The following is a 53,699-nucleotide window of genomic DNA, read 5'->3' as shown; positions in this document are numbered from 1 at the left end:
GCGGGCCGCGGTGCTCGTAGCGGCGGCAGCCGTCGTGGTGGCGGAGGTCGTGGTGGCGGAGGTCGTGGTGGCGGCGGAGGCCGCCGCGGTCACGGGCCGGGCCGCGCGGCGTTCGGCCTCACGGGCTTCGCGACGGGTGAGGTAGACGGGGGCGTCGGCCACGACGGGGACGGTCGGAGCGACACTCGGCGAACCGGTGCCCGTGAGGTCGTCGGTGGCGCGACGCGACGGGGTTCCGTCGCCGTCGGGCTCGGCGATCTGCTGGTACTTCGTCACGTGTGATGGGTCCTCGGGGTGATCGGGATCGGACGGTGGGTGCACCGTCGTCTTCACGGCCGTCACTGGTGATCGTGGCGCGAGCTGCCCAGGACCTTCGGAAGGAGCCCTGGCGGAGTGCGTCACGCGATGATCACGGATCAATAACGACCTCACCAGGGTAGCCGGTCGATGAACGAATGGCTACCCGCATTCGGGTGTCGTCGCCGATATTCACCGTTGATCTACGATATGACAACGCACAACGACTCATGTTGACATCTTGCGCTGGGTGCTCCGGTCAGATCCCTGCCTCGACGACCAGGGCGGCGAGGTCCTGGGCGATGGCAGGGGCCGCGACGAAGGTCAGCGACTCGCTGGGGGCCTGACCGAGCTCCCCGCGGACGACGGCGCCTGCTTCGGCGGCCACGAGTGCGCCCGCCGCGTGGTCCCACGGCTTGAGTCCTCGCTCGACGTAGGCGTCGACCCGTCCCGCGGCGACGGCGCAGAGGTCGAGCGAGGCCGCCCCCAGGCGCCTCAGGTCGCGAACGCGCCCCACCACCCGGACCAGCGCCTCCGCGTGCTCGACCCGACGTGCGGCGTCGTACGAGAACCCGGTGGCCAGCAGGGACGTCTCGAGGGAGGCCGGAGCGTTCACCTGGAGGCGACGCCCGTCCAGCCACGCGCCACCGCCGACCGACGCGGTGAAGGTCTCGCCCGACGTCGGGTTGACGACCGCTGCGGCGAGGGTGCGCCAGGTGAGCGGGTCGGGACCGCCCTCGACGACGGCGATGCTCACGGCCCACTGCGGGATGCCGTAGAGGAAGTTGACGGTCCCGTCGATGGGGTCCACGACCCAGGTGAGTCCCGTGGTCGAGTCGTCGGGTTCGCCCTCTTCTCCGAAGAAGCCGTCCCCAGGACGCAGCTCGGCCAGACGGCCTCGGACGTACGTCTCGACCTCTCGGTCGGTGTGCGTCACGACGTCGACGGCGCTGCTCTTGGTGTCGGCGACGACGACCCCCTCGGAGCGGCGGAGGGCCGCGAGCTCGGCGGCCTCACCCGCGACGGCGACGGCGATCTCGAGCAGCTCGGCGGGGGTCGGGGTGACGGACACGGGTCCTCCTGTGGGGTGGGTGGCCCGGTAACGCAAGAACGGACTCGACGAGCGAGTCCGTTCTTGAGGGACAACCGTGGCAAGTGAGGGATTCGAACCCCCGAAGGCTACGCCGGCTGATTTACAGTCAGATCCCTTTGGCCGCTTGGGTAACTTGCCATGCACGCCCAGCCCGTGTGATCACCGACCGGAGGCGCCAGACAAATATACAGCCTCGGGAGCCCCCTCACGACCACTCGCCCTCAGGGCCGCGCCGCGCGGGCCGCCGGCCCACGATGGACCGCTCGGACAGGTGGACTACTGGACGGCGGAGGTGAGGCGGGCGACGTTGTCGAGGACCTTCGAGCGGAAGGGCCGCGCGAGCCAGTCGTCGAGGAACAGTTCGCGGCTCGAGGCGCGGTAGGTCTGCTCGACCTCGCGCAGCCGTTCGACGAACTCGCGTCCACGCACCATGACCGAGATCTCGAGGTTGAGGCTGAACGACCGCATGTCCATGTTGCTGGAGCCGATGACCGCGACCTCGTCGTCGATCGAGAAGTGCTTGGCGTGCAGGACGGTCGGCGAGCGGTACAGGAAGATGCGGACCCCCGACCGCAGCAGTGCCTCGTAGTAGGAACGCTGCGCGTGGTAGACCACCGGCTGGTCGCCGATCTCGCTGACGAAGAGCTGCACCTCGAGCCCGCGCTGGGCCGCGGTCGTCACGGCGTAGAGCATCGACTCGTCGGGCACGAAGTAGGGGCTGGTGATGATGATGCGCTCCTGCGCGCTGTAGAGCAGCGAGTTGAACAACCGCAGGTTGTTCTCGCCGTCGAAGCCCGGCCCGCTCGGCACCACCTGACAGTCGATCGTCTCGAGCCGGTCGGCCGTGTGCACGGGGTCGGTCTCGCGGAGCAGCAACTCGTCGGTCTCGCTGTACCAGTCGGTGACGAACAGCGCGTTGATGCCGGCGACGATGGGGCCCTCGAAGCGGACCATGAAGTCCTTCCACTCGAGGCCGCGGCGCTTGTTCTTGCGTTTCTGGTAGCTCTTGTCGACCATGTTCTGCGAGCCCGTGAAGGCCACCCGGCCGTCGATGACGAGGAGCTTGCGGTGGTTGCGCAGATCGGGCCGCTGGTACTTGCCCCGCAGCGGCAGCACGGGCAGCATGAGCTGCCACTCCACGCCCATCGCGTCCAACCGGCGTCGGGCCTTGCGGTACCCCGGGTACCCGCGGCTGGCGATGTGGTCCATGAGCAGACGGACCGTGACGCCCCGTCGACGGGCGTTCTCGAGCGCCAGGAAGAACGGCTCGGTCGTGCGGTCGAGGCTCGTGATGTAGAACTCGGCGTGGACGTAGCGGTGGGCCCCGTCGACGGCCTCGACCATCGCGGCCATGGATTCGTCGTAGTCGGTGTGCATCTCACCGGTGTTGCCGCCGACGAGCGGCATCGCACCGAGCGTGCGGTTGAGTTCGACCACCGAGTCGAGCCAGGCCGGCCACGGGTGGTCGCGCTTGACGCGCTCCATGCCCTCGGTCGTCTCGATGATGTACTTGTTGATCTCGGTCTGCTTCTCACGACGACGCGCGGGCAGCTTGGTGCTGCCGATCAACAAGAAGAGGACGAACCCGACGTACGGGATCAGGAAGATCGCGAGCAACCACGCGGTGGCCGTCTGGGGCCGCCTGTTGATCGGGACGTAGACGATCGCGAACACCCGGATGGCGATGTCGAGCACGATGCCGAGAACGGCGATCGTCGGCGCCACCCAGGCGGGTTCGACCATGGACGGGACCTCGGAGTCGTGAGCCGCGGGTGACTAGCGGAAGTTGACGAACTGCAGGTCGACGTCGAGGTCGGCCTTCTTCAACAGCGCCATGGTCGCCTGCAGATCGTCACGGCTCTTGGACTGCACGCGCAGTTCGTCGCCCTGGATCTGGCTCTTCACGCTCTTCGGGCCCTCGTCGCGGATGATCTTGCCGATCTTCTTCGCTGCGTCCTGCTCGATGCCCTGCTTGAGGGACGCCTCGATGCGGTACTCCTTGCCGCTGGCGAAGGGCTCGCCGACGTCGAGGTGCTTGAGGCTGATGCTGCGCTTGATGAACTTCGACTCGAGCACGTCGAGCACGGCCTTGACGCGTTCTTCGGTGGCGGCCTTGAGCAGCAGCTTCTCGCCGCTCCAGTCGACCGAGGCACCGACACCCTTGAAGTCGTAGCGCTGCTCGATCTCTTTCTGCGCCTGGTGGAGGGCGTTGTCGGCCTCCATCTTGTCGACCTTGCTGACCACGTCGAAGGAACTGTCTGCCATGGGGACCACCATACCGACGACCGACGAGGTCGGTGACGACCGCGCGCCTCCTCGGTTCCGCCGTCGAGGGGAGCCGAGGAGGCGCGCTACGGGCGACCGAGGACGTCAGGCGGGCGTCGACTCCGTCTCGACGGCGCGCGAGACGCGCACCATCTCGTCACGCTCCACGACCTTGACCCGGGCACGCTCGTGCTCGTGGGCCCCGCCGAGGGCGATCTCGTGCCCGTCGAGACGATGCCAGCCCTCGAGGTCGGTGTACTCGACGCCGCGCTGCTCGAGCAGGGCCGGGATGGCCTCGTCGGACGGGTCGACCGGCTGCCACCAGCTGGCCTGGTCGTTGATGAGGTGCTTGACGGTCTCCATCGCGTCGCTCTTGGTGTGCCCGATGAGGCCGACGGGGCCGCGCTTGATCCAGCCGGTGGCGTAGACGCCGGGGACGATCTGGTTGTCGTCGTCCATCACCTGGCCCTCGTGGTTCGGGATCACGCCACGACGCTCGTCGAACGGGATGCCGTCGAGCGGGGAGCCGAAGTAGCCGACCGCGCGGTAGATGGCCTGGATCGGCACGTCGCGGAGCTCGCCCGTGCCCTCGACGCCGCCCTGCCCGTCGGGCCGGGTGCGCTCGTACCGGAAGGCCGCGACTCGACCGTCGGCGTCGCCGACGACCTCGACGGGCTTGGCGTAGAAGTGCAGGTGCAGGCGACGCGACGCCGTCCCGACCTCGCGCTGGCGCCACTGGTTCAGCACCTTGTCGATGACGAACACCTGCTTGTTGGTGGCGATGGCCGTCTTGGACGCCTCGTCGTGGTCGAAGTCCTCGTCGTAGACGATCATGTCGACGTCACGCACCTCGCCCAGCTCGCGCAGCTCGAGCGGCGTGAACTTGACCTGCGCCGGGCCCCGGCGTCCGAAGACGTGCACGTCGGTGATCGAGGACTGCTTGAGGCCCGCGTAGACGTTGTCGGGGATCTCGGTGGGCAGCAGGTCGTCGGCGTGCTTGGCCAGGATGCGGGACACGTCGAGGGCGACGTTGCCGACGCCGACGACGGCGACCGACGTCGCGTCGAGCGGCCAGGTGCGGGGGAAGTCGGGGTGACCGTCGAACCAGCTGACGAAGTCGGCCGCGCCGTAGCTGCCCTCGAGGTCGATGCCGGGGATGTCGAGGTCGGCGTCCTTGATGGCACCGGTCGAGAAAATGACGGCGTTGTAGTGCTTGCGCAGGTCGTCGAGCCCGATGTCGACGCCGTAGCGGACGTTGCCGAAGACCCTGATGTCGCCGCTGTCGAGCACGTCGCGCAGCGCGTTGACGATGCCCTTGATGCGGGGGTGGTCGGGGGCGACGCCGTAGCGCACGAGACCGTAGGGGGCCGGCAGCTGCTCGAAGAGGTCGATCGAGACGTCGAAGGCCTTCTCGGCCTTCGCGAGGATGTCGGCGGCGTAGATGCCGGCCGGTCCGGCGCCGACGATGGCCAGTCGCAAGGTGGTCACGGGTTCTCCCTAGATCTGGGGTGGCTCGGCGGGGCCGGCCGGTTGGACGATGGTGCTCGAGGACGAGACGGACGAGGAGGCGCGGCGCCGGTCAGGCGGACCGCTCGACCACGCGGTCGGCGAAGCGGGTGAGCGCCTTCTTCACGGGCCCGTCGGGCAGCGGGGACAGGGCGTCGAGGGCCTCGCGGGCCCACCGGTGAGCCTCGACCCGGGTGCGTTCGGTGACCTCGTGCTGACGGACGCGTCGGACCAGGTCGGCGAACTCGTCGTCGAGGTGGGCCGTCGCGTCGGCGAGCGACGCCGACGTGCCGCCCTCGAGGTTCGGTTCACCGCTCGACCCGTGGGCCGCGGCACGCGTGGCGTCGACGATGCGGTCGATCTCGGACAACAGCGACGACGCCTCGAGGTCGGCCTGCGCCAGCTGCCGCAGGTACAGCACCGGGAGCGTGACGACGCCGGCCCGCAGGTCGGTGCCGGCCTTCTTGCCGGTCTCGGCGGGCTGGTCGGACAGGTCGATGACGTCGTCGATCAGCTGGAAGGCGATGCCGATCTTCTCACCGAACTCGGCGACGGGGGCGAGGTACTCACGCGGTGCCCCGCTGAACATGACGCCGGCGCGGGCGGCGGTCGAGATGAGCGACCCCGTCTTGTCGGCGAGCACGTCGATGTAGTGGGCGATCGGGTCGTCGCCTTCTCGTGGGCCGACCGTCTCGTGGAGCTGACCGAGGCAGAGCCGTTCGAAGGTCTCGGCCTGGAGCAGGATGGCCTCTTGGCCGAGCCCCGACACGATGGTGCTGGCCCGGGCGAACAGCAGGTCGCCGGCGAGGATCGCGACGTTGTTGCCCCACACCGTCTGGGCACTGGGGACGCCGCGACGCATCTGCGCCTCGTCCATGACGTCGTCGTGGTAGAGCGAGGCGAGGTGGGTGATCTCGGTGGCCTGCGCCGAGGCGACGATCCCGGGGGTCGCGCCGTCGCCCAGCTGGGCGATGAGCAGCGTCAGCGTCGGCCGGACGCGCTTGCCGCCGGCCGCGAGGAGGTAGCGCGTCGTGGCGTCGGCGATGTCGTCGGCGAAGGCGATCTCGCGCAGCAACCCCTCTTCGACGAGCTCGAGCCCGTCGTCGACCGCGGCCACGAAACGACGCTCGGTCGGCGTGGCGAACAGCTTCTCGCCGAGGCCGAGCGAACGACCCAGCGAGTTGCGCTGCGCAGGAGGGGCGCCGGCGTTCACGACGTGGCCCGCTTCGACCGCGAGGAGGAGCGCGCGGCGCCCGACGCCGGCTTGCGACCCCGGTGCAGGGCGACGATGCCGAAGCTGAGGTCGCGGTGGGCGACGCGGGTGAACCCGGCGCCGCGGATCCACTGGCTGAGGACCTGCTGCTCCGGCCACTGCTCGATGGACTCGGCCAGGTACGAGTAGGCCGGGCCGTTGCTGCTGGTGACCTTGGCGACGAGGGGCATGCCGTACTTGAGGTAGGCCCGGTAGGCGGCGCGCAGGAGACCGAACGGCGGAGTGGAGAACTCGCAGACGACGAGGCGGCCACCGGGCTTGAGCACGCGGTTCATCTCGGCCAGCGCGACCTTGGGCCGGTTCACGTTGCGCAGCCCGAACGAGATGGTGACGGCGTCGAACGTGTCGTCGTCGAAGGGCAGCGACTCGGCGTTGCCCTCGACGAACTCGAGCTCGGGGTGGCGTTCGCGGCCGACCTCGACCATGCCCTTCGAGAAGTCGAGGGCGACGACCTCGGCACCCCGCTGCGCGATGGCCGCCGAGCTGGTGCCCGTGCCGGCTGCGATGTCGAGGACCTTGTCGGCCGGACCGGCACCGATCGCCTTCACGGTGGCGATGCGCCACAGGACGGCGTTGCCCGCCGAGAGCACGTCGTTCGTGCGGTCGTAATGGCGCGCGACGCCGTCGAACATCGAGGCGACCTCGTCGGGTTGCTTGTTCATGTCGGCCTTGGTCACGATGGTGGATCCTACCGTCAAGCACTGGGGGTGTCCCGAGTAGGGTCGACGAGTGAAGTCCCCCGCGTCCCGCGCTCCGTCACTCGCCGTCCGCACCACGCGAATCGACCACGTCAGCCCGTTGCTCGACGTCGTCGACCGGGCGCGTCCGCTGGTCTTCGTCCGCGGCGGGGCGGGCATGGCGGGCGTCGGCGAGGCCCTCCGTCTCGAGTTCTCCGGGCCCGACCGCATGACCGAGGCCGCCGACGCCTGGCGTGCCGTGGCGGCCGCCGCCACGGTGCACGACGAGGTCGGCGTGCCCGGTACCGGGTTGGTCGCGTTCGGCTCGTTCGCGTTCGACGACGAGTCCGCCGAGACGAGCGTGCTGATCGTCCCGAGCATCGTCATCGGACGGCGCGACGGGGTCGCCTGGATCACGAGGGTGGACGACGCCGAGCTGCCCGCGGGGAAGCCGGTCGGCGCCTCCGTCCGCCTCTCGCTGGCCGACGGCGCCCTCGACGCCGGCGGCTACGCGACGGCCGTGGCCCGGGCCGTCGACGCCATCGGCGCCGGTCGGGTCAGCAAGGTCGTGCTCGCACGCGACCTCGTGGGCACGTTGCCCCCCGAGGCCGACCTGCGCCTCGTCGCCGCCACCCTGCTCACCGCGTACCCCGACTGCTACGCCTTCGCCGTCGACGGACTGATCGGGGCCAGCCCCGAGACGCTCGTCAAGTCCGAACGGGGCGAGGTGTCAGCCCGGGTCCTCGCCGGAAGCGCGGCCCGTGGCGTCGACGCGGCCACCGACGAGCAGGCCGCCCTCGCCCTGGCGACGTCTCCGAAGGACCTCGACGAACACGCCTTCGCCCTGCGCAGCCTGTTGCTGTCGCTCGGACCGCACGCCCGGGACGTCGTGACGGGCGAGCAGCCCTTCACCCTGCGCCTCCCCAACCTCTGGCACCTGGCCAGCGACGTGCGGGGCCGCCTGACCGACGGGTCGAGCTCGCTCGACCTCATCGCCTCGCTGCACCCGACGGCGGCCGTCGCCGGCACCCCGACGCAGGAGGCGCTGGCCCTGATCCGAGAACTCGAACCGTTCGACCGTGGTCGCTACGCGGGGCCCGTCGGCTGGGTCGGTGCCGACGGCGACGGCGAGTGGGCCATCGCCCTCCGGTGTGCCCAGGTCGACCGGGACGGCTCGGTGCGGGCGTTCGCGGGGGCCGGCGTCGTCGCCGAGTCCGTGCCCGAGAGGGAGGTGGCCGAGACGGCCATGAAGTTCCGCCCCGTGGTCGACGCCTTCAGCCGATGACCGCGCCCGCCCCCGCGACGACGTGGTCGCGTCCGGTCGCCCTCGTCGTGGCGGCCGCGTTCTTCATGGAGAACCTCGACGCCACCATCCTGTCGACGGCGACCGCCACGATCGCGACCGACTTCGGCGTCCAGCCCGCGCAGCTCGGACTCGCCGTGACCGGCTACCTCGTCGCCGTGGCGGCGTTCATCCCGCTGGGCGCCTGGCTCGCCGAACGCTGGGGCGCCCGCCGCGTGTTCCTCGCGGCCGTCGTGCTCTTCGTCCTCGCCTCGGTCGCCTGTGCCGCGAGCACCGACCTGGTCGCCCTCACGACCTCCCGGGTCGTGCAGGGCTTCGCGGGCAGCATGATGGTGCCGATCGGCCGACTGATCGTCCTCCGCAGCACCGAGAAGTCCGAGCTGATCCGGGCGATCGCCTACCTCACCTGGCCCGCGCTCGTGGCTCCGGTCGTCGCGCCGCTGCTCGGAGGACTGCTCACCGAGCACCTCGGCTGGCAGTGGGTGTTCCTGGTCAACGTCCCGGTCGGCCTCGCGCTGCTCGCGGTCGCCTGGAGGGTCGTCCCCTCCCCCGAGGTCGGTGACCGCCAGCCTCTCGACCTGGTCGGTCTGGTGCTCGTGGCGGGATCGATCGTGGCACTGGTGCTGGCGTTCGAGCTGCTCGGCGAGCCCACGACGCTCGTGCCGGGCGTGCTGCTGGCCGTCCTGGCGGTGGTGCTCGGCCTCGTGGCCGTGCGGTGGTTCCGTCGGGCGGCGCACCCGTTGCTCGACCTCACGGCCTTCCGCATCGGGTCGTTCCGCGTGACGAACCTCAGCGGATCGCTCTACCGGGCCGTCGTGAACGGCATCCCCTTCGTCGTCCCGCTGCTGCTGCAGGACGGTTTCGGCTGGTCGCCGGTCGAGGCGGGACTCATGCTCATGTGGGTGTTCGTCGGCAACCTGGCCGTCAAACCGTTCACGACGCCGCTGCTGAAGCGCTTCCGCGTGGTGCCGATCATCGTCGTCGCGACGGTGGCCCTCGCGGCGACCTTCGTCGCGGCCGCGCTGGTCGGCCCCGACACCTCGCCGGTCGTCGTTGCGGGGGTGCTGCTGCTCAGCGGCGTCTTCCGGTCCGTCGGCTTCACGGCCTACAACACGCTGCAGTTCGCCGACGTCCCGGCCGAGATGATCGGACCCGCCAACGCCATCGCGTCCATCACGAGCCAACTCGCCGTGGGGCTCGGCGTCGCCGCGACGGCACTGGCCGTCCGCGTGGCCGACCTCGCGATCTCCACCGACGGCCCGGCACCCGCGGCGTCCGGGTACCAGGCCGCGTTGATCGTGCTGGCCGTGCTGGCCCTGCTCAGCCTGATCGAGGGGCTGCGGCTGCCCAAGGGGACCGGCGACGCGTTGCGGAGCCGCGCCTCCTGACGTCCGGTCAGCGACCGCAGACGGCCAGCGGGACCTCGTTGGCGGCCCCCAGCACCGCCGGTCCCCCGACGAGGACGACCTCGAAGACGCGGGCGTCGAGCACGGCTCGCTCCGTCGCCGGCGGGACACAGTCTCGCTCGCTCAGGACGAGCGAGGCACCTTCGCGGGCGGCGACCGCACCCGCGACCAGCGCATCGGCGAATCCCCGTCCGCTCGCCACGAAGATCGTCTCGGAGTCACCACCGACGAGTGCGGCGGCCGTCTCGTAGCGATCGACTCCGGCGCGACGCTCGGTGACGAGAAAGGGCTCCTGCTCGACGAGACTGGCTTCGTACGCCCGGGAGATGCTCGCCGTCCCGCCGACGAGGATGGCCCGGGCCTTGCCCAGCTCGACCATCAGGGCCCTCGTCGGAGCGTCGGCGGCCGACTGAGCACCTCGGACGAGGACGACCGGGGCGTCGTCCCGATGAGCGGCAGGACCTGCGGCCAGGGCATCCGGGAACGCCTCACCCGTGGCGAGGTAGATCCTCTCGCCGGTCGACGAGCCGAGGAACGAGTGACGCGCCACCAGGCGCGAGGTCTCGTAGCGGTCCGCTCCACCGAGCCTCGTGATCGCCGGTTGCCACGAGGCCAGCTGCTCGTAGACCTGGGCGGAGACCGCGGCCGGCCCACCCACGACCACGATGCGCTCGGGGGCGAGGCGCTCGATGACCGCCACGGTGGCTGCGGGGAGGGCATCCCGGTCGGTCATCGCGAGGGCCCCGCCCTCGTGGGCTGCCGCAGGGCCCGCGCTGAGCGCGTCCGGGAAGTTCAGCCCGTTCGCGACGTAGAGGACGGGGACCCGAGGCGTGGCACCGTTCGTGGAAGGAAAGCCCCAGGGCGACGACAGGACCGCTGCTCCGGTGCCGAACCGGTCGTCCTCGGCCACTCGTGTCGTCGTGAAGGTCCGTTCGGTGAGGACGACGTCGAGACCGGTGATCTTTTGTCCGGGACCGATGACGATGTCCTCGGCATCGGCGAACCGCCGACCCGCCGGCCAGTACAGGTCGTCGTGGACCCTCGATGACTGCGAGGACCCGTCTCCGAAGCTCAGGCGATAGGTGCCCGGGCGCAGGAGGGGGAACTCCCAGCGACCGTCCTCGCTCGCCGTGGACTCGGAGCCCTCGTCCTTGTAACCACCGGTGGTGGGGTTCTTCCACCAGATCGTCACGCGGGCGTACGGCAGCGGCACCGTCCTCCCGTCGACGACCGCCGACACCTGGCCCGACAGGAGCTGGGACAGGATGAGCGGGAGATCGCCGACCGAGGCCGCCGACCCGTCGGCGGGAACGTCCACCCAGAATCGAGGGGACCCATAACGGTACGGACCGGGATACGGCGCTTCGAGCGTGACGTACCACCGGCCCGGCGTGACTCCGGTGAACGTGAAGGTCCCGTCGGGCCGACGCTCGAGCGAGGGGACCGGGACCTCGTCCGGGGTGGTCCCGGGTGAGACGGCCGTCAACCGACCGGCGGACGACGGCACCATCGAACCATCGGCCGTCTGGGCCGTGACCCGACCGGTGATGCTCCCGATCGGCGTCGTGCCGAGCGGGGCGGCGCCGGCCGGGGCGACGACGAGCCAGGACGCGACGACGGCGACGACGAGAGCGAGGGAGAAGACCACCGCGGTAGGACCGCCACGGAGGGGCGAGATGACGAGCATGAGGCATTGTCAGGGACCGGGGGACCCGTGAGCAACACGCGTACCCCGAACCGTACCGTTCGACGACCGGCGATCGCCGGAGGCACCTGAACGGACGCGTCCGACCCGAGCGGACTGTCCCCCGCTACGACGTCGCGAGCTTCGTCTTCTCGAGCTCGACGTCGAACTGCGCGACGGGCCAGTCGAGCCCGCGCGACGCGAGGGCGTCGATCAGCAGCTTCTGGACGGCGACCCGGGCGTACCACTTGCGATCGGCCGGCACGACGAACCACGGGGCGGTCCCGGTCGACGTGCGACGGATCGCCGTCTCGTAGGCGTCTTGGTAGTCGTTCCAGACGAGACGCTCCTCGAGGTCGCCGGGGTTGTACTTCCAGTGCTTGTCGGGGCGGTCGAGTCGGTCCGCGAGGCGTTCCTTCTGCTCGTCGGACGAGATGTGCAGCATCACCTTGACCAGCGTGGTGCCGTTCGCGACGAGCTCGTCCTCGAACTCGACGATGTCGGCGTACCGCTGTTCGATGTCCTCGGGCGGCGCGAGGCGGCGCACCTTGCCGATCAGCACGTCCTCGTAGTGCGAGCGGTCGAAGACCCCGATCATGCCGGGGCCGGGCAGCTCGCGCCGCACCCGCCACAGGAAGTCGTGCGCGAGCTCGTCGGGCGTCGGCGACTTGAAGGCATGGTGCGCGACGCCCTGGGGGTCGACGGCGCCCACGACGTGCCGGACGATGCCGCCCTTGCCGGCGGTGTCCATCGCCTGCAGGACCAACAGCACGTTGCCGGTGCTGCCCCCGCTCCGGCTCTGCGCGAACATCTTCTCCTGGAGCTCGCTCAGGGTCTCGCGACCCGACTCGAGCGCCTGCTGTGCGTACGCCTTGTCACCCGCGAAGCCCGGGGTGGACGAGGTGTCGACGTCGGCGAGCACGAAGCCCTCACCGGCTCGGAGGGACTGGGAGGGCGGGGTCGTCCACGTCTTGGCCATGCCCTCGACCCTACGACCGAGCGACCCGATCCGCCCTGGCGTGGCGCGGACGCTCAGCGGGAGAGGGGCACCTCGATCAGAACCGGCCCGTCGTACCGGGCGACGAGGGCCTGGTCGAGCTCCGCCCGCGTGGCCGCCTCGACGTACTGCCAGCCGTAGGCCACGGCGAGTGCCGAGAGGTCGACCTCGTGAGGGGTGAACTGCACACGGGTCATCGCCTCGGGCGACGCGGTGGCCGCGACCTCGAGCCCGTCGAAGATGGTGCCGCCGCCGTCGTTGCCGACGACCACCTGCAACCGGGGCCTGGTCTCGCCGAGGCCGAGGAGCATCGAACCGACGTCGTGCAACAAGGTCAGGTCGCCGACGAGCACGCGGGTGGTGCCGGCTGCGGGGTCGTCACGCTGGCTGGCGAGGGCGATGCCGGTGGCCGTGGCGATCGTGCCGTCGATGCCGGCCAGCCCACGGTTGGCGTGCACGGGGATCTTCTTGCCCGGCACGATCTGGTCGAGTTCGCGGATGAGCCTCGACGCACCCAACACGAGGCGGTCGTGTGGCCAGCTGACGCGCCACAGAGCCTCGGCGAGGGCGCGGCGCGTCACCGGCCGCCGCAGCAGCTGCACCTCGCGACGCAGGAACTCGGCCTGTTCGGCCGCCTCGGTGCGACCGGCCGAGCCCTCGGCCGTCCCGTCGGCCCCGGGACCGTCGGCCGCGTCCTCGGACTCGGCCTCGGCCTCGAGCAGGCGACGACCCGTGTGGACCCAGCGCCCGACCCACGTGCGATGAGCGGCGTCGTCGGTCGAACCGACCCCCGAGGAGGCGCGGTCCACCTCGACGGCCTCGACCACGCGCGCGGAGCGACCCGGGTCGTAGGCTTCGGCCCCCGCCGCACGGACGACCACGACCTCGACCCCGCCACGGGTGAGCAGCGAGGGGATCTGACGGCTGAGGGTCGGGTGCCCGAAGACCACCACCCGACGGACGCGGCCGCCGAAGTCGGCGTCGTCGAGCAGGGCACGGTACGACGAGACGAGGTGCGGCCCGAAACGGGCCCCGCTCGAGACCTCGGCCACGAGCGGGGCACCCAGTGCCCGGGCAGCGGCCTCGGCCTCGGGGCCGGCGGCGTGCCCGGCGACGACGAGGGTCGCGGGGTCGACGTCGACCTCGAGCGCGGATGGTGCCACGAGCGGCGCGACCTCGACCGGCGCGGGGTGGGCGGCGGGCAGCGACTGCTCGCCCGACGACAGGGGCTCGCGGAACGCGACGTTGAGCTGGACCGGGCCGCGCGAACGCCCGAGGGCACCGTGGGAGTCGCCGCCGAGGGCCTCGGCGACGGCCTCGCGCGCGAGCGTGCGGACGGCCTCGTGGTCGACCGGACCGGAGCGGGGAGCCTCGACGTCGCGCACCCACCCGACGGCGCTCGCGAAGAGACCCGGTTGCACCGTCGTCTGGTTCGAGCCGATCCCGCGCATCTCGGAGGGACGGTCGGCGCTCACGACGATCATGGGCACACCCGAGTGGTGCGCCTCGAGCACGGCGGGGTGGAGGTTCGCCACGGCGGTGCCCGACGTGGTGATCACGACGCTCGGGACGCCCGTCTCGGCGGCGAGACCCAACGCCAGGAATCCGCCCGAACGCTCGTCGATGCGCACGTGGACCGACAACCGACCGGCGATCTCGAACTCGGCGGCCGCGAGGGCCAGGGCCTGGCTTCGGGACCCAGGGCTGAGCACCACGTCGCGGACACCCGCGTCGGCGAGGGACGCGAGCAGCGACAGGGCGTACTCGGTCGACGGACTGGTCACTTACTGCTTGCCGGTCTTGTCGTCGTTGTCGAGGTCGAGCAGCTCTTGCTCGAGGCGACGGATGCGCTCGTCGGTCGTCTCGCGGTCGAGGTCGCTCGTCGTGCGCCAGGACGTCCCCGAGAACTCGGGGTCGTCGTCGGGTGCGATGGTGCGCGTCGCGGCGGGGCGGCCGCTCTTGCGCGCCCGCCCGAGCACGAACCACAGCACCGCGCCGATGACGGGGAGGAGGACGATGATGACGGCCCAGAGGGGCTTGTTGAGGGCCCGGAACCGTGAGGCGTCGGCGAACAGGCAGTCGATGAGCGCGAAGATGACGAATGCCGCCGCGGCGACGATGCCCACGATGAAGAGCCTGACCATGGACCGAGCCTAGTTCTCGATCCGGTGCAACGCCTGATGGTCGGTCGGCCGTTGCGGAGCTGTGACGTACGGCGCGAGGCGGTGCCGCACCGCGCCTCCTCGGCCCGTCGGATCGCGGCCGCACGGCCCGTCCGCCGCGGGGCGGGCGCACACCTCACGGACCGTAGACTCCTCGTCGTGAAACCCTGGCTCAAGTACTCGATCGTCCGCCTCGGCCTGTTCGCGGTCGTGCTGGGCCTGCTGCTGGTGCTGAGGTTCGACCCCTTCTGGGCCACGCTGATCGCGGCGGTCGTCGGCTTCTGCGTCTCGTACCTGTTCTTCGCGCCGCTGCGCCGGAAGGTCGCGCTCGACCTCGCCGACCGCCGGTCGCGCCCGGCCAAGCTCGACGACGACTCCGTCGCCGAGGACGAGGCCATCGCCGAGGACGACGGCGAGCGCGCACGCCGCATCGACGGCCAGGCCTGACCGCCCCCGGGCCGCGAGCCCGGGCCGCGAGCCCGGGCCGGACCCTAGAAGAAGAGCGCGGCCGACAAGGCGAGAGCCCAGACCAGGGCCGTCAACGACGACAGCTGCAGGGCGAGGATCAGCTCACGGGGCGTCTTGCCCGTGACGCCGATCACCGCGGCGGGCACCGCGACGATGAGCGTGAAGTAGACGTAGGGCGCGTGCAGGTACAGGAACGCGAAGTACACGAGGATGAAGAACGGCAGCAGCAGGAACAGCGCGTAAAGGGCGCGCGCCACCGGGTCGCCGACGACGACCGCGAGGGTGCGCTTGCCGGCGGCGGTGTCTTGCGGGATGTCGCGCACGTTGTTGATCATCAGGACCGCGCAGGCGAACAGCCCGGCGGCGACCCCCGCCACCCAGGCGTCGAACGGGAACTCGCGCAGCTGTACGAAGGTCGTGCCCACGGTCGCGACGAGCCCGAAGAACACGAAGACGAAGAGCTCGCCCAGGGCGTTGTAGCCGTAGGGCCGTTTGCCGCCGGTGTAGAACCAGGCGGCCACGACCGCGGCGGCGCCGACCGCGAGCAGCCACCAGATCTGGGTGATGACGACGACGACGACACCGGCGACGGCCGCGAGGGCGAAGAACGCCAGCGCCACCTTCAGCACGGTCTTCGGACGGACGCTGCCCGAGCCGGTCAGTCGCGAGGGCCCGACCCGGAAGTCGTCGGTGCCGCGGATGCCGTCCGAGTAGTCGTTCGAGTAGTTGACGCCGATCTGCAGGAACACCGCGACGGCGAGGCAGAGAAGCGCCAGGGTGAGGTCCCAGCCACCGTTCGCCCGGGCGACACCGGTGCCGAGGGCGACCGGGGCGATGCCCAGCGGCAGGGTGCGCAGGCGGGCACCGCCGATCCAGTCGCCGGCCGTCACGCGACGGACCGGCTGCTTGCCGGGCCGCCCGCCCGGTCGGCCACCGGGGCGGCCGTTGCGCTTGGGGGTCGAGGTCTTCGTCTTCGCCACGTGGTCGAGTCTAGTTCGCAGCCGGCTATCAGCTTGCCGCGAGGCCGGCGACCAGGCGGGTCAGCGCCACCCGGTCCGGCTTGCCGCTCGCGAGCACGGGCACCGCGTCGACCCTGACGATGCGATCGGGTGCCGCGGCTCGACCGGCGGCGGCGACCACCGCGGATCGCAGTGCCGCCAGGTCGTCGGCGGCCGACGGCGCAGGAGGCGCGGTGTCGGTGACCACGACGGGCACCTCGCCCCACCGGGCGTGCGCCGCGCGGACGACCACGGCGTCGGCGAGCCCCGGCTGCTCGCGCACGACCCGCTCGACGACGCCGAGCGACACCTTCTCGCCACCCGAGACGATCACGTCGTCGAGCCGGCCGCTCACGGTCAGCACCCCGCCGGGCGACACCGTTCCGGCGTCGCCCGTGCGGTACCAGCGCAGGCCGTCGCGCGTGACGAAGGCCGCAGCCGTGCGCTCGGGGTCGTCGAGGTACCCCTCGGCCAGCGACGGCCCGCTCAGCTCGACCTGGCCGTCGACGACCTCGACGCGGGTGCGGCCCACGGGCACGCCGTCGTACACGCACCCGCCACTGGTCTCGCTCGACCCGTAGGTGCGCACGACGGTCACCCCGAGCCGACGGGCCCGTTCGACGAGGGGGCCGGGAGTCGCCTGCCCGCCCACCAGGAGGGCGTCGAAGCGGCGCAGCACGTCGGCCACGCCGGCGTCCTCGTCGGCGGCGTCGAGCGCCGTCGAGAGCTGCGCGGGGACGAGCGACGAGTACCGCACGGGGTGCTCGAGCCGACCGGCGGCGGCGACGAAGTCGGCGACGTCGAAGTGGCCGGGCGTCAGCAGGGCCGGCTCGGTGCCCGAGGCGATCGAGCGGACGAGCACGTTCAGCCCCGCGACGTAGTGCGCCGGCAGGGCGAGCACCCACTGCCCGGGCCCGGCCAGGGCACCGTCGGCCGCGGCGGCACCGGCGAGCACCGCGTCGGAGGACAGGGCCACGCGCTTCGGGCGTCCGCTCGAGCCGCTGGTCTCGACGACCAGCGACACCGCCTGCGGCACGAGTCCCGGGAGGTCGGCGGGCACACGGTCGTCCGTCCGGGGCGCCACCGCGGGACCCCCCTCGAGCGCGACCCGGAGGGCGTCGAGCACCGCACCGGGCTCACGTGCGTCGACCGCCCGCAGGGTGCGCGTCATCAGTACTGCCAGGGGAAGGGCGACCAGTCGGGAGCACGCTTCTCGAGGAACGAGTCGCGTCCTTCGACGGCCTCGTCGGTGCCGTAGGCGAGGCGGGTCGCCTCGCCCGCGAAGACCTGCTGACCGACGATGCCGTCGTCGGTCGCGTTGAAGGCGAACTTGAGCATGCGGATGGCGGTCGGCGACTTCGTCAGGATGGTGCGCGCCATGGCGAGCGCCTCGCGTTCGAGGTCGACGTGTGGCACGACCCGGTTGACGGCACCCATCTCGTGGGCACGGTCGGCGCTGTACTCCTCTGCCAGGAAGAACACCTCGCGAGCGAACTTCTGACCGATCTGCTTGGCGAAGTAGGCGCTGCCGTAGCCCGCGTCGAACGACCCCACGTCGGCGTCCGTCTGCTTGAACCGACCGTGTTCGCGACTGGCGATCGTCAGGTCGCAGACGACGTGCAACGAGTGGCCGCCACCGGCCGCCCAACCGGGCACCACGGCGATGACGACCTTGGGCATGAACCGGATGAGCCGCTGCACCTCGAGGATGTGCAGCCGCCCCGCCGACGCCGGGTCGGGCACGTTCGCCTGGTCGCCCTCTGCTTTGTAGCCGTCACGACCGCGGATGCGCTGGTCGCCACCGCTGCAGAACGCCCAGCCCCCGTCCTTCGCGCTGGGACCGTTGCCGGTCAGCAGGACGACCCCGATGCGGCTGTTCATGCGGGCGTCGTCGAGCACCCGGTAGAGCTCGTCGACCGTGTGCGGCCGGAACGCGTTGCGCACCTCGGGGCGGTCGAAGGCCACGCGGGCCACCCGCCCGTCGAGGCTGTGGTGGTAGGTGACGTCGGTCAGGGCGTCGAACCCCTCGACCCCCCGCCACTCGGTCGGATCGAACAGGTCGGACACCTCGGAAGCCATGTCGCCAGCCTAGCGACGGGGTCCGACCTCGCCGCCTGGCGGGGTCAGACCGTCGAGACGAACCGCCCGATCAGCCAGACGAGCACGAACGGGTTCGACAGCGAGCTGAGGACCACCGCGGCCACCCCCCACCACCGGCCGCGGCGCAGGACGGCGGCCATCAGACCGATCACCCCGACGACGACGGAGGCCAACAGGGTGACCAACGCGAGGACGGCGGCCGGGCTCACGGCGTCCGCGGCCAGGAGTCCCAGGGCCACACCGTCGAGTGCGAGCAGCACGACGGCCAGGACGAACGTGACGACGCCGAGGCGTCGGCTGCGCGGAGGGTCGAGCACGTCGTGACCGGGACCGTCGAAGACCCGGAGGCCGTCGGCCTCGGACGAGGCGCGGCCGAGGCCGTCGCGCCCCGGGTCGGAGGGATCGTCGGGTGAGGGCTCCGGTCGTCGGACGGGCTCGGGTTCGCGGTCGACCATGACGCACGACCTTACCGGGGTCCCCGGTGCGACACTGGGCGGATGCCGACCGTCGACCGCGCACCGTCCACGACTCCCCCGCTGCCTCCCCTGGCCGACCTGGTCGAGGGTGCCCACGTCGTCCGTCTCCCCCTCCGCACCCGGTTCCGGGGACTCGACGCACGCGAGGCCCTGGTGGTCGAAGGCCCGTCGGGCTGGACCGAGTTCAGCCCCTTCGTCGAGTACGGACCGGCCGAGGCGGCCGCCTGGCTCGCGGCCACGATCGACTTCGGCTGGGGTCGGCTCCCCGAGGGGGGCGCCCGCCGGGTGGCGGTCAACGCGACCCTGCCGGCCGTCGCCGCCGACCGGGTGCCCGACGTGCTCGCCCGCTACCGCGGCTGCCGGACGGTCAAGGTCAAGGTCGCCGAGCGCGGTCAGACCCTCGCGGACGACATCGCCCGCGTCGCCGCAGCCCGCGACTGGGTCGGCCCCGAGGGGCGCGTCCGCGTCGACGCCAACGGAGGATGGTCCGTCGAGTCGGCCGAGGAGGCGCTGGTCGGGATGGCACCGTACGCCCTGGAGTACGCCGAACAGCCCTGCGCCACGGTGCCCGAGCTCGCCGAGCTGCGACGCCGCGTCTCGGGGACGGGCGTGCTCGTCGCCGCCGACGAGAGCGTCCGCAAGGCCGACGACCCGCTGGCCGTGGCCCGGGCCGGGGCCGCGGACCTCCTCGTGGTCAAGGCCCAACCGCTCGGCGGCGTCACCGCCGCACTGCGCATCGTCGCGGCGGCCGGGCTGCCCGTCGTCGTGTCGAGCGCCCTCGACACGTCGGTCGGACTCAGCATGGGGGCGCACCTCGCCGCCGCCGTGCCCGGGCTCCGCCACGACTGCGGGCTCGGCACGGCCGCCCTGCTCGGGGCCGACGTCACGCGTGATCCCCTGCTGCCCGTCGACGGGGAGATCGACGTGCGACGGGTCGAGGTCGACGTCGACCTGCTCCGCCGCCACGCGGTGGACGACGACCGACGCGAGGTGTGGCTGGAGCGGCTGCGCGCCTCCTACGCCGTGCTCGCGGGCTGACGCCCCGTCGCACGCGGCGGCGGGCGACGCCACGGCGTCGGTGCGTCAGAGACCCGAGTACGCGTGCAGGCCCTTGAAGAAGACGTTGACGACCGAGAAGTTGAACATGACCGCGGCGAAGCCGATGATCGACAGCCACGACGACCGGGCCCCGCGCCACCCGCGGGTCGCCCGCGCGTGGATGTACCCGGCGTAGAGCACCCAGATGATGAAGGTCCAGACCTCTTTGGTGTCCCAGCCCCAGTAGCGGCCCCACGCCCGCTCGGCCCAGATGGCGCCGGCGATGAGGGTGAAGGTCCAGAGGACGAAGCCGACGAGGGCGATGCGGTAGGCCAGGTCTTCGAGGCGCTCGGCGCCCGGGAGGGTGTCGAGGAAGCGCAGGCCGGCGAGCTTGGACTGCTCACGCTTCGTCTGCACGAGCTGGGCGGCCGAGAGCCCGGCGGCGATGGCGAAGAACGCCGTGCCGAGGATGGCCACGAAGACGTGGATCACCAGCCAGGCGGACTGGAGCGCCGGCGGCAGCGGCGAGACCGCCACGTAGTAGTTGACGGTGCCGATCGCGAGCAGCACCAGGTTGAGGCCCATGACGTACGCGCCGAGGAACCGCAGGTTGACCACCAGCTGGACGGCCAGGTAGACCCCGACGATGATCGCGGTGCCGGTCAGCGAGAACTCGAACATGTTCGCCCACGGCACGCGACCGGCGGCCAGTCCACGCAGGACGACCGAGGAGACGTGGACGACGAAGCCCAGGAGCATCATGGCGATGGCGACGCGCTCGAAGCTCGAGGCCTTGGCGGACCCACCGGCGGCGGGGACCGCCCCGCCCGCTCCGCCCGACGGCCGGTCGAGGACGACGGTGCTGCCGCCCGACGACGAGCGCGAGACGGTGGTGGTCGCGAGGGCCTCGGCCTTGGCCGCACGGGCCGCCGCCTGCTGGGCGTCACCGGACCGCTTCGCCAGGTCGAGGGCGAAGGCCACGAACGAGATCGTGTAGATGGCCATCGCCGAGTACACGGCGACGAGCGAGTAGTAGGCGAGGTCGGCGGTCACCATCAGATCTTACGTCCGCGTCCCCCGGCGGCGGGGCCGGGTTTCTCGACGTCGTGACGGGCCGGGTCGTCGGCGACCTCGCGCGCGACGTCGGCCGGGACGCCCAGGCCGCCCAGGTGCGCCTTGGCGATGTCGCCGACGGCGCGTCCGAGCGTGGGGTCCTCGCCGCGGGCGAGCCCGGCGTACTCGAGCCGGACGCCGTCGCCGGTCTCGGTGGCCTTGACCCAGACCCGGCGGCGCGGCACGAACAACGCGGTCAGCAGACCGGCGAACGAGAGCCCCGCGAACAACAGCACCCAGACCTGCGAGGGGTCGTGGTGGATGTCGAACGAGGCGAACCGCTTCACCCCGTCGAAGGTGATCGTGCCGAGACCGTCGGGGATCGTCGCCGTCTCGCCCGGGGTCAGCTGGACCGCTTTCTCCTGCGCGTCGTCGTCGGTGCCGGCCAGCGGGGTCAGACCGTCGGTGTCGAGCGTGTAGACGGACGTCGGCACCCCGGCGTCCAGCCCGAGGTCGCCCGAGTAGACGTTCAGGCTGAGCACGGGGTTCGTGGTGTCCGGGTCGGTGGACGTCAGGGCCCCCGTGCCGTTGTCCGCCGCCGTGGGGTAGAAGAACCCGATCATGCCGAGCTGCCGGGGCAGGGCGTCGGGCACCTTGATGACGCCGAGCGAGGTGAGGTTGGTGTCCTGCGGCAGGAACGGGACCGTGTCCCGGAACGCGACGTTGCCCTCGCCGTCGCGCACCGTCACGTCGACCGCGTAGCCGTTGCCCAGCAGGTAGACGTTCGAACCGCCGATCGACAGGGGCGAGTTGACCTTGATCTGCGTCTTCTCGGCGTCGCCACCCCGCGCCTGCGCGGTGACGTCGGCGGTGAAGTCGGTGGCCATGCCGGCCGCGCCCGCGGTGTCGGGCGCGTACTCGGTCGAGAACCGGTCGAGCGCGATCGAGAAGGGCGACAGCTGCGCCTCGTCGAACCAGCGGCCCGGGTTGAACGAGTCGTACGAGCCGAGCACGTTCGAGAAGGTCTGACCCTCGACGACCACGCGCTGGCCCGAGTAACCGAAGCCGCCGCCGACGCCGACGGTCAGGAGCACGCCGACGAGCGCCGAGTGGAACACCAGGTTGCCGGTCTCGCGCAGGTAGCCGCGTTCGGCGCTGACCGAGTCGCCGAAGACCTGCGTGCGGTAGCCGGAGCGCTTCAGCTGGGCCCGGGCCGCGTCGACGGCACGGGCGGCCGTGATCGAGGCCTCACCCGCGCCTCCTGCGGTCTCGAGCGTGATCGACCGGTACCCGGCCAGGCGCGACAACCGCGCGGGGGTCTTCGGGGGTCGAGCTCGCAACGCCTCGAAGTGGTGCCGGGTGCGCGGGATGATGCAGCCGATCAGCGAGATGAAGAGCAGCAGGTAGACGGCCGAGAACCAGGGCGACGAGTAGGTGTCGAAGACGCCGAGCTTGTCGAGCACCGGGAACAGGTCGGGATGGTCGGTGCGGTACTGGACCACGCCGTTGGGGTCGGAGGTGCGCTGCGGCACGAGCGAACCGGGGATCGCCGCGACGGCGAGCAGCATGAGCAGGAAGAGCGCGGTCTTCATGCTGGTCAGCTGTCGCCAGAAGAAGCGCAGGTAGCCGACGGGGCCGAGCTTCGGCTGCGTGATGCCCGCACCGTCGGAGGCCGCCGGTCGGACCGAGTCGATGTGGTCGCTCGGGCGCAACGGGTCGCCGCCGACGTCGGTGGCGTCCGCGTCGGTCAACCCGGTGTCGCTCCGCCCGGTGTCGGTCCCGGCGGCCACCGAGGAGGCGCGGGTCGCGTCGCCCCCGTCGCGGTCAGACGATCGTGCCATAGGTCGCGATCACCGCCCCGACGTGTGACATGAGGCTGGACCAGAGGCCCGTGACCATGAGCAGACCGATGAGCACGAGCAGTGACCCTCCGACGATGTTGACGACGCGGATGTGCCGCTTGACGAACGAGATGGATCGTGACGCCCACCCGAAGCCGAGCGCGACAAGCAGGAACGGGACCCCGAGGCCGATGCAGTAGAAGGCCCCGAGCAGGACGCCCTGCCAGGCCGAGCCCGAGCCCAGGGCGAGCACCTGCACGGCGGCCAGGGTGGGTCCGATGCAGGGGGTCCACCCGATGCCGAAGACGATGCCGAGCAGGGGCGCCCCGGCGAGACCCGTCTTCGGGAGGAACCCGGGCTTGAGGGTGCGTTGCAAGAACGTGAACTGCCCGATGAAGACGAGACCGAGCAGGATCACCACGACGCCCATGACCCGGGTGACGACGTCGCGCCACTGGATCAACCAGAACCCCGCCGAGGCGAAGGCGAGCGAGGTGCCGACGAAGACGACCGAGAAGCCGAGGATGAACAGGACGACGCCGAGGACGAGCCGGCGGCGGTCGCGGCGCCGGGCCCTCGCCTCGGTCGCCCCCGTCGTCAGACCGCCGACGTAACCGAGGTACCCCGGCACGAGCGGCAGCACGCACGGCGACAGGAACGAGATGAGCCCCGCCAGCAGGGCCACCGGCAGGCCGACCGCGAGCTGACCGCCCACGACCGCGTCGAAGAAGGGATTGCCCTGGTACACCTAGGACGTCTCGGCGAGGGTGTCGGAGATCAGGGTGTCGAGGATGCCGGGCCCGTCGAGACCGCCCAGGATGCGCGCCGCGATGCGGCCCTGCTTGTCGAGGACGATCGTGGTCGGCACGGCGTTGGGCGCGATCGTGCCGGCGAGGGCGAGCTGGACCGCCCCGTCGTTGGCGTCGACGACCGACGGGTAGGTGACGTCGAAGGTGCGGGCGAAGGCCAGGGAGGTGTCGGCCTGGTCGCGCACGTTGACGCCGAGGAACTCGACGCCCTTGTCGGCGTAGGACTGGTTGAGCTTCTCCAGCTCCGGTGCTTCGAGACGGCAGGGCGGGCACGCCGCGTACCAGAAGTTGAGGACGACGACCTCGCCCTCGTGGTCGCTCCTCGAGACGGTCTCGCCCGCGTCCGTCTCGGCCGTGAACGCGACCGGGTCGGTGCGGTCCTCGGGCGCGATCTCGGTCACGGTGCCGTTGCCCGAGATGTAGTTCTCGGTCGTGCCGTTGCCGTACTGCTTCGCGAGGTCGTCGGCGGTGGACGAGCACCCCGTGGCGACGACGCCCAGGACTGCAGCGAGCGCGAGGCCCCGGACCACGAGTCGGGCTCGGGTCGGACGGATGGTCTTCTGGCTCACACTGCTCCCAGGTCGACGGCGGATTGGTTCAAGTGTGCAGCGGGTTCCTGGTAGCCGACCTCGACGAAGCCCCCCTCGCGGCGTTCGAGCGTCGTGATGCTCGAGAGGGTGCAGCGGCGGCGGCGCGGGTCGTGGAACAGGCGGGCGCCCGTCACGCTCCGGTGGACCATCCAGATGGGCAGCTGGTGGCTGACGAGCACGACGTCGCCCTCGTCGACGCTCGACCAGGCCTCGTCGACCGCCGAGAGCATGCGGGCGGCGATGCTCACGTAGGCCTCGCCCCAGCTCGGCTTCAGGGGGTTGACGATCCAGGGCCACTCGGCCGGCACCTTGAGCTGTTTCGCGATGGTGAAGTCGCTGCGTCGACCCTCGTACTTGTTGCTCGGCTCGATCAGCCGCTCGTCGACCTGCGTCTCGAGCCCGAAGGCCGACGACCACGGCGCCGCGCTCTCGCGGGTGCGCTGGAGCGGTGAGGCCACGACGGCACGGACCGGGACGCCCTGCTCGTGGAAGGCGTCGGCCGAGGCGGCCGCCATCCGGTGGCCGAGGTCGCTCAGGCCGAACCCGTCGAGGCGGCCGTAGAGCACGTGCTCGGGGTTGTGCACCTCACCGTGCCGGACGAGGTGGATCTGCTGCGCGGGCATGCGGACGAGTCTAGGTCGGGACCGCCTGCACACCTCCCACACGGGAAGCCCCAAGCTCGCCGTGGTCCGGCGGGGCCGTCCGGCGGGTCGCGCGAGGCGGTGACTGTAAACTCGGGCCTCGTGATCGAACGCACCCTCATCAAAGACCTGTCCGCGCTGCCCGACGGACCCGTGACCGTGACCGGCTGGGTCGAGACGGTGCGCGACCAGAAGAAGGTGCAGTTCGTCGTCCTCCGCGACGAGACGGGCGCCCTTCAACTGGTCCGCCCCCGTACCGCGGCCGACGTGCTCGAGGCCGCGGGCGAGACCGACGACGTCGCCGACGCGATCTCGTCGCTGTCGCAGGGCAGCTTCGTCACCGTCACGGGCGAGCTCAAGCACGACGAGCGCGTCAAGCTCGGCGGCATCGAGGTCAAGGTCGAGACGCTCGTCATCGACTCGCTGGCCGACCCCGAGACCCCCATCGCCGCCGACAGCGGCATCGACAAGCGCCTCGACTGGCGCTTCCTCGACCTGCGCGTCCCCCGCAACGCCCTGATCTTCCGCGTGCAGACGACCTTCGAGCACGCTCTGCGCACCTGGTGGATCGAGCGTGACTACGTCGAGATCCACACCCCGAAGCTCATGGCGACCCCGAGCGAGTCGAACGCCGAGCTGTTCAAGGTCGACTACTTCGACGGTGTCGCCTACCTGGCGCAGAGCCCCCAGTTCTTCAAGCAGATGGCCCAGTCGGCCGGCTTCGGCAAGATCTTCGAGATCGCTCCGGTGTTCCGGGCCGACCCGTCGTTCACGTCGCGTCACGCGACCGAGTTCACGGGGGTCGACGCCGAGATCAGCTACGTCGAGAGCCACGAGGACGTCATGCAGATGCAGGAGCAGCTGCTGGCCTTCGCGTTCCAGGCCGTGGCCGACAAGCACGGCGCCGAGATCAAGGAGCTCTTCGACGTCGACGTCGTGGTGCCGACCGTGCCGTTCCCCCGCATCCCCTTGGCCGAGGCCAAGCGCATCGTGGCCGAGCGCGGCTACGAGGTGCCCCGAGCGGACGCCGACATGGACCCCGAGGGCGAGCGCCGCATCGCCGAGTACGTCGCGGAGGAGTTCGGACACGACTTCGTGTACCTGACGGACTACGACGCCTCGATCCGCCCGTTCTATCACATGCGTCATGACGACGACCCGCAGCTCACCAAGAGCTACGACCTCATCTACCGCGGCACCGAGATCACCACGGGTGCGCAGCGCGAGCACCGCATCGAGGTGCTCGAGCAGCAGATCCGCGAGAAGGGCATGAAGCCCGAAGAGCTCTCGAGCTACCTCGACTTCTTCCGCTACGGCGCCCCGTCGCACGGCGGCTTCGGCATGGGCCTCGCCCGGGTGCTGATGCTCATGCTGAACCAGGCCAACCTGCGTGAGGTGACCTTCCTCTTCCGCGGCCCCACGCGCCTCCAGCCGTAGCTCCTCACCACGGATCACAGAAGCCCCGACGAGAGCGTCTCGTCGGGGCTTCTCGTCGTCGTGCGCCGTCGGCCGTCCTCAGCGGACGGCCGCGCGGAGCGCCGTCCGCAGGCGCTCGGGCTCGACCCGCCAGATGGTGTGCACGCGACCGTCGATCAGGACGACCGGGATCTCTTCCGCGTACTCGGCGGTGAGCTCGGCGTCGTCGAGGATGTTCTTCTCGTCGACGACCATGCCGGCATCGACGAACTCGGCTTCGGCCAGCACGCCGTGCACCGCGGAACGGGCGTCGTCGCACAGGTGGCAGCCCGGCTTGGTCAGGAGGGTGATTCGCGGTTCGGCCATGCCCTCAAGGGTAGCGAGGGCCGGCTGGCGCCCGGGCACGACGAAGGCCCCCGGCGACCGGTGGTCGGCGGGGGCCTTCGCGTCGAGCGACTACTTCTTGTTGCGACGCTGGTGACGAGTCTTGCGAAGCAGCTTGCGGTGCTTCTTCTTCGCCATGCGCTTGCGACGCTTCTTGATGACAGAACCCATAGAGGACCTCACTGATTTCTGGATTGGACCGACCGGGTCCGAAACAGAACCGCGGAAAAATGCCTCGGGTCAGTCTACTAGGACGGCCCGAGAAAGTCGAAGTGGGCCTACCCGACGTCGGCGATGCCGATTCGCAGCACGGCCGCGACGGCCGATTCCGGCACGCGGAAGGACCGCCCGAAGCGGATCGCCGGCAGCTCGCCCGAGTGGACCATGCGGTAGACCGTCATCTTCGACACGCGCATCATGTCGGCCACCTCGGCGACCGTGAGGAACCGCACATCCGACAGATCCTGCGACATGACCCTGCCTCGTCTCGGGCCCCGGGCGGGGCTGTGGAGCAGACGGGTGTTCCCCATGTGCCTGGGGGCAACTCTAGGGGCGCGTGTGACTCGGTGTAAAGGCGCCCGGGCCGCTACTGGCCGGTGCGTCCCCACCGCTTGCGGACGGGGTCGATGACGCGCTCGTCCAGGGCCCCGAGCGCGCTCTGGGCGTCGTGCAGGGCCGAGGAGGCGCGGTGCTGGGCCCCGGCCGCGTAGCGACCCAGCGTGCTCCCGACGTCCTCGGCGTCGGGCAGGTTCTCGGCCGCCCGCCGGAGCGGGGCGGGGACCGAGGCCCCGGCCCAGGCGGCGAAGGGCGTGCTGGCCAACGCCTCGGAGGTCAGCGAGTCGGCACTGACGAACGGGATCAACCAGTCCTCGACGACCTCGAGCGGCCCCGACTCGAGCGAGTAGTACCGGTGCTGCCCTTCTTCGCGGACGCGCACCAGACCGGCCTCGCGCAGCACCCGGAGGTGCTTCGAGACGGTCGGCTGGCTGACGCCGAGGGACGTGACCATCTCACCCACGCTGATGTCGGCATTGGCGGAGTCGGTCGACAGCGAGGCGTCGAGCAGCACCTTCAAGAGGTCTCGGCGGGTGGCGTCGGCGATCACGGCGAAGATGTCCGGCATGCGACCAGCGTAGTGACCCGGGATAGCATGACCGTCGTGACTCGCGCCCCCGTCGCCGGTCGACGCCGCCCCTCGGACCCCGGCCGCTCGCCCTGGCGCAGACTCAGCGACGCGATCGACGACATCGGTCGCAAGTCGCCCGCGCGCTTCGCCATCCTGATCTTCACCGGCCTCATCGTCGTCTTCACCCTGCTGTTCTCGCTGCCGATCGCCTCGGCCGACCGGACGATCACCCCGCTGGCCGACTCCGTGTTCACGGCCGTCTCGGTCATCTGCGTGACCGGCCTCGCGACGGTCGACATGGCCACCCACTGGTCCCTGTTCGGCCACGTCGTCATCTTCGTCGGCGTGCAGATCGGGGCGATCGGCGTGCTCACGCTCGCGTCGATCATGGGCCTCGTCGTCTCGCGCAAGCTCGGCCTCCGCGCCCGGCTCATGGCCGCCGGCGACCAGAACCCGCTGCGGGTGCACGCCGGCCCGGTGCCCGAGGGTCAGGCCGTGCGGCTCGGCGAGATCGGTGGCCTGCTGACGACGGTGGCCCTCAGCTCGTTCGTGATCCAGCTCGTCATCGCGGTGCTGATGATCCCCCGCATGCTGATCGACGGCATCCCCGTCGGCGACGCGGTGCTCGACAGCTTCTACTACTCGGCGATGGCCTTCACGAACACCGGGTTCACGCCCAATGCCGAGGGTCTGGCCGCCTTCGAGAACGACTACTGGTTCCTCAGCCTGATCATGGTCGGGGTCTTCCTCGGCAGCATCGGGTTCCCGGTGATCTACGCCCTGGCCCGGAACCCCCGCAACCCCCGGCGCTGGTCCGTCCACGTCAAGCTGACCCTGCTGACGACGGCGATCCTCATCGTGTTCGGCATGGTGCTCTACATCGTCCTCGAGTTCGACAACCCGAAGACGTTCGGCGGCATCGAGGCCGGCCCGACGGTGTTCCAGTCCCTGTTCCTCAGCATGATGACGAGGTCGGGCGGTTTCTCGACCATCCAGATCTCCGACCTGAACGGTTCGTCGCTCCTCGTCACCGACATGCTGATGTTCATCGGCGGCGGCTCGGCGTCGACCGCCGGAGGCATCAAGGTCACGACGCTCGCGGTGCTGTTCCTGGCGGCCTTCGCGGAGGCGCGCGGCCAGCGGTCGATGGAGGCGTTCGGCCGCCGCATCCCCAGCGACGTCCTGCGCCTGGCCGTCAGCGTCGTCCTCTGGGGCGCCACGATCGTCGCCGTGTCGAGCATCCTGATCATGCACATCACGAAGGAGCCCCTCGACCACGTGCTGTTCGAGTCCATCTCGGCGTTCGCCACCTCGGGGCTCAGCACCGGCCTGACCGACCGCCTGCCGGACTCGGCGAAGTACATCCTGGCGGTCACGATGTGGATGGGCCGCGTTGGTACAGTGACACTCTCCGTCGCCCTGGCCGCCAGCCAACGACGCCAGCTGTTCACCCGAGCCGAGGAGCGACCGATCGTTGGTTGACAAGATCAAGCACGACGCCCCGGTGCTCGTCATCGGCCTCGGACGCTTCGGCGCCGCGACCGCCGGACAGCTCGAACGGCAGGACCGTGACGTGCTCGCCGTCGACACCGACGCCGGGCTCGTGCAGAAATGGGCCGACCGCGTGACGCACGCGGTGCAGGCCGACGCCCGGAGCATCGACGCCCTCAAGCAGATCGGCGCGCAGGACTTCTCGATCGCGGTCGTCGCCGTCGGCTCGTCCATCGAGGCCAGCGTGCTCATCACGGCCAACCTGGTCGACCTGAAGGTGCCGCAGATCTGGGCGAAGGCGATCAGCCAGTCGCACGGCAAGATCCTCGCCCGCATCGGCGCAAACCACGTCATCTACCCCGAGCGCGAGGCCGGCGAGCGCGTCGCGCACCTCGTCTCCGGCCGGATGCTCGACTACATCGAGTTCGACGACGCCTTCGCCATCGTCAAGATGTATCCGCCGAAGCCCGTCCGCGGTGCCTCGTTGGCCGCGTCGAACATCCGCAAGAAGTACGGCATCACGATCGTCGGCGTCAAGAGCCCCGGTGGCGCGTTCGTCGAGGCGACCCCCGAGACGGTCATCAGCAACCACGACCTGATCATCGTGTCGGGCGACAGCCGCGCCATCGAGCGCTTCGCCGCCCTCGAGGGCTGATCGCCCTCAGCGCCCTTCGGCGATCTCGCGGTTGCGGGCCAGGGCGGCCTGGGTCGCCCGCTCGAACAGCTCGAGCAGACCACCGTCGGCGAGTTCGGCCACGGCGCGCTCGGTCGTTCCGCCAGGGCTCGTGACACGGCGACGGAGTTCGGCCGGTGCGGCGTCGGCCGGCAGGACGTCGCTCGTCGCGAGCAGCTCGCTCGCGCCACGGAACGTGCCCTGCACCAGGGTGGCGGCCTGCGCGCGGGTGAAGCCCAACGCGACCGCCGCCTCCTGCAGTTGCTCGACGAGGTAGAAGACGTACGCGGGGCCCGAACCCGAGATCGTGCTGAGCGCGTCGATCTGCGCCTCGGGGACGACCACGACGTCGCCGACGACGGCGAAGAGCGACCGGGCCAGGGCCAGGTCGGCGTCGGTCGAGCGCGACCCGGCGCTCAGGCCGGTCACCCCGAGACCGACGTGCGACGGCGTGTTCGGCATGGAGCGCAGCACCGACACGGACTCGGGCAGCGCCGCCTCCATCGTGGCCGTCGTCACGCCGGCGGCCAGGCTCACGACGACGGCGCCCGCGTCGAGCACGGGACCGATCTCGTGCAGCAGGTCGACCACCATGTGCGGCTTCACGCCGATCAGCACCAGCCGCGCACCGACGACCGCGGAGGAGTTGGCGCTCGGGTCGGTCTCGGTGGCGAGGGAGGTGACCCCGCCGTGCCGCAGCGCGCGGGCCTTGACCTCGGTGCGGTTCGTCACCCGCACGCCCCCGTCGACGGACACCTCGGGGCGCAGCAGGCCCTGCAGGATCGCGCCGCCCATCGAGCCGGCTCCGAGAATCGCTGTGGTGGGGAGGGTGGTGACCATCCGGCCATCCTAGGATCGACCAGGACCACACGAGGGGATCTAACCGATGAGCAGTCACGGCGGCAACAAGGCGATCATCGCCGCACTCAGCGCGAACCTGGGCATCGCGGTGACGAAGTTCATCGCCTGGGCGTTCTCGGGGTCGTCGTCCATGCTCGCCGAGGGCGTCCACTCCCTGGCGGACTCGGGCAACCAGCTCCTGCTGCTGCTCGGTGGCCGCAAGGCGAAGAAGGCCGCCGACGCCGACCACCCCTTCGGCCACGGGCGCGAACGCTACGTCTACGCGTTCGTCGTCTCGATCATCCTGTTCAGCGTCGGTGGCGTGTTCTCGCTCTACGAGGGCGTCGAGAAGCTGCGCGAGCCGCACCCCCTCGAGGTGCCCTGGCTGCCCGTCCTCGTGCTCGCCATCTCGCTCGCCCTCGAGGGGTTCTCGCTGCGCACCGCGATCCGCGAGTCCCGCCCGAGCAAGGGTCAGCAGAGCTGGGTCGCGTTCGTGCGCCGGGCCAAGGCCCCCGAGCTGCCGGTCGTGCTGCTCGAGGACGCCGCCGCGCTGCTCGGCCTGTCGTTCGCCATGATCGGCGTCGTGCTCACCTGGATCACCGGTGACGGCGTCTTCGACGCGATCGGCACCCTGGCGATCGGCGTGCTGCTCGTCGCGGTGGCCGTGATCCTCGGCATCGAGACGAAGAGCCTGCTCGTCGGCGAGGGCGCCTCGGCCGAGGACGTCCAGAAGATCCGCGCCGCGATCACGGGCGGGCCCGAGGTCGAGTCGATCATCCACATGAAGACCCTCTACCTCGGTCCCGACGAGCTGCTCGTCGGCGTCAAGGTCGCGATGCCCGGCCGCACGGTGCTGGCCGACGTCGCGAGCGCCATCAACGCCGTCGAGTCGCGCATCCGCGAGGCCGTGCCGATCGCCCGCGTCATCTACGTCGAACCCGACGTCTGGGTCAAGCCGGGCCAGGTCGACCCGCCGACCGACGCGATCGTCATCCGCGCGGCCGACTGACCCGAGGAGGCGCGGGTCGGCCCTCGGGGTCGGCCCGCCTCAGTGCCCCTCGACGACGCGCCGCTCGGCGAAGAAGGCGTCGAGTCGAGCCCGGCACTCGGCCTCGCGCACGCCGGCGTACACCTCGGCGCGGTGCGGGAGCCTGCGGTCGCGGACGATGTCGTAGACGCTGCCCGCGCCTCCTGCCTTGTCGTCCCAGGCCCCGTAGACGAGCCGCGGGACCCGGGCGGCGAGCAGGGCTCCGGCGCACATGGGGCACGGTTCGAGGGTGACCACGAGCGTCGTGCCGGTGAGGTGCCAGTCGCCGGTGTGCGCCGCGGCGGCCCGCAGCGCGATCACCTCGGCGTGGGCGGTCGGGTCCTGCCGCAACTCGCGTTCGTTGCGGCCGGTCGCGATGACCAGGCCGTCGGCGTCGACCACCACGGCACCGACCGGCACGTCGGCCGAGACGTGGCACGCGTCGGCCTCGGCGAGGGCGAGCGACATCCAGTCGTCGAACTCGGGCGGGACGGCGATCACGGGGCCTCTGCGGGGTCGGGACGGCTCACGGAACCGGTCGACTCCGCTACCGTTGAGCCTATGCGAGTGCACGTAGCGGACCACCCCCTGATCACCCACAAGCTGACCGTGCTCCGCGACAAGAGCACACCCTCCCCCACCTTCCGGGCGCTGACCGAAGAACTCGTCACGCTGCTGGCCTACGAGGCCACGCGCGACGTCCGCACCAGCCCCGTCGACATCGAGACCCCGGTCGGTCCGACCACGGGTCTCGAGATCAGCCAGCCGCGTCCGCTCGTCGTGCCGATCCTGCGCGCCGGCCTCGGCATGCTCGAGGGCATGACCAAGCTCGTCCCCACGGCCGAGGTCGGATTCCTCGGCATGGTGCGCGACGAAGAGACCCTCCAGCCCACGACCTACGCCGAGCGTCTGCCCGACGACCTCTCGAACCGTCAGTGCTTCGTGCTCGACCCGATGCTCGCCACCGGCGGTTCGCTCATCGCGGCGATCGACTACCTGCTCGACCGCGGCGCCGTCGACGTCACGGCGGTCTGCATCCTGGCCGCGCCCGAGGGCCTCGCCGCCGTCGAGAAGGCGATGGAGGGCCGCGACGTCCACGTCGTGCTGGGCGCCGTCGACGAGAAGCTCAACGAGCAGGGTTACATCGTCCCGGGCCTCGGGGACGCGGGCGACCGCCTCTACGGGCTCGCCTGAGCCCCGTCGCCCCGACGCCGGACCGCGCCTCCTCGACCGCAGGAGGCGCGGTCCGGCGTTTCCGGGCCGCTCACGGTGCCGGAACGCGAACGTCGCTTGACATCGCGACGCGGGGTGTAACAAGATCGACCCCATGACTAACAGTGTGCTCACCCCGACCTCTCGTGAGGCCCTCGGGAGCACCGGCATGATGATGCCGATGCACGCTGTCATGTGTCGAATGTGTGCCTGATCCGGTCACACACCTCGCCGAGTCGAAGCTGCTGACACCGCCAGCTGAGCTCGTGACCCCACCCGGTCACTGAGCCACCGACTCCAGGATGCCCCGCGTCGCCACCCTCGACGCGCATCCCGAACGGTGCATCGCACCGACTGCTCGTGACGTACGGCACCATCGCCGGCGGGATCGAGCACCGACACACATCGAGCAGCCCCTCCGCACCCGACGACCCGTCGGCCCGAGGGACCGCCGCCGTCACGCAAGGACCCCGCCTGTCATGTCCCTCATCCTCGACCGCCCCGTCACCGCCACTCGCACCGTCTCGCCCGCCCGTTCCGCCGCCCCGACGCCCCTCCGCGAGGTCGCGCCCGCCCTCTCGGCCGCCCCCAGCGACGCGTCCGTCATCGCGAGCCCGCCTGCTCCCGCGGCCCCCCGACCCCGCGCCGTGCCCGAGGGCACCGAGGCCCGCGGCTTCGTCCTCTACGTCGGGCTCGACGAGCTCAAGGCCGCCGCCGACGGCACCTCGCTCGGCGACGTCGTCTCGCAGATCAAGGAGCTCGTCGGACGGATCGCCCCGTCGGCCGAGACGCACGCCGCCGTGGCCCTCGCCCCCGAGGGGGCCGGTGGCCGTGACGTCGAGGTCGTCCGCCTGGCCCTGCAGGACCCGGCCGCCCTGGCGAAGCGCCGGCAGGTCACCGAGGACGACGAGCCCGGTGCCCGAGGCGGCGTCGTCGTCGACATCTCGCGCAAGCGCCTGCTGCTGGACGGCGACGTGGCTCCCCTGACGTACAAGGAGTTCGAGCTGCTGCAGTACCTCGTCCTGCGCGAGGGCCGCACCATCGAACGAGCAGAGCTGATCTCGAGCCTCTGGGCCGACGGCGACGACGAGGTGCCGAACGAACGCACCATCGACGTGCACGTCCGTCGACTGCGGTCGAAACTCGGCGCCTTCGAGGACATCGTCCGCACCGTCCGCGGGGTCGGCTACCGCTTCGACCGACACGCGGACGTCTCGATCCGTCACGCGTCGACCCCGTCGCCCGACGTGTTCTGAGCCCGGGTTCGACAGCCGCGTCAGCCCAGGGGGACTCCATTGGCTTCGAGCAACGGGATGACGTAATCGCTCCGGATCTTCGACGGGAACCTCTTGATGTCGGCAGCGATGGACTCGAGGACGTCACGCCAACGTTGGTCGACCATCAGGTCTGATCTGCCCGCGGTGGGTACCGAGTGACGCACGATGAAGAAGGCGGACATGAGGTCGGAGACCGGGGCGTCTGACGTCAGGAGGCGCGCAACATAGTCGTGCACGACCTCCCTGTTCCTCTTGTGGTGGTGTCCAATCGACGTGCGCGACTGCGCGACGATCGCGTAAGCGATGTGGGCGCTCTTGTCGGAAGGACGCGCATGGGGTCGACCCCTGGCGCGCTTTTCGTTCCAGTCGCGCGTGAGCAAGAAGTCCGCCGCCTTGGCGAACTCGTCGGCATCCCCGACGGGTACCTCGTCTAGGACGGCGCCGATGCAGGCGTAAACCAGCCCCAGGGCGAACCCGGCGTCTTCGCTGCGTCGGAGTTCGGCGAGCACCCCTGAGTCCCGAGTGTGCAGATGGGCGACGACCGAGGTCATGACGGCTGACGGGGACGCGTGGGCCACGGCGCATTCGACGAACAGCTGCGCCGCGGGCCCCCCGATCTTGGCCTGGTCGGTGCCCACCAGCCGGGTGAGCACGTCTAACCGATCGGCACGGGCCTGGAGAGGAGAAGCGGACAACGCCGACGCGAGGACCTGTAGGGCGTACACGCCGGTTGCCGACGCTTCGACGTCGTCGTACCGTCGTTCGAGCACTCGAAGGGTGTCGTCGCGGGTCCAGACGTCGGGGCGAGCATGCAGCATCCAGAAGAAAAGGGCATAGACGTCGCCCGGGGCTGACGTGGCCGCATCGAGGAATCTCGTCGCCTGCCCGGCGAGACGGTGCTGCAACCCGGCATCGAGCACCGGCGCCGACAGCCAGAGCGCTCCGTTGTCGGCGTCGGGTACGAGCAATCGCCTCCAGACCCTCGAGAGGAGGGCAGGATCGACCGCCAGGCGTTCAGCATCGCGGAACAGCGACCGACTGACGTATCTGCCCAGGGCGCGCTGCGTCGACGTCTCGGGATGCACCCAGGGTCGGAGGACCTCGACCAAGCCATCGGGGTCCATGGCAGAGAGTCCGACCACGGTGCCGGCGATGCGCCTGCCCCAGGCAATCTCGGCGCGGGACTCGACGGCGCCATCGACCCGGGCCACGACGCCCGAACTGCTCAGGGCCCGGATCGATCGCTCGGCGACGTTGAGTTCGGTCGTCGAGGCAGCCCTGCCGAAGACGTCTCGTCGCACTTTCTCCCAAGCTACGGACTCGCCCCCCCGCTTCGAGAGACGGGCAGCGAGTCGGTCGATCAATTCTGCCAGTCGATCACGCTCGCCAGCGGACTCACCACCAGTCAGGACGACGAGCCGCCAGAACTCGTCAAGGAATCCGTCCTCGGTGAGCCCGCCTGCCGTCGACTCGACCTGGGCGTCGGCGTCGGCGTCGGCGTCGGCGTCGGCAAGCATCGTCAGGATCGATGCAACCACCGGACGGCAGAGCAGCGCGTACGTGCCCGGACTCCCCGGCACGTCGGCGGCGTGGGCGATGGCATCGATGCCCACGACCCGGGTGGATTCGAGCATTCGGAAACCGACACGCTTCTCGACCACTAGCGGGTCAAGTTCGAACCACCCCGATGCCGCATGGCGAGAGGACCCTCTGAGCGCGTCGTCCACGACACCGTGTCGCTGCCAGAAGTTCCGGTCGCGGGCGTCTAGCAGCAAGTCGAGTGAGAGGCTGTCGGCGGTGAGGGTCCATCGCAGACGGCGACGCCCGCTCGCCGCCTCGATGCTGTCGCGCAGCTCTTGGGCGAATGTCGGATCGACCGCTGCCCATTCGTCCGAGTCCTCGACGATGACGAGCAAGGCCGCGCCGAACGCGTCCAGGCTGCTCTCGAGACCGTCGACGGTGGCAAAGTCGAATCCGAAGACGTCCGACGCCTGCGCGAGCAGCGTCTCGCGGAGACCGCCACGACCTCGATGAAGGACCACCGACGGCGTCCCTCGGCCTAGGGCCCCGAGGGCGATCGACGCCACGAAGTCCGACTTGCCCGTGCCCCAGGCTCCGGCGATCGGCAGGCAGTCCTGGTAGCGAGGCGTCGCGGCCTGGGCCCGCAACCACCCGGCCGCCCCGCGCACATCTGACGGTCCGGTCCCCGACGCAGGCCCGGCCACGGCTCGCACGAGGGAGTCGAGGGCGTCACGGAAACGGCGATCGTTGATCGACATCAGGGTCGATGCGTGACGCGCGCCGGCCTGTGGCCTCGGGAGGCGGCGCTGGACGAGGTGTCGGCCTGCGGCCTCCTCGAGCTTCTCGATCTTGGCCAGCACCTCCGCCCCCCAGCCGAAGTCGAAGTCGAAGTCGTCGTCGTCGAATTCCCAGGGCACCTCGCCGGCCCCGGGAGGGCGCCGTGATCGGATCAGATCAAGCGCGTGCCGGGACCGGACCCGTGCGAGGGCGACGTGCGTGGCCGTGAATCCCGCCACCTGCATGCGCGAGACACGACGGGCGACGTCGGTGACGATGTCGAGGATCAAGGCCTGGCTGTACTCGGGATCGAGGAGTGCTGCGTCGAGGGACTCAACGAGGAACCGCTTTGAGACCGCGGCCTGCGCAGTCGTCGCCCCGTCGAGCGGATGACGTTCGAGCCACCCTTCGACGATCACGTCGGTAGATCCTGAGGCGTCCACCAGTTGTCGAGCAGTCGGCACGGATAGCCTCGCGAGCAGGTCGACGGCCAGTTGGACCCCGGCGACGAGGTCGTCTGCGCCGGTGCGCTCACTTCTGCACCAGGCTGCCAACTGCGTGGCCACGTCTTTCTGAAAACGCGTCGGAACGGGGCGCCCCCTTCGGACCGCTTCGGGCGCGGTCAGGCGGTGCCACAGCGCCCCTCCTGCCTCGGACAACACCCCTTCGGCGATGGCCATCCCGATTGCAGCAAGCATGTGCCCTCTCCCTGACGGCGTCGCCTCTCTGCCGCGGCCGCCCCACGCGATGCCCTGATGCTAGACGACCTCTAGCAGATGGGACGAGTCATGGTCCACGGCGCCGAACGGACCCGAGTTCCCAGGAATTCCTCGGGTCCACCCCTGGACCACCGTTACCGATCCGTTATAGATTGTGTCTCGCCGACGTCGTTTGCTGTGGCGGCCGAGGCGGAATGTGATTGCAGGACACTCCTGGTGCAAGGGAAGAGGGCCGGTCGCCATCGGGCGACCGGCCCTCTGTCGTGTACCCCCGGGTACACGCTCGCTCGTCGCCGCCCCCGCGCGTCGGCCCGAGGTCGGTGGCCTTTCGTAGACTCGACCCCGACGAACGTGAGGGACGACATGAGCGAGACATCGATGGCCGTGGGGGCCTGGGAAGCCCTGTTCCGGGCCCAGGTCAGCGTCATGCGTGAACTGACCGAGTGCTTCCCGACCCACGAGATCTCGTTCAACGAGTACGACGTGTTGTTCAACCTGTCCAACCAGCCCGATCGGCGGGCCCGCATCCGCGACCTGACCCGCCACCTGTTGCTGACGCAGCCGAGCATCAGCCGTCTCGTCGACCGACTGGCGTCGAAGGGCATCGTCGAGAAGGCCTCCGACCCCGGCGACGGCCGGGGCATCATCGTGACCATGACGGACGAGGGCTACGACCTCTACCGGCGCACGGCGGTCAGCCACGCCGAGGCCATCCGACGTCGCGTGGGCGGAGCACTCGACGACGACGAACTGGCCTCGCTCGCCGATCTGTGCACCAAGCTGCGGCTCGGCACGCCGGTCGGGACGGACGCATGACCTCCCCTTCCATCGTCTGGTTGCGCGACGACCTGCGCCTCGCCGACAACCCCGCCCTCGTGGCCGCCGTCGAGCGCGGCGAGCCGGTCGTCGTCCTCTTCCTGCTCGACGACGAGACCGACGGCCTCCGCCCCCTCGGCGGGGCCTCACGCTGGTGGCTGCACCACAGCCTCGCCGCCCTCGCCGAGTCGCTGGAGGCCGTCGGTGGGCGACTCACGCTGCGTCGGGGTCCCCAAGCACGCGAACTCCCCCGTCTCGTCGACGAGGTGGGCGCGGGCGCCGTCTTCTGGAACCGCCGGTACGGCCTGGCCGCCCGCGACGCCGACGCCGGGCTCAAATCGTCGCTGCGCGAGCGTGGGCTCGACGTGCGCAGCTTCCAGGCGAACCTCATGTTCGAACCGTGGACCATCCAGACCGGGCAGGGCCAGCCGTTCAAGGTCTTCACGCCGTTCTGGCGCGCCTGCCTCGACCGGCCCGAACCCCGCCACCCCGAGGCGGCACCCGACGAGCTGCACGTCCCCCACGCGACGCCCGACAGCGACGACCTCGACTCGTGGGCGCTGCTGCCCACGACCCCCGACTGGTCGGCCGGCCTGCGCGACGCCTGGACCCCGGGCGAGGCGTCGGCCCTCGACACCCTCGAACGTTTCGCCACCGGCCACCTGGCCGACTACGGCCTGCGCGACGAGCCGGCCCAAGAGGCGACGAGCCACCTCTCGCCGCACCTCCGCTTCGGCGAGGTCAGCCCGTTCCAGGTCTGGCACCGCATGCGCGGCGACCTGGCACCCGACGCCCGAGAACAGGCCTCGGGCTTCCTGCGCGAACTCGTGTGGCGCGAGTTCAACCACACCGTCCTCTTCGCGAACCCGCACCTCGCCACGAAGAACTACCGGCCGGAGTTCGACGAGTTCCCGTGGCACGAACTCGAACCCGGCGAACTCGAGGCGTGGCAGCAGGGCACGACCGGCATCCCGCTGGTCGACGCGGGCATGCGAGAGCTGTGGACGACCGGGTACATGCACAACCGGGTTCGCATGGTCACGGCGAGCTTCCTGGTCAAGAACCTGTTGGCCGACTGGCGGGTGGGCGAGCAGTGGTTCTGGGACACCCTGGTCGACGCGGACGAGGCGAACAACCCCGCGAACTGGCAGTGGACGGCCGGCTCGGGCGCGGACGCGGCCCCGTACTTCCGCGTGTTCAACCCCGTCCTGCAGGCCGACAAGTTCGACAAGCACCGCGACTACGTGCGGCGCTGGGTCCCCGAGGTCGACACCGACTCGTACCCCGAGCCCATGGTCGACCTCAAGGCCTCCCGCCGGGCCGCGCTCGACGCCTACGAAGCCATGCGCCGCACCACGCGCACCGAATGACCCCGCCCCTCGAGAGGACCGCCTCCGTGACGACGTCATCACGACCCGACCGCACCGAACCACCCACGGGGATCGACGCCGTGTTCGCCGCACGCGCTCCCGAGCGGCGCGGCCCGAGCGCCGCGTGGGCGACCTTCGACCGTTCGGGCGTCACGCACGACGGCTCCTACGGCCAGGTCGCCCCCGGCACCGCGCCCGGCGTCGACACGGCGTACCGCATCGCCTCGTGCACGAAGAGCTTCACCGCCACCGCCCTGCTCGCCCAGCGCGACGCCGGGCTCGTGTCCCTCGACGCACCGATCACCGACTTCGTGCCCGCCTTCGCCGACGTGGCCCTGCCCACCGCCGACTCCCCCGTGCCGACCCTGCGCATGCTCCTGACCATGTCGGCCGGCTTCCCCACTGACGATCCGTGGGGCGACCGGCAAGAATCCCTCACCGACGACGGACTCGACGCCCTGCTGCGGGCCGGGCTCAGCTTCGACAGCGTGCCGGGCACCACCTTCGCCTACTCCAACCTCGGCTTCGCCCTCGTGGGCCGGGCGATCGCGGCCGTCGCCGGCAGGCCCTACCGTGAGGTCGTCGAGTCGACGATCCTCGAACCGCTCGGCCTGACGGCCACCGGCTTCGAGGCGACCGTGCGGGCGACGGGCGGCGTCGCGATCGGCCATCGCCGCACCTCCGACGGGGGTGACCCCCTGCCGTTCTCAGGCCCGGGCGCGTTCTCGCCGATCGGCGGCTTGTTCAGCACCGTGACCGATCTGGCGCGCTGGGCGCGCTGGCTGGGTTCCGCCTTCGACCCCGAGGGCCGCGGCGACCTCGACGGCATCCTCTCGCGCGCCTCCCGACGCGAGATGCAACAGGTGCAGCGTTTCGTCCCCGCCCGGGTCGGGCACCCCGGCGGCTACGGGTTCGGCCTGTTCGTCGAGCACTACCCCGACCACGGCCCCGTCGTGTCGCACAGCGGGGGCTACCCCGGGTTCTCGGCCCACATGCGCTGGCAGACCGCGACCGGCCTCGGCGGGGTCGGGTTCGAGAACGCGACCTATTCGAAGGTCTCCGAGCCGATCGGGCTCGCGCTCGACGGCCTGATGGCCGAGCACCCCGACGCCCGCGTCGTCGTGCGGCCGTGGCCCGAGACGTCGGCGGCCCGCGAGGCGGTCGAGGCCGTCGTCCTCGGCGGCGCCGTGCCCGACGGGTTGTTCAGCGAGAACGTCGAAGCGGACCTGCCGCTCGACCGACGCCGCGCCTCCTGGGCCGCCGCCGTCGAGTCCGTGGGCGGCTGGGACGACGACGGCGAGGCATCGCCGCCCGACGAGTCGTCCGCGCCCTCGCACGTCGTCTGGCGACGACGGGGAGTCCGGGGCGTCGTCCGGTTCGAGATCCGGCTCACCCCCGAGCGTCCGCCCCGGGTCCAGACCGTGTTGGTGAGCGCCGAGAGCGCACGGTAGCCGAGGGCTCGTCGAGCCAGGCGTCGTCAGCCGGGCAAGGCGTCGTCACGCGGGCCAGGCGTCGTCAGGCGGGCCCGACGCTGTCAGGCGGGCCCGACACGGTCAGGCGGGCGGCCGTCCTCCGGCGACCCCGGCGGCACGGGCGGCGGCACGGGCCCCACTCCGACCCGCGACCCCCAGGCTGCCCGTCGTCGCCCACGCGGCGATGAACCCGGCCGAGAACGCGTCCACGAGGCCCACCGAGTCGACCCAGCGCGAGACGACCCCGTCGACCACGACCGGTTGCTGCCCCCGCGAGACCACGACGGCACCCCCGTCGTCGGCGACGATCGCGACCACGCCGACCTGCTCGGCGAGCGCCGTCGCCGACGCGACCGGGTCGTCCAGCCCGGTGAGCTCGCGAGCGGTCTCGTCCGACGGGAAGAACAGGTCGGCTCCGTGCACGGCCGCGAGGAACGCCGACGCCCCGAAGCGGCGGACGATCGAGGCGCTGCCCGGGGCGACCGAGACGAGCGCCCCCGCCTCCCGGGCCCGTCCCACGAGGCGTCGGAGGGCGACCGGGCTGCGGGACTGGGCGACGGTGTAGCCCGTGAAGTGCACGAGACCGGCCCCGGCGACCAGGTCGTCGGGGACGTCGTCGGGGCTCAGCGAGGCACCGGCCCCCCGATCGGTGAACATGATGCGCGACGAGCCGTCGACGGTGATGACGACCGTGCCCGTCGGGTCGTGGGCGTCGTAGGACAGACGGGCCACGACCCCCGCGTTGGCGAGCAGTTGCGCGTGGCGTTGCAGGTCGGCCGTGCCGACCCGACCGACGAACGAGACCTCGACCCCCAACGACCCGAGCCACGCCGCCGTGTTCGCCGCCGAACCCCCGGCCCGGTGCCGGATGGTGGCGGCCGTCTCGGTCCCGGTGCCGTCCTCCGCCCGGGGGGTGACGATGATGTCGTCGAGGACGTCCCCGAAGACGAGGACGGGCGACCCGGTGCGGGGTCGGCCGCCGGAGCGGCGGAAGCGGTCGCTGGCGGGGATCATCGGCATCCAGCCGACCACGGATCGGGGGCCGGGACGGGACGAGGAGGCGCAAATCACCCTCGCGGGTGCGTCACGTTCACCCGTCCCGGCCTCGCGCCCGGCCCGCTCGGCCCCGACTCAGACGGTGGCGGGCAGCGGGGCCGAGGCCTCGCGACGGGCGCGCCGGCCCCGGACGACCAGGGCGTCGAGGGCGAAGCGGCCCGGCCCCGTGAGCACGACCGCGACGGAGACGACCGCCAGGACGAGGACGTACTCGAACCCACCCGTCGTCGAGTAGAAGCCGTTCGGCAGGTGGACGGCGACCAGGGCGACGACCGCCGTCACCGCCAGGAGCGCGGCGGCGACACGGGTGGCGACGCCGACCACGAGCGCGACGCCACCGGCGAGCTCGGTGACGGCCGCGGCCGGGGCGGCGACCTCGGCGAGCGGGATGCCCATGCCCCCGAAGGCGCCCTGCGTCGCGGCGAGGCCGTCGACGGCGAGCTTCTGCCAGCCATGGGCGACGAACACGACCCCGAGGACGACGCGGACGAGGAGGAGGCCGAGGGACGAGAGAGCTGACGACACGAGGTGCCTTTCGGTCGGGGACGGGGTCGTGGCACGTCGTCGGGCCCTCCGCCACGGTAGGAGGTGACGCGTCACCGACCGGGGTCGTGGAGATCCCTGCCAGGCCTTCGCCAGAGCCTTGTCAGGCTCGGGTGGGGCATCCGGGGGACGCGGGGACGCGTCGCGAGGGCGGTTCGGCGGACGCGTGGCGTGCCCCGCGAGCGCTGTCGGTGGTCCGGGGCAGGATCGGGGCAGGACCACGGGCGGGCCGACGAGCCGCCGACGAGAGGCGGCACACATGGCGACCATCGCGATCACGGGAGGCTCGGGCCGCATCGCGACCTGGGTCCGCCCTCTTCTGCTCGAGGCCGGCCACGACCTGCGGCTGCTCGACGTGGTCACGTCACCCGGCGACCTCCGACGACGAGAGACCTTCGAGCACGTCGGCGTGACCGATCTCGACTCCCTCACCGTGGCGTTCTCCGGGGCCGACCTGGTCGTCCACCTCGCGTCGCACGCCAGCGAGCGCACGTGGCACGAGATCCGCGACCTCAACGTCGAGAGCGCCTACGTGGCACACGAGGCCGCCCGTCGGGCCGGCGTGACCCGGCTGCTCGCGGCCAGCTCGGTGCACGCCGTCGGGTTCGAACCGGGCTCGAGCGCCGCCGACCACGACGTGCCGGCCCCCCGGCCCGACACCTTCTACGGCGTCAGCAAGGTGCTGCTCGAGGCGGTGGGCAGCCTGTACGCCGACCGCTTCGGCTCGACCGTGGTGTCGGCGCGCATCATGACGGCCGAGGTCGAGCCGCACGACGTCCGCAGCCTCGGCACCTGGCTGTCCCCGGCCGACGCGACGCGGCTGATCCTGGCCACCCTGACGACGGCACCGGCCGGGCACCACGTCGTCTGGGGTGTCAGTCGCAACACCCGTCGCGTCGTGTCGCTCGCGGCGGGCGAGGCCATCGGCTACCACCCCGAGGACGACGCCGAGGCGTTCGCCGACCGCTTCGCCGGTCAGGTCCTGCCCCCCGACGCACCCGTCGGCGGGGACTTCACGACCATGCCGTTGGGCGAGACCCGGTGACCCGCCCGAGGGCGGCATCCGGTCACGCGCGCGAGGCCGATAGCGTGGCCGTGTGACCCCCACCCAGCACTCGTCGTCCGTCGCCGAGATCGACCCCGTCGTCCTCTACGAGATCCTCCGCCTCCGGGTCGACGTCTTCGTCGTCGAACAGGAGTGCCCCTACCCCGAGCTCGACGGGCGCGACCTCGAGCCGAGCGCGCGCCTCCTCTGGTCCACCGACGACGACGCCCGGATCCTGGCGACGCTCCGGGTGCTGCACGACGGCGACGACCGTCGCATCGGCCGGGTGGCGACGGCGTCGTCGGCTCGCGGTCGTGGGCTCGCCGCCGACCTCATGCGGTCGGCCGTCGTCGAGTGCGACGGTCGACTGGTCCGGCTCGACGCCCAGGCCCACCTCTCGGGCTGGTACGCCCGGTTCGGCTTCGTGGTCGACGGTGACGAGTTCCTCGAGGACGGCATCCCCCACCTGCCGATGACGCTCGCCGCCACGCGCTGACGCCGGCCCCTGGCTCGGCACGGCACCGGCTGATCGGTCAGACGGTCGGGCCGGGGTGGTGGTGCTCGAAGACCAGGCTGGTCCGGGTCGAGGCGACGGCCGGGTGCGCCGAGAGGTGGTCGAGGACGAACTCGCGGACGTCGTTCGTGTCGCGGACGGCCAGGTGGATGATGAAGTCCTCGGACCCGCCGAGGAAGAACAGCTGCACCACCTGCGGCAGGGCCCGGATCTCGGCCGAGAAGGCGGCGATCCGCTGTCGGGCCGACGCGAGGATCGTCACGCTGATCAGCGCCTGCAGGTCGAGTCCGAGCGCCGACAGGTCGACGTCGGCTCCGAAGCCGGCGACGACGCCGCGCTCGACGAGGGACCGGAGGCGCGCGAGACAGGTCGACGGAGCGATCCCGACCTGCGCGGCCAACGTGGCGTTGGGGGTGCGACTGTTCGCGAGCAGCAGGCGCACGAGCTGCCGGTCGATCTCGTCGAGCCGAACGTCCTTCGTCGCAGCCATGCCTCGTCCCGTCCCTCACCGTCGATCGTGCGGCCGGGCGGGGCCTGCACAGAATCTCGTGCGGAGAGCTTGGCACGCATCGGCACGAAACAGCACACTGACCTCAGTTCGGCGAACAGAGGCGTGCACCGGCCGCCCGTCGTCGAGGCCACTCCCCGAGAGGACGAACCATGCGCGTCGGCATCCCCACCGAGATCAAGAACAACGAGAACCGCGTCGCCGCGACCCCGGCCGGCGTCCACGAGTTCTCCCGCCGTGGACACGACGTGATCGTGCAGGCCGGCGCCGGACGGGGGTCGGGGTTCACGGACGCCGAGTTCGTCGCCGCGGGTGCGACGGTCGTGGACGACGCGGCCGACGTCTGGGGCGAGGCCGATCTGCTGATGAAGGTCAAGGAGCCGATCGCGGCCGAGTACCCGCTCATGCGGGCGGACCAGACCCTCTTCACCTACCTGCACCTCGCGGCCTCACCCGAGTGCACCGAGGCCGTCCTCGCGTCCGGCACGACCGCGATCGCCTACGAGACGGTCCAGCGGGACGATCGCAGCCTGCCGCTGCTCTCGCCCATGAGCGAGGTCGCCGGCCGCCTCTCCACGATGGTCGGCGCCTACCACCTCATGAAGCCGATCGGGGGCACGGGCGTGCTGCTCGGGGGCGTCCCCGGCACCCCGAAGGCGAAGGTGGTGGTGATCGGCGGCGGCGTCGCCGGTGAACACGCCGCGGCGAACGCCCTCGGCCTCGGCGCCGACGTGACCGTCATCGACGTGTCGCTTCCGCGCCTCCGCGCCCTCGAGGTGCAGTTCGGCGGCAGGGTGCAGACCCGCGCCTCGACGGCCTACGAGATCGGCGCCCAGGTCGCGGCCGCCGACCTGGTGATCGGGTCGGTGCTGATCCCCGGCGCACAGGCCCCCAAGCTCGTCACCGACGAGATGGTGGCGTCGATGCGTCCCGGGTCGGTGCTCGTCGACATCGCCATCGACCAGGGCGGCTGCTTCGAGGGCTCGCGCGCGACCACGCACGACGACCCCACCTTCGCCGTCCACGACAGCGTCTACTACTGCGTCGCCAACATGCCCGGCGCGGTCCCCCAGACCTCGACCCGGGCCCTGACGAACGCGACCATGCCCTACGCACTCGCCCTCGCCGACCGGGGGTGGCGTGACGCCATCGCGGCCGATGCGTCGTTGGCCCGCGGCGTCAACGCCGTCGCGGGGCAGATCACCAACGCGGGCGTCGCGGCGGCGGCCGGCGTCGACCTGGTGGACGCCCGCGCGCTCTGACCCGTCCGACGACGCGACGGCCCACCTCCGCGACGGCGCCCTCCCGGACGCGGGGCGAACCGGTCCGGCCGGTAAGCGAAGACCTCTCTCCGAACCAGGTGGTCCGGAGAGGTGCAGCCCCTATGCTCTGGGCATGGCACGACGACCCACCCCTCCGCGGGAGCGGCTGCTCGAGGCGGCGCGGACCGAGTTCGCGGCCCGCGGCCTCGCCGGAGCCCGCGTCGACACGATCGCGCGCGACGCCGAGGCGAGCAAAGAACGGCTCTACGCCCACTTCTCGACCAAGCGGGACCTGTTCGACGCCGCCCTCGGCGAGAGCATCGGCCGCTGGGTCGCGGTCGTCCCCTTCGACGCCCACGACCTGCCGGGCTGGGCCAGCGCGCTCTACGACCACCTGGCGTCGAACCCCGACGACGCGCGCCTCCTGCTCTGGGGCCAGATCGAGGGCGTCGCCCTGCCGAGCCCCGGCGTGCTCGACCACGGTCAGCTCGAGGCGCGCCGTGACTCGGTGCGTGCGGCCCAGGACGCGGGCGACATCTCGTCCGGCTGGGACGCCGACGAGTTGCTGACCATGGTCTTCGGCGTCGTGCTGGCCTGGTTCGTCACGCCCGAGGCCACCAACCTGCACACCGGCCCGCAGCAGCGTCGGTGCGACGTCGTCCGCCAGGCCGTCGCCCGCATCGTCGACCCCGGCTGAACCGCCCCCGGCACCGTCCGACCCGCCGGGAGTAGCGTCCCCGTGTGACCACGACCGAACCCACTCCCGCCCTCTCCCCCGACCTTCAGCGCGTCCTCGACAGCGTGCCCGACCCGGGCGGCGTCACGACGTCGGACGAGGTCTACGCGGCGACCGACGTCGATCTCGAGGGGTTCCTCGCGACGCCGGCCGGCGCCTCCTCGTCCGGGCTCGTGCCCGGCGTGCTCGTGCTGCACGACTGGTTCGGCGTCGTCGACCACGTCAAGGTGCGCGCGCAGATGCTCGCGCGGCTCGGCTACGTGGCGTTGGCCGGCGACGTCTACGGGCAGGGGGTCCGCCCGTCGCCCGAGGAGGCCGCCGGCGAGGCGGGCAAGTACTACGGTGACGTCGCGCTGTTCCGGTCGCGCCTGCTCGCGAACCTCGAGCGCCTGCGCGCCGAGCCGGGCGTCGACCCGTCGCGGATCGCGGTGATGGGCTACTGCTTCGGCGGCTCGGGTGCCCTCGAGCTGGCCCGCGCGGGTGCCGACGTCGCCGGCGTCGTGTCGTTCCACGGAGGGCTCGGGACGGGGATGCCCGCCGAGAAGGGTGCCGTGACGGCCCCGCTGCTCGTCATGACGGGTGCCGCCGACCCGGTGGTGCCCGACGAGGCCGTGGTCGGCTTCGAGGACGAGATGCGCGCCGCCGAGGCACCCGACTGGCAGGTGCTGAGCTACAGCGGCGTCATGCACGCCTTCGCCGTCCCCGGGACGGACGCACCCGATCACGGGGCCCAGTACGACGCCCGCGCGGATCGTCGCTCGTGGCAGCAGCTCGAGACGTTCCTGTCCGAGGTCTTCGCCTAGGCCCGAGGGGCCCGAGGGTCCCGACGGGCGCGACGGGCAGGACGCCAGACCGTCAGGAGGCGCGGTGCCGGGACGCTCGTCGCCCCGGCACCGCCTCCGTCGTCAGAAGCCGGCCACGCGGGCCGTGCCGGCCCGGGCCAGCTCGCGCAGCTGGACGGCCGTCGCGACGGCGGCGTGGGCGGCCTCGGCACCCTTGTCCTCCTTCGAGCCGGGGAGGCCTGCCCGGTCGAGGCCCTGCTGCTCGTCGTCGAGGGTGAGCACGCCGAACCCGACGGGCTTGCCCGTGTCGAGCGTCACCCGCAGCAGGCCCGAGGTCGCGGCGTCGGACACGTACTCGAAGTGCGGCGTGCCGCCGCGGATGATGACGCCGAGGGCCACGACCGCGTCGGCCCCGGCCTCGAGCGCGGCCTTCGCGACGACGGGCAGTTCGAAGCTGCCGGGCACGCGCACGACCGTGGCCGTGGCGCCGAGGCGCTCGACCGTCGACAGCGCGCCGGCCAGCAGGCCGTCGGTGATCGTCTCGTGCCAGGTGCCGGCGACGATCGTGACACGGATTCCCGTGCCGTCGACGTCGAGTTCGGTGGGGGCGCCTTCTCCGCTCATGCGGGGTCTCCTTCGGTCGTGCGGGTGGTGGTGGTGGTATCGGCGGTGGCGTCGGTGGTCGGTGTCTCCGGCGCCGAGCCGGGTTCGTCGAGGTCGCGGTCGCCCAGCCAGGAGACGAGATCGGCGATCGTCACGACCGGCACGCCCTGGCGGGCCCCGAAGTCGAGCAGAGCCCGCAGGCGCATCATCTCGCCGTCGTCGCCCACGATCTCGCTGATGACGGCCACGGGTCGCAGCCCCGCGGCCTTCATCAGGTCGACCGAGGCCTCGGTGTGGCCGTCACGCTCACGCACTCCGCCGTCACGGGCGCGCAGCGGCAGGACGTGCCCGGGGCGGTGCAGGTCGTCGCGCACGCTGGTCGGCGACGCGAGCGTGCGGAGGGTCGTCGCCCGGTCGGAGGCGCTGATCCCCGTGGTCACGCCAGCCGCCGCGTCGACGCTGACCGTGTAGGCCGTGCCCCGGGCGTCCTCGTTGTGGGCGACCATCGGCGGCAGGTCGAGTCGGTCGGCGATCTCGTTCGTCATCGGTGCGCAGACGAAACCGGAGGACACCCGGACCGTCCAGGCGATCCACTCGGCCGAGGCCAACTCGGCCGACAGGACGACGTCGCCCTCGTTCTCGCGGGACTCGTCGTCGACCACCACGACCGGGCGACCACGGCGCAGGTGCTCGAGGGCGAGCTCGATCGGGGCGAGGCGCGAGTCGACCCGCCCCTCCTCCCGGGGCGTCGACACGGTCACGGGCGCCCCGTCACGGCGGCGTCCCGCGGGTCCGCCGCGTCGGCCGGGGCGGCCGGGGCGGCCGCACCGCGCGGGCCGTCGGCGTCGAGCGCGTCCAGTCGCAGCATGCGGCGCACGTGGCGGGCGAGCACGTCGGTCTCGACGTTGACGCGGTCGCCGACGGCCTTGCCGCCCAGGGTCGTCACGGCGAGCGTCTCGGGGATGAGGCTGACCTCGAACCAGCCCGGCAGCTCGCCGGGTTCGCTGATCGCGCTCACCGTGAGGCTGACGCCGTCGAGCGTCACCGACCCCTTGTCGACGAGCAGGGGCGCGAGGTCGTCGGCGAGGTCGAACCGGACCCGACGCCAGGCCTCGCCCTCTTCGATCTCGACGACCGTGGCCGTGCCGTCGACGTGGCCCTGGACGATGTGACCGCCCAGGCGGTCGCCGACGCGGGCGGCTCGTTCGAGGTTGACGGGCGTGCCGGGACCGAACGTCCCCACGGTGCTCATGGCCAGGGTCTGCCGCATGACGTCGGCCGTGAAGGTGTCCCCCTGCTGCTCGACCACCGTCAGGCAGACGCCGCTGACCGAGATGGAGTCACCGTGCGCGGCGTCGGTCAGCACGGCGGGGCCGTGGACCGTCAGGCGGACGCTGTCCCCCTGGTCGGCGACGCGCTCGACGCGTCCGAGTTCTTCGACGAGGCCGGTGAACATCAGCGCACCACCGGGCCCGTCGGGTCGGTGGGTCGGTGCGTGCGTGCATCGGGCCCGGGCGTGGTCGCCTGCGTCGTCATGTCGTCCTCCGGTCTGCCTGGCTGTGTGCCGAGGGCTCTCCGGGGTGCGCGACGCGAGGGTCGGCATCGGCCCGGGGGTCCGCTGACGGACGACCGGGCCCGCGCCACCTCTCATCCGGACTATGACCGTCGGTACCGGGGTTCCACCGGTTCAACCGGCCGCCACCTCTCGGGGACGACGCGGGTCGCGGACTGTGACCGCCGGCTCAGATTTTCACTGACCCCGGAGCGCATTGCTCTGTCGGCGACGATAGCACCGCCGCCTCGTGCGGCCCCGACGTGTTCGGCCAGGGCGTAGCCGGGCGTCGCACGGGCGGCCCGGGCTCAGCCGTCGACGAGCCCGGGCTCAGCCGACGACGAGCCCGAGGTGAGCCGCCATCGTCGGGGCGAAGGTCGCCAGCTGCAGGTCGTCGATGGTCGCGCCACGAAGCCCTTCGAAACCGTCGATGCGGGAGAAGTCGCTGGTGCGCAGATCGGTGTGCGACAAGGAGGCGCGGGTCACGTCGAGCGTGCCGATGCGGCAGTCGACCAGCGCGACCCGCAGGGCCTGCACACCCCCGAGGTCGAGTTCGCCGATCGTGCAGCCCTCGATCACGACGTCGGTGAGGCGCGCCCCGCGCAGGTTGAGGAAGTCGATCTTGCCGCCGACCAGGTGGACCGACCGCAGTTCGGCGTCGAACAGCTCCGCCGACCCCCACCGGGGTCGCTCGACGCGGACGTCACGCCAGGTGCTGCGCGAGGCGGCGAGCTCGGGGGCGAACGAGTCGGCCAGCACCGACTCGACCAGGCGGGCGCCCCGCAGTCGGGCCGATCCGAGCCACGGCGACTCGAAGACGCACTCAGTGAACTCGGACCCCTCGAGGTCGCGACCGGTCAGGTCGGCGTCGACGTACCGTTCGAGCTCACGGCTGTCGCGCGGACCCAGCAGGTCGGTGCCGAGATCGACGAGCCCCTGGGGGTCGACGGGGTCGAGCCGCGGGGCGTCGGTGCCCCCCGGGGTCGCGGGGCGGGACGGCGTGGGGCGGCGCGACGGGGTCATGCGACGAGGCTAGCGGCGGGGTGCGACACGACCCGAGGAACGTCCGGGCGGGCGTCCGACGCGGACGTTCTCAGCACTCGATGACGTTGACCGCGAGCCCGGCGCGGCTGGTCTCCTTGTAGCTGTCCTTCATGTCGCGGCCGGTCTGGCGCATCGTCTCGATGACGGTGTCGAGGCTGACGACGTGGCTGCCGTCGCCGAGCAGGGCCATGCGGGTGGCGGCGACCGCCGTGCCCGCCGCGATGGCGTTGCGCTCGATGCAGGGCACCTGCACGAAGCCGCCCACGGGGTCGCAGGTGAGGCCGAGGTGGTGCTCCATGGCGATCTCGGCCGCGTTCTCGACCTGGCGGGGCGTCCCGCCGAGCAGGGCGGTCAGCGCGCCGGCGGCCATCGACGCGGCCGAGCCGACCTCGCCCTGACAACCGGCCTCGGCCCCCGAGATCGACGCGTTGCGCTTGTAGAGCGACCCGATCGCCGCCGCCGTCAGCAGGAAGGTGCGGGACAGCTCGTGATCGGTCGCACCGTGGAACCTCATGGCGTAGTAGGCGACCGCCGGGATGATGCCGGCCGCGCCGTTGGTCGGGGCGGTGACGACGCGCCCGCCGCCCGCGTTCTCTTCGTTGACGGCCATCGCGTAGGCCTGCAGCCACTGGGCCGGCAGGTCGGAGGCCAACAGCGAGGAGGCGCGGCCCTGGTCGATCGCCGAGCCGCCGAGGGCGAAGGCGGTCGCCCGCTCGTCCTGCTGGCGCAGCATGGTCGCGAACTGCCGGGCGCGTCGGGGCACCTTCATCCAGCCGGGCAGGACGCCCGTGGCCTCGAGACCCGCGTCGACGCAGGCCCGCATGGCCGCCCAGCGTGAGTCGAGCCCCACCGCGGCGTCGGCCTCGCCGTGCAGCGCGACCTCGTTGCGCCAGGCGAGGTCGGCGATCGACGCGCCTTCGGAGTCGCAGAGGCGCAGCAGGTCGTCCGCGTCGGTGAAGGCGAACGGCGCCTCGGCGGTGGGCACGGCCCGCTCGTCGTCACCGTCCCGCACGACGAAGCCCCCGCCGACCGAGAAGTAGACCTCGCGGGCGAGGCTCTCGCCGTGAGCGTCGAAGGCCTCGACGCTCATCGCGTTGGGGTGCCGGGGCATGCGCGTCAGCGGCGCCATGCGCAGGTCGTTGGGGGCGAAGGCGATCTGGTGCCGGCCGAGCAGCCGCAGGCCGCCGCCCTGCTCGACCGCCTGCTGCATGCCCGAGACGACCTCGGGGTCGCAGGTCTCGGGTTGCATGCCCGCGAGGCCGGCGAGGACGGCCGACGGCGTGCCGTGGCCGAGGCCGGTGGCGGCGAGCGAGCCGTAGAGCACGGCCTCGACCCGCACGACGTCGGTCAGCCGGCCGTCGACGTCGAGACCGAGCAGGAACTCGCGGGCGGCCCTCATGGGGCCGACGGTGTGCGAGCTCGAGGGGCCGATGCCGATCGAGAAGAGATCGAGGGCCGAGACGTGGTCGGTCACGGAGAACCTGCCTTCCGGGGTCACCACGACGTTACCCGCTCCCGCCGACGCGCAGGAGGTCGGGACCGTGCGCCACCCCGAGGAGGCGCGGGTCACCTCAGGCGGGTCGCCCCACCTCGCGGGCCCGCTCCGCCATCGCGCCCGACATGCCCTCGAGGAACCGTCGGACGGTCTCGAGCTCGGCCTCGTCGAACTCGGCCATGACCCGGTCGCTCATCACGCCGAGCGGCCCGAAGAACGCGCCCGCGACCTCACGGGCGCGATCCGAGTAGCGGACGAGCACCCGGCGCCGATCGGCGTCGTCGCGGCTGCGGTGCACGTGCCCGACCTTCTCGAGGCGGTCGATGACTCCGGTCGCCGCCCCCGAGGTGACGCCCAGGAGCTCGCCGAGACCGCCGGCGGTGACGGGGTCGCCGTCGCGCTCGGCCTGCATGACGTGCAGCAGCGCCTCGAGGTCGATGTGGCCGAGACCGTGTCGCGAGGCGAAGGCCTGGGCGAGCTTCTGGGACTCGGTGGTCAGCCGTTGCATGTGGGTGACGATCTCGTCGGCCTGCGGCGAGCGCGACGGACGGGTCGACGGGGCCGTGGGGCCCGGGTCTCTCGGGGTGGGCATGGAACCTCCTGCGTGACGAGTCTGGTCGATGCTCCTGTGATCTGCAATACTCTTAGCCCCTAAGACATTCAGCGACTGAAGGATCACCATGCGCACCCTCGCCCGCATCGTCAGCGGCCACCGCTCCGCCTGGGCGGTGCTCGCCGCGACGGCCGTCGCCGTCGCCCTGCTCTTCACGGTCCTGCCGCAGAGCGAGGGCGACGCGGCCCCGCCGTCGGGCGTCCCCGACACGAGCCAGTCGGCCCAGGTGGCCGTGCTGCTCACGACCTTCCCGAGTGCCGAGACGACGGTGGGCATCCTGGTCTTCAGCCACGACGGCGACCGGCTCGACGCCGCCGACCTGACCGCCGTCGACGAGCGGGCCGCCGCCCTCGCCGAACTCGCCACGACCCCGCAGGCCGTCCGGCCGCAGATCAGCGACGACGGCACCGCGGCGATCGTGGCCGTCCCGCTCGACGCCACGACGGTCGACGCCGACGTCGCGGGCACGGCGACGAGCCTGCGGGACGCGGCCTCGGCCGACCTGCCCGCCGGGCTGGACGCCCTGCTCACCGGGCCGATCGGGTTCCAGGACGACATCGCGAACGCCTTCGCCGGGGCCGACTTCCGGCTCCTGCTGGTCACGGTGGTCGTCGTGGCCGTGTTGCTGATCGTCACCTATCGCAGCCCCGTGCTGTGGATCGTGCCGCTGGCCGTCGTCGGTGCCGCGGACGCCCTGGCCGGCCGGGTCGCAGCCGCCGTCGCCGAACCCCTTGGCATCCCGCTCGACGCCTCGATCTCGGGCATCCTCTCGGTGCTCGTCTTCGGCGCGGGCACCAACTACGCCCTGCTGCTCGTCGCGCGTTACCGTGAAGAACTGCTGCTCGAGCCCGACCGCCATCGCGCGATGCGCACGGCCGTGAGGAGCGCCGGGCCCGCCATCGCGGCCAGCGGCGGCACGGTCGCCCTGAGCCTCCTCACGCTGCTGCTCGCGTCGCTCACGGGCAACCGGGCCCTCGGCCTCGCCTGTGCGATCGGCGTCGGCGTCGCGATCGTGTTCGCCCTCGTCGCCCTGCCGGCGGCCCTGGTGGTCTGCGGTCGCGGGCTGTTCTGGCCCTTCGTGCCCCGCGCCTCCTCGTCCGGGCGCGACAGCGTGCCCGACGGGGCCGACGCGGCGCGGACGGCCGACG

Annotated in this window: 54 protein-coding genes, 1 tRNA gene, 1 pseudogene and 1 riboswitch; of the genes and pseudogenes, 19 read left to right on the top strand and 37 right to left on the bottom strand. The window is 71.5% G+C overall.

Annotated features, from left to right (window positions below; translation table 11 throughout):
* The 8 genes from IFT36_RS04705 to ubiE all read right to left on the bottom strand — a co-directional run.
* Positions 1-276, bottom strand: a 276-nt coding sequence (locus IFT36_RS04705; protein ID WP_200412531.1) for a hypothetical protein, incomplete at its 3' end; no start/stop codon positions are given.
* A 280-nt stretch (positions 277-556) separates the two neighbouring features.
* Positions 557-1,369 (bottom strand): inositol monophosphatase family protein, encoded by an 813-nt coding sequence (locus IFT36_RS04700; RefSeq protein ID WP_159826078.1) that lies wholly within the window; start codon positions 1,367-1,369, stop codon positions 557-559.
* Positions 1,370-1,446: 77 nt separating this feature from the next.
* Positions 1,447-1,528: transfer RNA gene (locus tag IFT36_RS04695), tRNA-Tyr, on the bottom strand.
* 138 nt (positions 1,529-1,666) lie between these two features.
* Positions 1,667-3,133 (bottom strand): cardiolipin synthase, encoded by a 1,467-nt coding sequence (gene cls / locus IFT36_RS04690; protein WP_159826076.1) that lies wholly within the window; start codon positions 3,131-3,133, stop codon positions 1,667-1,669.
* 33 nt (positions 3,134-3,166) lie between these two features.
* Positions 3,167-3,655 (bottom strand): YajQ family cyclic di-GMP-binding protein, encoded by a 489-nt coding sequence (locus IFT36_RS04685; RefSeq protein ID WP_056047782.1) that lies wholly within the window; start codon positions 3,653-3,655, stop codon positions 3,167-3,169.
* Positions 3,656-3,760: 105 nt separating this feature from the next.
* Positions 3,761-5,143: an FAD-dependent oxidoreductase gene (locus tag IFT36_RS04680; protein WP_123570526.1), complete on the bottom strand. Its 1,383-nt coding sequence runs from the start codon at positions 5,141-5,143 to the stop codon at positions 3,761-3,763.
* 91 nt (positions 5,144-5,234) lie between these two features.
* Positions 5,235-6,374 (bottom strand): polyprenyl synthetase family protein, encoded by a 1,140-nt coding sequence (locus IFT36_RS04675; RefSeq protein WP_056046562.1) that lies wholly within the window; start codon positions 6,372-6,374, stop codon positions 5,235-5,237.
* Positions 6,371-7,111 carry a bifunctional demethylmenaquinone methyltransferase/2-methoxy-6-polyprenyl-1,4-benzoquinol methylase UbiE gene (gene ubiE, locus IFT36_RS04670; protein WP_233568365.1) on the bottom strand — a complete coding sequence of 247 codons (741 nt, stop codon included), beginning with the start codon at positions 7,109-7,111 and terminating at the stop codon, positions 6,371-6,373. Before ubiE ends, IFT36_RS04675 begins: the two co-directional genes overlap by 4 nt.
* 52 nt (positions 7,112-7,163) lie before the next feature.
* Here ubiE and IFT36_RS04665 point away from each other — a divergent pair, with 52 nt between their 5' ends.
* Together IFT36_RS04665 and IFT36_RS04660 are read left to right on the top strand one after the other, a co-directional pair.
* Entirely contained in the window at positions 7,164-8,396 is a 1,233-nt protein-coding gene (locus tag IFT36_RS04665; RefSeq protein WP_123570527.1) for an isochorismate synthase, read from the top strand.
* Entirely contained in the window at positions 8,393-9,802 is a 1,410-nt protein-coding gene (locus IFT36_RS04660; RefSeq protein ID WP_192124572.1) for an MFS transporter, read from the top strand. The genes IFT36_RS04665 and IFT36_RS04660 overlap by 4 nt, the downstream gene beginning before the upstream one ends.
* Before the next feature lie 7 nt (positions 9,803-9,809).
* On the opposite strand, the gene IFT36_RS04655 is transcribed toward IFT36_RS04660, so the two are convergent.
* The 4 genes from IFT36_RS04655 to IFT36_RS04640 form a co-directional block, all read right to left on the bottom strand.
* A complete protein-coding gene (locus IFT36_RS04655; RefSeq protein ID WP_200412530.1) occupies positions 9,810-11,507 on the bottom strand; it encodes a cell wall-binding repeat-containing protein in 1,698 nt (565 codons plus the stop codon).
* A 124-nt stretch (positions 11,508-11,631) separates the two neighbouring features.
* Positions 11,632-12,483, bottom strand: coding sequence for a PPK2 family polyphosphate kinase (locus IFT36_RS04650; protein WP_056046567.1), 852 nt, complete (start codon positions 12,481-12,483; stop codon positions 11,632-11,634).
* 53 nt (positions 12,484-12,536) lie between these two features.
* Positions 12,537-14,285: a 2-succinyl-5-enolpyruvyl-6-hydroxy-3-cyclohexene-1-carboxylic-acid synthase gene (menD, locus tag IFT36_RS04645; protein WP_200412529.1), complete on the bottom strand. Its 1,749-nt coding sequence runs from the start codon at positions 14,283-14,285 to the stop codon at positions 12,537-12,539.
* Entirely contained in the window at positions 14,286-14,645 is a 360-nt protein-coding gene (locus IFT36_RS04640) for a PLD nuclease N-terminal domain-containing protein (RefSeq protein ID WP_056046571.1), read from the bottom strand.
* Between the two features lie 177 nt (positions 14,646-14,822).
* Here IFT36_RS04640 and IFT36_RS04635 point away from each other — a divergent pair, with 177 nt between their 5' ends.
* Positions 14,823-15,110: a DUF4229 domain-containing protein gene (locus tag IFT36_RS04635; protein WP_056047790.1), complete on the top strand. Its 288-nt coding sequence runs from the start codon at positions 14,823-14,825 to the stop codon at positions 15,108-15,110.
* Between the two features lie 44 nt (positions 15,111-15,154).
* Here IFT36_RS04635 and IFT36_RS04630 read toward each other — a convergent pair whose 3' ends face one another.
* Genes IFT36_RS04630 through IFT36_RS04615 form a run of 4 tightly spaced genes read right to left on the bottom strand, consistent with a single transcriptional unit; the run spans position 15,155 to position 18,684 of the window.
* Complete coding sequence (locus IFT36_RS04630) at positions 15,155-16,111, bottom strand: 1,4-dihydroxy-2-naphthoate polyprenyltransferase (protein WP_159826068.1); 957 nt, start codon at positions 16,109-16,111, stop codon at positions 15,155-15,157.
* A gap of 28 nt (positions 16,112-16,139) precedes the next feature.
* Positions 16,140-17,300 carry an AMP-binding protein gene (locus IFT36_RS04625; RefSeq protein ID WP_200412528.1) on the bottom strand — a complete coding sequence of 387 codons (1,161 nt, stop codon included), beginning with the start codon at positions 17,298-17,300 and terminating at the stop codon, positions 16,140-16,142.
* Positions 17,300-18,208, bottom strand: a complete 909-nt coding sequence (locus IFT36_RS04620) for a 1,4-dihydroxy-2-naphthoyl-CoA synthase (protein WP_056046577.1) — start codon at positions 18,206-18,208, stop codon at positions 17,300-17,302. Before IFT36_RS04620 ends, IFT36_RS04625 begins: the two co-directional genes overlap by 1 nt.
* Positions 18,209-18,252: 44 nt before the next feature.
* The gene (locus IFT36_RS04615) at positions 18,253-18,684 is read right to left on the bottom strand and encodes a hypothetical protein (protein WP_200412527.1); all 432 of its coding nucleotides are present in this window, start codon (positions 18,682-18,684) and stop codon (positions 18,253-18,255) included.
* A gap of 42 nt (positions 18,685-18,726) precedes the next feature.
* On the opposite strand from IFT36_RS04615, the gene IFT36_RS04610 reads away from it, so the two are divergent.
* Positions 18,727-19,743 carry an o-succinylbenzoate synthase gene (locus IFT36_RS04610; RefSeq protein WP_200412526.1) on the top strand — a complete coding sequence of 339 codons (1,017 nt, stop codon included), beginning with the start codon at positions 18,727-18,729 and terminating at the stop codon, positions 19,741-19,743.
* Positions 19,744-19,788: 45 nt separating this feature from the next.
* On the opposite strand, the gene ccsB is transcribed toward IFT36_RS04610, so the two are convergent.
* Genes ccsB through IFT36_RS04585 form a run of 5 tightly spaced genes read right to left on the bottom strand, consistent with a single transcriptional unit; the run spans position 19,789 to position 24,659 of the window.
* Entirely contained in the window at positions 19,789-20,799 is a 1,011-nt protein-coding gene (gene ccsB, locus IFT36_RS04605; protein WP_159826062.1) for a c-type cytochrome biogenesis protein CcsB, read from the bottom strand.
* A complete protein-coding gene (gene resB / locus IFT36_RS04600; protein ID WP_159826060.1) occupies positions 20,799-22,637 on the bottom strand; it encodes a cytochrome c biogenesis protein ResB in 1,839 nt (612 codons plus the stop codon). The genes ccsB and resB overlap by 1 nt, the downstream gene beginning before the upstream one ends.
* A complete protein-coding gene (locus IFT36_RS04595) occupies positions 22,621-23,385 on the bottom strand; it encodes a cytochrome c biogenesis CcdA family protein (RefSeq protein ID WP_056046586.1) in 765 nt (254 codons plus the stop codon). Before IFT36_RS04595 ends, resB begins: the two co-directional genes overlap by 17 nt.
* Positions 23,386-24,015, bottom strand: a complete 630-nt coding sequence (locus IFT36_RS04590) for a TlpA disulfide reductase family protein (RefSeq protein WP_056046589.1) — start codon at positions 24,013-24,015, stop codon at positions 23,386-23,388.
* On the bottom strand, positions 24,012-24,659 hold the full coding sequence (locus tag IFT36_RS04585) for a histidine phosphatase family protein (protein ID WP_056046592.1): 648 nt from the start codon (positions 24,657-24,659) through the stop codon (positions 24,012-24,014). The genes IFT36_RS04590 and IFT36_RS04585 overlap by 4 nt, the downstream gene beginning before the upstream one ends.
* 120 nt (positions 24,660-24,779) lie before the next feature.
* Between IFT36_RS04585 and aspS the strand changes: the two genes are divergently transcribed.
* Positions 24,780-26,114: an aspartate--tRNA(Asn) ligase gene (gene aspS, locus IFT36_RS04580; protein ID WP_056046595.1), complete on the top strand. Its 1,335-nt coding sequence runs from the start codon at positions 24,780-24,782 to the stop codon at positions 26,112-26,114.
* Between the two features lie 78 nt (positions 26,115-26,192).
* Here the strand turns inward: aspS and IFT36_RS04575 are convergent, their stop codons facing one another.
* From IFT36_RS04575 to IFT36_RS16870, 4 genes are all read right to left on the bottom strand, one after another.
* Complete coding sequence (locus IFT36_RS04575) at positions 26,193-26,459, bottom strand: glutaredoxin family protein (protein WP_192124555.1); 267 nt, start codon at positions 26,457-26,459, stop codon at positions 26,193-26,195.
* Positions 26,460-26,549: 90 nt separating this feature from the next.
* Positions 26,550-26,648 (bottom strand): 30S ribosomal protein bS22, encoded by a 99-nt coding sequence (locus IFT36_RS04570; protein WP_003792170.1) that lies wholly within the window; start codon positions 26,646-26,648, stop codon positions 26,550-26,552.
* A 107-nt stretch (positions 26,649-26,755) separates the two neighbouring features.
* The gene (locus IFT36_RS04565; protein ID WP_043593002.1) at positions 26,756-26,950 is read right to left on the bottom strand and encodes a helix-turn-helix domain-containing protein; all 195 of its coding nucleotides are present in this window, start codon (positions 26,948-26,950) and stop codon (positions 26,756-26,758) included.
* Between the two features lie 113 nt (positions 26,951-27,063).
* On the bottom strand, positions 27,064-27,600 hold the full coding sequence (locus IFT36_RS16870) for an ArsR/SmtB family transcription factor (protein ID WP_082460318.1): 537 nt from the start codon (positions 27,598-27,600) through the stop codon (positions 27,064-27,066).
* Positions 27,601-27,636: 36 nt separating this feature from the next.
* On the opposite strand from IFT36_RS16870, the gene IFT36_RS04555 reads away from it, so the two are divergent.
* Entirely contained in the window at positions 27,637-29,085 is a 1,449-nt protein-coding gene (locus tag IFT36_RS04555; RefSeq protein WP_370516184.1) for a TrkH family potassium uptake protein, read from the top strand.
* On the top strand, positions 29,078-29,749 hold the full coding sequence (locus tag IFT36_RS04550) for a potassium channel family protein (protein WP_043593005.1): 672 nt from the start codon (positions 29,078-29,080) through the stop codon (positions 29,747-29,749). Before IFT36_RS04555 ends, IFT36_RS04550 begins: the two co-directional genes overlap by 8 nt.
* Positions 29,750-29,755: 6 nt before the next feature.
* On the opposite strand, the gene proC is transcribed toward IFT36_RS04550, so the two are convergent.
* Positions 29,756-30,607: a pyrroline-5-carboxylate reductase gene (gene proC / locus IFT36_RS04545; protein ID WP_192124553.1), complete on the bottom strand. Its 852-nt coding sequence runs from the start codon at positions 30,605-30,607 to the stop codon at positions 29,756-29,758.
* 46 nt (positions 30,608-30,653) lie between these two features.
* Here proC and IFT36_RS04540 point away from each other — a divergent pair, with 46 nt between their 5' ends.
* Positions 30,654-31,616: a cation diffusion facilitator family transporter gene (locus IFT36_RS04540; RefSeq protein ID WP_123570541.1), complete on the top strand. Its 963-nt coding sequence runs from the start codon at positions 30,654-30,656 to the stop codon at positions 31,614-31,616.
* A gap of 39 nt (positions 31,617-31,655) precedes the next feature.
* Here the strand turns inward: IFT36_RS04540 and IFT36_RS04535 are convergent, their stop codons facing one another.
* The gene (locus tag IFT36_RS04535) at positions 31,656-32,102 is read right to left on the bottom strand and encodes a nucleoside deaminase (RefSeq protein ID WP_200412533.1); all 447 of its coding nucleotides are present in this window, start codon (positions 32,100-32,102) and stop codon (positions 31,656-31,658) included.
* A gap of 93 nt (positions 32,103-32,195) precedes the next feature.
* Here IFT36_RS04535 and upp point away from each other — a divergent pair, with 93 nt between their 5' ends.
* Positions 32,196-32,828 (top strand): uracil phosphoribosyltransferase, encoded by a 633-nt coding sequence (gene upp, locus IFT36_RS04530; protein WP_043593011.1) that lies wholly within the window; start codon positions 32,196-32,198, stop codon positions 32,826-32,828.
* 497 nt (positions 32,829-33,325) lie between these two features.
* Positions 33,326-34,102 carry a winged helix-turn-helix domain-containing protein gene (locus IFT36_RS04525; RefSeq protein ID WP_200412525.1) on the top strand — a complete coding sequence of 259 codons (777 nt, stop codon included), beginning with the start codon at positions 33,326-33,328 and terminating at the stop codon, positions 34,100-34,102.
* A 20-nt stretch (positions 34,103-34,122) separates the two neighbouring features.
* On the opposite strand, the gene IFT36_RS04520 is transcribed toward IFT36_RS04525, so the two are convergent.
* Positions 34,123-37,119 carry a hypothetical protein gene (locus IFT36_RS04520; protein ID WP_200412524.1) on the bottom strand — a complete coding sequence of 999 codons (2,997 nt, stop codon included), beginning with the start codon at positions 37,117-37,119 and terminating at the stop codon, positions 34,123-34,125.
* Positions 37,120-37,503: 384 nt separating this feature from the next.
* Here IFT36_RS04520 and IFT36_RS04515 point away from each other — a divergent pair, with 384 nt between their 5' ends.
* From IFT36_RS04515 to IFT36_RS04505, 3 genes are read left to right on the top strand one after another with little or no spacing between them, the layout of a single operon-like run.
* Positions 37,504-37,956, top strand: a complete 453-nt coding sequence (locus IFT36_RS04515) for a MarR family winged helix-turn-helix transcriptional regulator (protein ID WP_200412523.1) — start codon at positions 37,504-37,506, stop codon at positions 37,954-37,956.
* Positions 37,953-39,326, top strand: coding sequence for a cryptochrome/photolyase family protein (locus IFT36_RS04510; RefSeq protein ID WP_200412522.1), 1,374 nt, complete (start codon positions 37,953-37,955; stop codon positions 39,324-39,326). Before IFT36_RS04515 ends, IFT36_RS04510 begins: the two co-directional genes overlap by 4 nt.
* A 26-nt stretch (positions 39,327-39,352) precedes the next feature.
* The gene (locus IFT36_RS04505; protein WP_200412521.1) at positions 39,353-40,777 is read left to right on the top strand and encodes a serine hydrolase domain-containing protein; all 1,425 of its coding nucleotides are present in this window, start codon (positions 39,353-39,355) and stop codon (positions 40,775-40,777) included.
* A 102-nt stretch (positions 40,778-40,879) separates the two neighbouring features.
* Here IFT36_RS04505 and IFT36_RS04500 read toward each other — a convergent pair whose 3' ends face one another.
* Together IFT36_RS04500 and IFT36_RS04495 are read right to left on the bottom strand one after the other, a co-directional pair.
* Entirely contained in the window at positions 40,880-41,812 is a 933-nt protein-coding gene (locus IFT36_RS04500) for a carbohydrate kinase family protein (RefSeq protein ID WP_192124545.1), read from the bottom strand.
* A 117-nt stretch (positions 41,813-41,929) separates the two neighbouring features.
* Positions 41,930-42,379 carry a DoxX family protein gene (locus tag IFT36_RS04495; RefSeq protein WP_307785026.1) on the bottom strand — a complete coding sequence of 150 codons (450 nt, stop codon included), beginning with the start codon at positions 42,377-42,379 and terminating at the stop codon, positions 41,930-41,932.
* A gap of 277 nt (positions 42,380-42,656) precedes the next feature.
* Here IFT36_RS04495 and IFT36_RS04490 point away from each other — a divergent pair, with 277 nt between their 5' ends.
* Both IFT36_RS04490 and IFT36_RS04485 read left to right on the top strand, forming a co-directional pair.
* Entirely contained in the window at positions 42,657-43,442 is a 786-nt protein-coding gene (locus IFT36_RS04490) for an NAD-dependent epimerase/dehydratase family protein (protein WP_200412519.1), read from the top strand.
* A 52-nt stretch (positions 43,443-43,494) separates the two neighbouring features.
* Positions 43,495-43,938, top strand: a complete 444-nt coding sequence (locus IFT36_RS04485) for a GNAT family N-acetyltransferase (RefSeq protein ID WP_200412518.1) — start codon at positions 43,495-43,497, stop codon at positions 43,936-43,938.
* A 37-nt stretch (positions 43,939-43,975) separates the two neighbouring features.
* On the opposite strand, the gene IFT36_RS04480 is transcribed toward IFT36_RS04485, so the two are convergent.
* Positions 43,976-44,446 carry an Lrp/AsnC family transcriptional regulator gene (locus IFT36_RS04480; RefSeq protein WP_056046623.1) on the bottom strand — a complete coding sequence of 157 codons (471 nt, stop codon included), beginning with the start codon at positions 44,444-44,446 and terminating at the stop codon, positions 43,976-43,978.
* 170 nt (positions 44,447-44,616) lie between these two features.
* On the opposite strand from IFT36_RS04480, the gene ald reads away from it, so the two are divergent.
* From ald to IFT36_RS04465, 3 genes are all read left to right on the top strand, one after another.
* Entirely contained in the window at positions 44,617-45,726 is a 1,110-nt protein-coding gene (gene ald, locus IFT36_RS04475; RefSeq protein WP_123570549.1) for an alanine dehydrogenase, read from the top strand.
* 133 nt (positions 45,727-45,859) lie between these two features.
* Positions 45,860-46,423: a TetR/AcrR family transcriptional regulator gene (locus IFT36_RS04470; RefSeq protein WP_056046627.1), complete on the top strand. Its 564-nt coding sequence runs from the start codon at positions 45,860-45,862 to the stop codon at positions 46,421-46,423.
* Positions 46,424-46,467: 44 nt separating this feature from the next.
* On the top strand, positions 46,468-47,265 hold the full coding sequence (locus IFT36_RS04465) for a dienelactone hydrolase family protein (RefSeq protein WP_123570551.1): 798 nt from the start codon (positions 46,468-46,470) through the stop codon (positions 47,263-47,265).
* 102 nt (positions 47,266-47,367) lie between these two features.
* Here the strand turns inward: IFT36_RS04465 and ribH are convergent, their stop codons facing one another.
* The 6 genes and pseudogenes from ribH to IFT36_RS04435 form a co-directional block, all read right to left on the bottom strand.
* Complete coding sequence (ribH, locus tag IFT36_RS04460) at positions 47,368-47,868, bottom strand: 6,7-dimethyl-8-ribityllumazine synthase (RefSeq protein ID WP_200412517.1); 501 nt, start codon at positions 47,866-47,868, stop codon at positions 47,368-47,370.
* 32 nt (positions 47,869-47,900) lie between these two features.
* Positions 47,901-48,554 (bottom strand): annotated as a pseudogene (ribB, locus tag IFT36_RS04455) (3,4-dihydroxy-2-butanone-4-phosphate synthase); the annotation flags it as partial.
* 50 nt (positions 48,555-48,604) lie between these two features.
* The gene (locus tag IFT36_RS04450) at positions 48,605-49,303 is read right to left on the bottom strand and encodes a riboflavin synthase (RefSeq protein ID WP_200412516.1); all 699 of its coding nucleotides are present in this window, start codon (positions 49,301-49,303) and stop codon (positions 48,605-48,607) included.
* 179 nt (positions 49,304-49,482) lie between these two features.
* Positions 49,483-49,617, bottom strand: a riboswitch (FMN riboswitch).
* Positions 49,618-49,729: 112 nt separating this feature from the next.
* Positions 49,730-50,422, bottom strand: coding sequence for a pentapeptide repeat-containing protein (locus IFT36_RS04445; RefSeq protein WP_200412515.1), 693 nt, complete (start codon positions 50,420-50,422; stop codon positions 49,730-49,732).
* Between the two features lie 70 nt (positions 50,423-50,492).
* Positions 50,493-51,917 carry an L-serine ammonia-lyase gene (locus IFT36_RS04440; RefSeq protein WP_192124535.1) on the bottom strand — a complete coding sequence of 475 codons (1,425 nt, stop codon included), beginning with the start codon at positions 51,915-51,917 and terminating at the stop codon, positions 50,493-50,495.
* Positions 51,918-52,014: 97 nt separating this feature from the next.
* Positions 52,015-52,530: a MarR family winged helix-turn-helix transcriptional regulator gene (locus tag IFT36_RS04435; RefSeq protein ID WP_200412514.1), complete on the bottom strand. Its 516-nt coding sequence runs from the start codon at positions 52,528-52,530 to the stop codon at positions 52,015-52,017.
* Between the two features lie 88 nt (positions 52,531-52,618).
* Here IFT36_RS04435 and IFT36_RS04430 point away from each other — a divergent pair.
* Positions 52,619-53,699: MMPL family transporter (locus IFT36_RS04430; RefSeq protein WP_200412513.1), on the top strand; the 1,081-nt coding region annotated here is incomplete at its 3' end.

Source organism: Frigoribacterium sp. CFBP 13605 (genome assembly GCF_014839405.1).
Lineage (GTDB): Bacteria > Actinomycetota > Actinomycetes > Actinomycetales > Microbacteriaceae > Frigoribacterium.
Note: the sequence above shows the minus strand (reverse complement) of the source record. Positions and strands in the feature narration are given on the sequence as shown.

Excerpts from the sequence above, each read along its gene's own strand:
- cls (WP_159826076.1), bottom strand. The coding sequence starts at position 3,133 with ATGGTCGAACCCGCCTGGGTGGCGCCGACGATCGCCGTTCTCGGCATC.
- IFT36_RS04685 (WP_056047782.1), bottom strand. The coding sequence starts at position 3,655 with ATGGCAGACAGTTCCTTCGACGTGGTCAGCAAGGTCGACAAGATGGAG.
- IFT36_RS04660 (WP_192124572.1), top strand. The coding sequence starts at position 8,393 with ATGACCGCGCCCGCCCCCGCGACGACGTGGTCGCGTCCGGTCGCCCTC.
- IFT36_RS04655 (WP_200412530.1), bottom strand. The coding sequence starts at position 11,507 with ATGCTCGTCATCTCGCCCCTCCGTGGCGGTCCTACCGCGGTGGTCTTC.
- IFT36_RS04650 (WP_056046567.1), bottom strand. The coding sequence starts at position 12,483 with ATGGCCAAGACGTGGACGACCCCGCCCTCCCAGTCCCTCCGAGCCGGT.
- IFT36_RS04640 (WP_056046571.1), bottom strand. The coding sequence starts at position 14,645 with ATGGTCAGGCTCTTCATCGTGGGCATCGTCGCCGCGGCGGCATTCGTC.
- IFT36_RS04625 (WP_200412528.1), bottom strand. The coding sequence starts at position 17,300 with ATGACGCGCACCCTGCGGGCGGTCGACGCACGTGAGCCCGGTGCGGTG.
- IFT36_RS04620 (WP_056046577.1), bottom strand. The coding sequence starts at position 18,208 with ATGGCTTCCGAGGTGTCCGACCTGTTCGATCCGACCGAGTGGCGGGGG.
- IFT36_RS04615 (WP_200412527.1), bottom strand. The coding sequence starts at position 18,684 with ATGGTCGACCGCGAACCCGAGCCCGTCCGACGACCGGAGCCCTCACCC.
- IFT36_RS04610 (WP_200412526.1), top strand. The coding sequence starts at position 18,727 with ATGCCGACCGTCGACCGCGCACCGTCCACGACTCCCCCGCTGCCTCCC.
- ccsB (WP_159826062.1), bottom strand. The coding sequence starts at position 20,799 with ATGGTGACCGCCGACCTCGCCTACTACTCGCTCGTCGCCGTGTACTCG.
- resB (WP_159826060.1), bottom strand. The coding sequence starts at position 22,637 with ATGGCACGATCGTCTGACCGCGACGGGGGCGACGCGACCCGCGCCTCC.
- IFT36_RS04585 (WP_056046592.1), bottom strand. The coding sequence starts at position 24,659 with ATGCCCGCGCAGCAGATCCACCTCGTCCGGCACGGTGAGGTGCACAAC.
- IFT36_RS04575 (WP_192124555.1), bottom strand. The coding sequence starts at position 26,459 with ATGGCCGAACCGCGAATCACCCTCCTGACCAAGCCGGGCTGCCACCTG.
- IFT36_RS04570 (WP_003792170.1), bottom strand. The coding sequence starts at position 26,648 with ATGGGTTCTGTCATCAAGAAGCGTCGCAAGCGCATGGCGAAGAAGAAG.
- IFT36_RS04565 (WP_043593002.1), bottom strand. The coding sequence starts at position 26,950 with ATGTCGCAGGATCTGTCGGATGTGCGGTTCCTCACGGTCGCCGAGGTG.
- IFT36_RS16870 (WP_082460318.1), bottom strand. The coding sequence starts at position 27,600 with ATGCCGGACATCTTCGCCGTGATCGCCGACGCCACCCGCCGAGACCTC.
- proC (WP_192124553.1), bottom strand. The coding sequence starts at position 30,607 with ATGGTCACCACCCTCCCCACCACAGCGATTCTCGGAGCCGGCTCGATG.
- IFT36_RS04540 (WP_123570541.1), top strand. The coding sequence starts at position 30,654 with ATGAGCAGTCACGGCGGCAACAAGGCGATCATCGCCGCACTCAGCGCG.
- IFT36_RS04535 (WP_200412533.1), bottom strand. The coding sequence starts at position 32,102 with ATGTCGCTCGCCCTCGCCGAGGCCGACGCGTGCCACGTCTCGGCCGAC.
- upp (WP_043593011.1), top strand. The coding sequence starts at position 32,196 with ATGCGAGTGCACGTAGCGGACCACCCCCTGATCACCCACAAGCTGACC.
- IFT36_RS04525 (WP_200412525.1), top strand. The coding sequence starts at position 33,326 with ATGTCCCTCATCCTCGACCGCCCCGTCACCGCCACTCGCACCGTCTCG.
- IFT36_RS04520 (WP_200412524.1), bottom strand. The coding sequence starts at position 37,119 with ATGCTTGCTGCAATCGGGATGGCCATCGCCGAAGGGGTGTTGTCCGAG.
- IFT36_RS04515 (WP_200412523.1), top strand. The coding sequence starts at position 37,504 with ATGAGCGAGACATCGATGGCCGTGGGGGCCTGGGAAGCCCTGTTCCGG.
- IFT36_RS04510 (WP_200412522.1), top strand. The coding sequence starts at position 37,953 with ATGACCTCCCCTTCCATCGTCTGGTTGCGCGACGACCTGCGCCTCGCC.
- IFT36_RS04500 (WP_192124545.1), bottom strand. The coding sequence starts at position 41,812 with ATGATCCCCGCCAGCGACCGCTTCCGCCGCTCCGGCGGCCGACCCCGC.
- IFT36_RS04490 (WP_200412519.1), top strand. The coding sequence starts at position 42,657 with ATGGCGACCATCGCGATCACGGGAGGCTCGGGCCGCATCGCGACCTGG.
- IFT36_RS04480 (WP_056046623.1), bottom strand. The coding sequence starts at position 44,446 with ATGGCTGCGACGAAGGACGTTCGGCTCGACGAGATCGACCGGCAGCTC.
- ald (WP_123570549.1), top strand. The coding sequence starts at position 44,617 with ATGCGCGTCGGCATCCCCACCGAGATCAAGAACAACGAGAACCGCGTC.
- IFT36_RS04470 (WP_056046627.1), top strand. The coding sequence starts at position 45,860 with ATGGCACGACGACCCACCCCTCCGCGGGAGCGGCTGCTCGAGGCGGCG.
- ribH (WP_200412517.1), bottom strand. The coding sequence starts at position 47,868 with ATGAGCGGAGAAGGCGCCCCCACCGAACTCGACGTCGACGGCACGGGA.
- IFT36_RS04450 (WP_200412516.1), bottom strand. The coding sequence starts at position 49,303 with ATGTTCACCGGCCTCGTCGAAGAACTCGGACGCGTCGAGCGCGTCGCC.
- IFT36_RS04445 (WP_200412515.1), bottom strand. The coding sequence starts at position 50,422 with ATGACCCCGTCGCGCCGCCCCACGCCGTCCCGCCCCGCGACCCCGGGG.
- IFT36_RS04435 (WP_200412514.1), bottom strand. The coding sequence starts at position 52,530 with ATGCCCACCCCGAGAGACCCGGGCCCCACGGCCCCGTCGACCCGTCCG.